The 57671-nt window shown below is 41.0% G+C and carries 47 protein-coding genes and 1 pseudogene (1 of these 48 running past the window's edge); 34 read left to right on the top strand and 14 right to left on the bottom strand.

All coding sequences use genetic code 11. The features are described 5' to 3' along the window. The first annotated feature begins 12 nt into the window (after positions 1-12). From I588_RS19285 to I588_RS19270, 4 genes are read left to right on the top strand one after another with little or no spacing between them, the layout of a single operon-like run. The gene (locus I588_RS19285) at positions 13-963 is read left to right on the top strand and encodes an ABC transporter permease (RefSeq protein WP_010758539.1); all 951 of its coding nucleotides are present in this window, start codon (positions 13-15) and stop codon (positions 961-963) included. Between the two features lie 11 nt (positions 964-974). Next, complete coding sequence (locus I588_RS19280) at positions 975-1871, top strand: ABC transporter permease (RefSeq protein ID WP_010758538.1); 897 nt, start codon at positions 975-977, stop codon at positions 1869-1871. Continuing rightward, positions 1871-2884 carry an ABC transporter ATP-binding protein gene (locus I588_RS19275; protein ID WP_010758537.1) on the top strand — a complete coding sequence of 338 codons (1014 nt, stop codon included), beginning with the start codon at positions 1871-1873 and terminating at the stop codon, positions 2882-2884. Before I588_RS19280 ends, I588_RS19275 begins: the two co-directional genes overlap by 1 nt. A 2-nt stretch (positions 2885-2886) precedes the next feature. Next, positions 2887-3873: an ABC transporter ATP-binding protein gene (locus I588_RS19270; protein WP_010758536.1), complete on the top strand. Its 987-nt coding sequence runs from the start codon at positions 2887-2889 to the stop codon at positions 3871-3873. Positions 3874-3962: 89 nt separating this feature from the next. On the opposite strand, the gene I588_RS27365 is transcribed toward I588_RS19270, so the two are convergent. Then, positions 3963-4112 (bottom strand): hypothetical protein, encoded by a 150-nt coding sequence (locus I588_RS27365; RefSeq protein ID WP_010758535.1) that lies wholly within the window; start codon positions 4110-4112, stop codon positions 3963-3965. Between the two features lie 463 nt (positions 4113-4575). On the opposite strand from I588_RS27365, the gene I588_RS19265 reads away from it, so the two are divergent. Continuing rightward, on the top strand, positions 4576-4881 hold the full coding sequence (locus tag I588_RS19265; RefSeq protein WP_010758534.1) for a hypothetical protein: 306 nt from the start codon (positions 4576-4578) through the stop codon (positions 4879-4881). Positions 4882-5109: 228 nt separating this feature from the next. On the opposite strand, the gene I588_RS19260 is transcribed toward I588_RS19265, so the two are convergent. The 3 genes from I588_RS19260 to I588_RS19250 all read right to left on the bottom strand — a co-directional run bounded on the left by I588_RS19260 (position 5110) and on the right by I588_RS19250 (position 9014). Next, positions 5110-5277 (bottom strand): bacteriocin, encoded by a 168-nt coding sequence (locus tag I588_RS19260; protein ID WP_010758532.1) that lies wholly within the window; start codon positions 5275-5277, stop codon positions 5110-5112. A 471-nt stretch (positions 5278-5748) separates the two neighbouring features. Beyond that, the gene (locus I588_RS19255) at positions 5749-8604 is read right to left on the bottom strand and encodes a DEAD/DEAH box helicase (RefSeq protein ID WP_010758531.1); all 2856 of its coding nucleotides are present in this window, start codon (positions 8602-8604) and stop codon (positions 5749-5751) included. Positions 8605-8615: 11 nt separating this feature from the next. Beyond that, positions 8616-9014, bottom strand: a complete 399-nt coding sequence (locus I588_RS19250) for a (deoxy)nucleoside triphosphate pyrophosphohydrolase (protein WP_010758530.1) — start codon at positions 9012-9014, stop codon at positions 8616-8618. Between the two features lie 539 nt (positions 9015-9553). On the opposite strand from I588_RS19250, the gene I588_RS19245 reads away from it, so the two are divergent. Further along, positions 9554-11374 (top strand): DNA/RNA helicase domain-containing protein, encoded by a 1821-nt coding sequence (locus I588_RS19245; protein ID WP_010758529.1) that lies wholly within the window; start codon positions 9554-9556, stop codon positions 11372-11374. A gap of 324 nt (positions 11375-11698) precedes the next feature. Next, positions 11699-12391: pseudogene (locus tag I588_RS27915) on the top strand (ABC transporter ATP-binding protein); the annotation flags it as partial. Positions 12392-13385: 994 nt separating this feature from the next. On the opposite strand, the gene I588_RS19235 reads toward I588_RS27915, so the two are convergent. From I588_RS19235 to I588_RS19225, 3 genes are read right to left on the bottom strand one after another with little or no spacing between them, the layout of a single operon-like run. Next, the gene (locus I588_RS19235) at positions 13386-14531 is read right to left on the bottom strand and encodes an ArgE/DapE family deacylase (protein WP_010758526.1); all 1146 of its coding nucleotides are present in this window, start codon (positions 14529-14531) and stop codon (positions 13386-13388) included. Beyond that, a complete protein-coding gene (locus I588_RS19230; RefSeq protein WP_010758525.1) occupies positions 14528-15928 on the bottom strand; it encodes an MFS transporter in 1401 nt (466 codons plus the stop codon). Before I588_RS19230 ends, I588_RS19235 begins: the two co-directional genes overlap by 4 nt. Then, complete coding sequence (locus tag I588_RS19225; protein WP_010758524.1) at positions 15925-17127, bottom strand: M20 family metallopeptidase; 1203 nt, start codon at positions 17125-17127, stop codon at positions 15925-15927. The genes I588_RS19230 and I588_RS19225 overlap by 4 nt, the downstream gene beginning before the upstream one ends. Before the next feature lie 175 nt (positions 17128-17302). Between I588_RS19225 and I588_RS19220 the strand changes: the two genes are divergently transcribed. From I588_RS19220 to I588_RS19210, 3 genes are all read left to right on the top strand, one after another. Continuing rightward, on the top strand, positions 17303-19630 hold the full coding sequence (locus I588_RS19220; protein WP_010758523.1) for a helix-turn-helix domain-containing protein: 2328 nt from the start codon (positions 17303-17305) through the stop codon (positions 19628-19630). A 445-nt stretch (positions 19631-20075) separates the two neighbouring features. Next, a complete protein-coding gene (locus I588_RS19215) occupies positions 20076-21395 on the top strand; it encodes a sensor histidine kinase (RefSeq protein ID WP_010758522.1) in 1320 nt (439 codons plus the stop codon). Positions 21396-21689: 294 nt separating this feature from the next. Beyond that, complete coding sequence (locus I588_RS19210; RefSeq protein ID WP_010758521.1) at positions 21690-22397, top strand: LytR/AlgR family response regulator transcription factor; 708 nt, start codon at positions 21690-21692, stop codon at positions 22395-22397. A 9-nt stretch (positions 22398-22406) separates the two neighbouring features. On the opposite strand, the gene I588_RS19205 is transcribed toward I588_RS19210, so the two are convergent. From I588_RS19205 to I588_RS19180, 7 genes are all read right to left on the bottom strand, one after another. Then, positions 22407-22769, bottom strand: coding sequence for a hypothetical protein (locus I588_RS19205; RefSeq protein ID WP_010758520.1), 363 nt, complete (start codon positions 22767-22769; stop codon positions 22407-22409). A gap of 555 nt (positions 22770-23324) precedes the next feature. Continuing rightward, the gene (locus I588_RS27360; RefSeq protein WP_207701418.1) at positions 23325-23417 is read right to left on the bottom strand and encodes a type I toxin-antitoxin system Fst family toxin; all 93 of its coding nucleotides are present in this window, start codon (positions 23415-23417) and stop codon (positions 23325-23327) included. Between the two features lie 76 nt (positions 23418-23493). Then, on the bottom strand, positions 23494-24090 hold the full coding sequence (locus I588_RS26975; protein WP_010758519.1) for a DUF2922 family protein: 597 nt from the start codon (positions 24088-24090) through the stop codon (positions 23494-23496). A 57-nt stretch (positions 24091-24147) separates the two neighbouring features. Further along, the gene (locus I588_RS19195) at positions 24148-24540 is read right to left on the bottom strand and encodes a hypothetical protein (RefSeq protein ID WP_010755456.1); all 393 of its coding nucleotides are present in this window, start codon (positions 24538-24540) and stop codon (positions 24148-24150) included. Between the two features lie 87 nt (positions 24541-24627). Beyond that, positions 24628-24870, bottom strand: coding sequence for a DUF2922 domain-containing protein (locus I588_RS19190; RefSeq protein ID WP_010755457.1), 243 nt, complete (start codon positions 24868-24870; stop codon positions 24628-24630). Between the two features lie 2 nt (positions 24871-24872). Next, positions 24873-25088 (bottom strand): DUF1659 domain-containing protein, encoded by a 216-nt coding sequence (locus I588_RS19185; protein WP_010756368.1) that lies wholly within the window; start codon positions 25086-25088, stop codon positions 24873-24875. A gap of 317 nt (positions 25089-25405) precedes the next feature. Beyond that, positions 25406-26176, bottom strand: coding sequence for a hypothetical protein (locus I588_RS19180; RefSeq protein WP_010758518.1), 771 nt, complete (start codon positions 26174-26176; stop codon positions 25406-25408). A 788-nt stretch (positions 26177-26964) separates the two neighbouring features. On the opposite strand from I588_RS19180, the gene I588_RS19175 reads away from it, so the two are divergent. The 24 genes from I588_RS19175 to I588_RS19060 all read left to right on the top strand — a co-directional run. Further along, positions 26965-28071 carry a tyrosine-type recombinase/integrase gene (locus tag I588_RS19175; RefSeq protein ID WP_034694159.1) on the top strand — a complete coding sequence of 369 codons (1107 nt, stop codon included), beginning with the start codon at positions 26965-26967 and terminating at the stop codon, positions 28069-28071. 370 nt (positions 28072-28441) lie between these two features. After that, positions 28442-29392 carry a coiled-coil domain-containing protein gene (locus I588_RS19170; RefSeq protein WP_010758516.1) on the top strand — a complete coding sequence of 317 codons (951 nt, stop codon included), beginning with the start codon at positions 28442-28444 and terminating at the stop codon, positions 29390-29392. A gap of 15 nt (positions 29393-29407) precedes the next feature. Beyond that, a complete protein-coding gene (locus I588_RS19165) occupies positions 29408-30571 on the top strand; it encodes a hypothetical protein (RefSeq protein WP_010758515.1) in 1164 nt (387 codons plus the stop codon). Between the two features lie 60 nt (positions 30572-30631). Next, a complete protein-coding gene (lepB, locus tag I588_RS19160) occupies positions 30632-31087 on the top strand; it encodes a signal peptidase I (protein WP_034694014.1) in 456 nt (151 codons plus the stop codon). Further along, positions 31084-31398: a hypothetical protein gene (locus I588_RS19155; protein WP_010758513.1), complete on the top strand. Its 315-nt coding sequence runs from the start codon at positions 31084-31086 to the stop codon at positions 31396-31398. The genes lepB (I588_RS19160) and I588_RS19155 overlap by 4 nt, the downstream gene beginning before the upstream one ends. Continuing rightward, on the top strand, positions 31388-32494 hold the full coding sequence (locus I588_RS19150) for a glucosaminidase domain-containing protein (RefSeq protein WP_010758512.1): 1107 nt from the start codon (positions 31388-31390) through the stop codon (positions 32492-32494). The genes I588_RS19155 and I588_RS19150 overlap by 11 nt, the downstream gene beginning before the upstream one ends. A 13-nt stretch (positions 32495-32507) precedes the next feature. Further along, positions 32508-33524: a signal peptidase I gene (locus tag I588_RS19145; protein WP_010758511.1), complete on the top strand. Its 1017-nt coding sequence runs from the start codon at positions 32508-32510 to the stop codon at positions 33522-33524. Between the two features lie 66 nt (positions 33525-33590). Next, the gene (locus I588_RS19140) at positions 33591-34907 is read left to right on the top strand and encodes a hypothetical protein (RefSeq protein ID WP_010758510.1); all 1317 of its coding nucleotides are present in this window, start codon (positions 33591-33593) and stop codon (positions 34905-34907) included. A gap of 31 nt (positions 34908-34938) precedes the next feature. Continuing rightward, complete coding sequence (locus I588_RS19135) at positions 34939-35727, top strand: LPXTG cell wall anchor domain-containing protein (RefSeq protein ID WP_010758509.1); 789 nt, start codon at positions 34939-34941, stop codon at positions 35725-35727. Next, positions 35724-36578: a BsaA family SipW-dependent biofilm matrix protein gene (locus tag I588_RS19130; RefSeq protein WP_010758508.1), complete on the top strand. Its 855-nt coding sequence runs from the start codon at positions 35724-35726 to the stop codon at positions 36576-36578. The genes I588_RS19135 and I588_RS19130 overlap by 4 nt, the downstream gene beginning before the upstream one ends. Before the next feature lie 15 nt (positions 36579-36593). Beyond that, on the top strand, positions 36594-37238 hold the full coding sequence (locus tag I588_RS19125) for a hypothetical protein (RefSeq protein WP_010758507.1): 645 nt from the start codon (positions 36594-36596) through the stop codon (positions 37236-37238). A gap of 117 nt (positions 37239-37355) precedes the next feature. After that, positions 37356-40613, top strand: coding sequence for a hypothetical protein (locus tag I588_RS19120; protein ID WP_010758506.1), 3258 nt, complete (start codon positions 37356-37358; stop codon positions 40611-40613). A gap of 24 nt (positions 40614-40637) precedes the next feature. After that, positions 40638-40817 carry a hypothetical protein gene (locus I588_RS19115; protein ID WP_010758505.1) on the top strand — a complete coding sequence of 60 codons (180 nt, stop codon included), beginning with the start codon at positions 40638-40640 and terminating at the stop codon, positions 40815-40817. Continuing rightward, positions 40814-41557: a recombinase family protein gene (locus I588_RS19110; RefSeq protein WP_010758504.1), complete on the top strand. Its 744-nt coding sequence runs from the start codon at positions 40814-40816 to the stop codon at positions 41555-41557. The genes I588_RS19115 and I588_RS19110 overlap by 4 nt, the downstream gene beginning before the upstream one ends. A 17-nt stretch (positions 41558-41574) precedes the next feature. Beyond that, the gene (locus I588_RS19105; protein WP_010758503.1) at positions 41575-42333 is read left to right on the top strand and encodes a winged helix-turn-helix domain-containing protein; all 759 of its coding nucleotides are present in this window, start codon (positions 41575-41577) and stop codon (positions 42331-42333) included. A gap of 580 nt (positions 42334-42913) precedes the next feature. Continuing rightward, a complete protein-coding gene (locus I588_RS19100) occupies positions 42914-44014 on the top strand; it encodes a tyrosine-type recombinase/integrase (protein WP_010758502.1) in 1101 nt (366 codons plus the stop codon). Positions 44015-44354: 340 nt separating this feature from the next. Continuing rightward, positions 44355-46100 carry a SpaH/EbpB family LPXTG-anchored major pilin gene (locus I588_RS19095; RefSeq protein WP_010758501.1) on the top strand — a complete coding sequence of 582 codons (1746 nt, stop codon included), beginning with the start codon at positions 44355-44357 and terminating at the stop codon, positions 46098-46100. A gap of 28 nt (positions 46101-46128) precedes the next feature. Then, positions 46129-50793, top strand: coding sequence for a SpaA isopeptide-forming pilin-related protein (locus I588_RS19090; RefSeq protein WP_010758500.1), 4665 nt, complete (start codon positions 46129-46131; stop codon positions 50791-50793). Further along, entirely contained in the window at positions 50790-51482 is a 693-nt protein-coding gene (locus I588_RS19085) for a pilin N-terminal domain-containing protein (RefSeq protein WP_010758499.1), read from the top strand. The genes I588_RS19090 and I588_RS19085 overlap by 4 nt, the downstream gene beginning before the upstream one ends. 60 nt (positions 51483-51542) lie before the next feature. Next, positions 51543-53297: a sortase family protein gene (locus tag I588_RS19080; RefSeq protein WP_010758498.1), complete on the top strand. Its 1755-nt coding sequence runs from the start codon at positions 51543-51545 to the stop codon at positions 53295-53297. 10 nt (positions 53298-53307) lie between these two features. Continuing rightward, a complete protein-coding gene (locus tag I588_RS19075) occupies positions 53308-55443 on the top strand; it encodes a glucosaminidase domain-containing protein (protein ID WP_010758497.1) in 2136 nt (711 codons plus the stop codon). Then, the gene (gene lepB / locus I588_RS19070; protein ID WP_010758496.1) at positions 55440-55982 is read left to right on the top strand and encodes a signal peptidase I; all 543 of its coding nucleotides are present in this window, start codon (positions 55440-55442) and stop codon (positions 55980-55982) included. Before I588_RS19075 ends, lepB (I588_RS19070) begins: the two co-directional genes overlap by 4 nt. Before the next feature lie 16 nt (positions 55983-55998). Next, entirely contained in the window at positions 55999-56766 is a 768-nt protein-coding gene (locus I588_RS19065) for a hypothetical protein (protein ID WP_010758495.1), read from the top strand. Position 56767: 1 nt separating this feature from the next. Next, positions 56768-57671 carry the 5' portion of a coiled-coil domain-containing protein gene (locus tag I588_RS19060; protein ID WP_010758494.1) on the top strand. 527 nt of this gene lie beyond the right edge of the window, so 904 of the gene's 1431 nt are visible here — the first part of the coding sequence; its start codon is at positions 56768-56770; the stop codon falls past the right edge of the window.

The raw sequence follows: 57671 nt of genomic DNA, 5'->3' as shown, positions 1-57671 counted from the left end.
TAGGAGTACATTATGTTTTCTTATATAGTAAAACGAATACTGTCATTGATTCCGGTCTTGTTTATCGTATCGATTATCGCCTTTTTGATCGTTTATCTTATACCAGGGGGGCCAGCGACAGCTATTCTAGGGCTGGAGGCGAGTCCTGATCAGATTAGTCAAATGAATGCACAGCTGGGCTTTGATCGGCCATTTCTGGTTCAATACGTGGATTGGTTGAGAGGCATCGTACAAGGGAATTGGGGCGAATCCTTCTTTTTACGGCAATCGGTGCTGTCTGCAATTGGCGAGTATTTTGGACCTACCCTTAGTTTAGCTATTTTTGCTCAAATTTTAGCCGTGATCATTGCCATGCCATTGGGAATATTGGCGGCTTACAAACGGGGAACAGCCATTGATGTGGCATCAGTATCTGTGTCGTTGTTAGGCTCAGCTTTGCCTGGCTTTCTGCTGAGTATGTTTTTAATGCTGGCCTTTAGTGTATACAATCATTGGTTTCCAGTAGCTGGTTATGCGGACCTTTCAGCAGGGATTGGCGAGCACTTGAAGTACTTATTTCTGCCAGCCTTATCACTAGGTATCGTACAAGCAGCTTATCTAACCCGGATGATCAGGTCCTCGCTGTTAGAGATCTTACATAAGAGTTTTATTCAAACTGCTCGTGCAAAGGGTTTAAAAGAAAAACGGGTCATTTTAAGCTATGGCCTGAAGAATGCAGCACCTGTGATATTGACGGCGATCGGCCAATCCTTTGGCAGTCTAATCACCGGAACAATCGTTACAGAAACCCTCTTTAATATTCCAGGATTGGGAATGCTTACGATGTCTGCCATTAATCGCCGGGATGTTTTTGTGATCCAAGGAGTCGTTTTATTTGTGACTTTACTATATGTACTAGTTAATTTGATCGTCGATGTGTTGTACGGCTTTGTTGACCCAAGACTGCAGCCGGGACGTAAGTAGGAGGTGAGCGCATGTTTTTAACAAGAAAAGGGATGTCCGAAGCAGGGATAGCCATCGTTAAGGAACAAAAACAGCTTCGCAAGGAAAAATTACTCACGAATCCAGCTCTCATCATTGGACTGATTGGTTTTGCGGCCATTTTTGCAGCGGCGATGATTATTCCCATTATTAACACCACTGATCCTAATGCCATGGCGGTGACGGAACGCTTCAATGCGCCCAGCGCGGCTCATCGATTTGGCACGGATGAATTTGGCCGAGATATTTTGATTCGCTTAATGTATGGCGCCCGAGTTTCCCTGTGGGTAGGAGGATCGGTAGCAGTATTTTCTTGTGTGATCGGCACGATTATTGGGATATATGCCAGCTATTTCAAGCTGTTGGATCATGTCCTGATGAGAATTTGCGATGCGCTGATTGCGATTCCCGGGATTCTGTTGGCCATTTCTCTGATTACGACTTTCGGCACCTCAAGCTGGAATGTGGTCTGGGCACTGACCATCGTATATACACCAAGTGTCGCTCGTACCGTTCGAGCCAGTGCGCTGGTTATTAAGGAACAGCCGTATATAGAGGCTGCTAAAGTACAAGGATTCAGCAATTTTAAAATTCTATGGAAACTAATTTTACCAGGGGTTATTTCTCCCCTAACGGTTCAAGCCTCCTTCATTTTTGCTCAAGCGATCATTGCCGAAGCCTCTCTGAGCTTCTTGGGGGCAGGAATACCAGCACCGGCAGCCAGCTGGGGCAATATGCTGCAGGACAGCAAGCTAATCTTTTCCAAAGCTCCTTGGACTATGATTGCTCCAGGATTGGCGGTCATCATTTGTGTATTGAGCCTGAACCTTCTAGGCGATGGGATTAGAGATTACCTTGATCCAAGAGTAAAAGGAGGGAACAAAAAATAGTGAATAAGCCAGCTGATAAAGCAACTAAAATACTAGAAATCAAGCAACTTAAAGTAAAGTTCCCGATTCATAAAAAGTGGCTTCCAGCAGTAGATGAAGTGGACTTAACCATTCATGCCGGAGAGATCATTGGGATCGTTGGTGAATCAGGTTCAGGAAAAAGTGTGATGTCCCAATCGATTTTGCGGCTGCGAGATCATGATACAGCGGTAAAATATGAAGGCGAGATTCTCTTCGAAGGCAATGATTTATTGCAGGATTCATTAGCACAGCTTAGAGAGATTCGCGGAAACGACATCTCCATTATTTTTCAAGATCCATTGAACTCATTAAGTCCAGTGCATACGGTGGAAAAGCAATTAAGTGAAGTAATTACACTGCACAAGCAGGTATCCAAAGATGAAGCTAAAAAGCGCAGTATTGAAATGCTGCATTTAACTGGGATTCCTGATCCAGCAGCCTGCCTAAAAAAATATCCCTTTGAGCTGTCCGGCGGCATGCAGCAACGAGTAATGATTGCCATGGCCCTTGCCTGCGAACCAAAACTGTTGATTGCTGACGAACCAACGACCGCCCTGGATGTAACGATCCAAGAACAGATTCTGCGGCTAATCAAAGAGTTGAACGAAACCCTAGGGATGTCGGTACTTTTTATCACTCATGATATGGGGGTTGTTGCTAAACTTTGCCATCGGATTAAAGTCATGTATCTAGGACAGATTGTCGAGAATGCCGCAACAGAAGAATTATTTGCAGAACCCTTGCATCCTTATACAGAGGGCCTCATTTCATGTATCCCTCATCTGGAAACCAAACGTGGAGAACCTCTTCCAACTATACCAGGAACGGTTCCCTCGCTTTCAGAGATACCAAAAGGCTGCCACTTCTGCACCCGCTGCAAATATGCCGATGAACGTTGCTTCCAAGAACAACCGCCGATGATCGAAGCGCGGCCAGATCACTTTGTAAAATGCTGGAAATATGACGAAGCTGCTAATGTAGGGGAGGGATAGTGATGGATAATCATTTAATAGAGATTAACAACCTTCAAAAATCATTTCCTGTGCGCAGACAAAAAGCTGCCTTTTTTGGCCCGAAAGAACAAATGCTGGCAGTGGATAACTTATCCTTCCATATAAAAGAAGGCGAAACCTATGGCCTAGTAGGTGAATCAGGCTGCGGAAAAACAACGACCGGGCGAATGATTGTTGGCCTGGAGAAGCCCAGCAACGGTTCGATTATTTATGAAGGAAAAGACCTAGGCACACTTAATGATAAAGAATTTTTCCCATTGAGAAAAGACTTGCAGATGGTCTTTCAGAACACCCTGTCAGCCTTAAACCCAAGACAAAGAATCGGCAGTATTCTCGAGGATATTTTGAAAGTACACGGCGTATCTGATGCTGCTGAACGACGAGATCAAGTGGTTAAGGTGTTAGAAAAAGTCGGATTATCTGAACATCATTACTTCAGATTCCCTCATGAGCTGTCAGGCGGACAAGTCCAACGATTGGGGATTGCCAGTGCCTTAGTGATTCAGCCGCGGCTGATTATCTGTGACGAACCAGTATCTGCACTGGATGTTTCCATTCAGGCCCAAATCTTAAATACCTTGATGGAATTACAGCAGGATCTAAACTTAAGCTTACTCTTCATTTCTCATGATATCGGAGTGATTCGCTATATCTCCGATCGAATCGGAGTAATGTATCTCGGTACTTTAGTAGAAGAAGCCGATACCGACGAACTCTTTAACAATCCTCTTCATCCTTATACCAAGGGACTCTTTGCCTCTGTGCCAGACCCTTATATTCGAAAAGACGAAGCACCTGATTTTAATGGCGAACAGCCAGTTAGAACAAGTGATTTCAAAGGTTGTGCCTTCTACAACAGATGTCCTTTTGCGATGGAGAAATGTGCTGAAGAGACACCAGAGTTTTTGGAGGTGTCTTCGGGGCATAGGGTTGCTTGTTATTTGTATGAGGGTGAGTTTAATAAATAGTCTAAGCAAGAAGCTTCTCGACGATGAGGAGCTTCTTTTTCATCAAAAAAAGACCGGCAAGCTTTGCCGATCCATTGAATTCTTAACAATTAAAACAGCTCCAAAAGTGCAATGAACCCTGAAAATAGAAGCTTCAAAAATTTATTCTTCACTCGTAATTTCCGATGGTAATGCACCGCAAACGCAAAGAAACCGGCAGCAATGAAGAGAATCGCAAGTATGTTGATCAGTGTATTCATATGATTGGGGCTCCTTTCTATGCTGATCCGATGTTTGTATAAAATTATGCTCTTTTTGATCTATGGAGACTAGTTTTTTTGAAGTAGGGAAATTCTTCTAAGACTAAAAAACACATGGTAAGTAAAACATTCCGGACCAGTACATATGCTTGACCTAATGAAAACCTAAGTCAAGTACTGAGACAACTTCGTATCCACAGCGTCTGTTAATCGCAAATCTATCTCCACAACGTTCTGCTCTTTTCCTTCATGAGTAGGCTTTACCAAGATACTAAAATTCCTAACTTTTATCATTGAGCTTTTCCACAAATGAATCTACTTTGTATCTTCCTTTCAGGAGTGAATCTCCTATGGTTCAGGACTGATTAATCCATTACTTTATTTTTTGAGTTATAGTCAAAAAGTATTTACTAGTATTCCAGTCTTATACATGAATCACTAACTAGTACAAAGGAGCATGATTATGGAAACTATCAAAAAATGGTTAGGAGTACCTTTTGTTTTATCGTTATTCTTATATGTCTTATCGTCTGATCTTAAAGTTTTCCCCAGTGCCTTGCTCAGTATTGCATTTTTTGGATTTTACATAACCAAATGGAAAAACAGCAAAATTCTAAAATTCATTATTGTTATTTTTGTAGTGATAACTTTTGGCCTCGGGATGTATTATAGTGATGGGCTTGTAAGTAAGTTATTTGATTTGATTTGGTGTGCCTTAACGCTGGAGTTGTTCCTAGAATCTAAACAAGAAATTGCCCAAAACAATTAAATTCTTTTGGGCAATTTCTTGTTTTAACGTCTCGGTAATCCTCGACGTCTTGGATGATCAATAAGGTGTTGTGCTCTGTTGATAGCAGAGTTATGAATAGAATTTCCTACCCATTCCCCCACACTGCTTACTATTCCTCCACCAAAAAAAATTTTCAGTTCAGCATCATTTATAGTTCTTACTTTTAGGAGTGGCATACAATCCCTCTTTCTTTTCCCATATTAGTTATTAATGAAATCTCAAATCTTTCGTCGATTTTGCCTTATTCCAACCTTTAACAAATCCTTTGCCGAATTCCCAGACGTTTTTTCCAACAGCAATAGGACTAATACTAAATTGCCCTCCTCCATTTACTTGTTTCATTTCTTGAACCGTTAATATTTTGAATTTTTCCATCCTCTTACCTACTTTCTGGCTAATTCTTAACCATGTTGACTGTATCATCTTGCAACCATAGATAGAAAAAAACTTCCTGAACTATAGAGATTTCTTTCTTGAATGAATCAAATTGACTTGCAAACATTATTCAGGAGTACATAAATAGTCTATAAAAGAGCGTAGACATCAATTCAAGACTAGTTGTATTTGAAAGATATCACTCCTAACAAATTGATCAGTCAACAACTATGCTTTACTGCTTTTTTGATTCAGGATTACTTTAAGATGAGATAAAAGCAAACTTTGCGAAGCAGAACAAATTGTCCAAGAAAAATGTATTGAAACTAAAAAAGTCGTCTAAGGATCGATCAACTGCTATCGACAATCCTTAGACGATTTTTTGTTATAAGGTCAGAATACATAAGATTTGAGAGTATAGTTTTAGCAAGATTATGAGACAGAGTAGAAGCTCGTTTTACTAAATCGGTATCACGTTAAATACTTAAACAGCTTCGTATCCACGGCCTCCGCCAATCGCAAATCCATCTCCACAACGTTCTGCGCTTTACCTTCCTGAGTAGGCTTAGAAAGCTGCTTAATTGTATCCTGGATAGGGGTTGCTTCACCAAGATAATAAAATTCCTTACCTTCATCATCTGACTTCTTCACAAATAGATGGATGGTCCAGCTATCAGCATCTTGCAGGGCTTTTACTTCAGGAGAAGCCAGTGTTCTAGGTGATTTGGTAAACCAGCGCATGATGGTTTCATCGATTAATTCATCCTCATAAGCCATTTGGGCACCTTTGAAATCTTCACCTTTTTGCAGTGTGATGAAGATAATGAATTTCCCATCCTTATAAGTATAGCCACCGATATTTTGAGCCACCATCTGCTCGTGCCAGTTCAACATTCTCAGTACATCACGGCGACGATACTTTGCATAGCGAGTCAGTGCTTGATCGGTTGCGAAATCCTCTGATTTATAGAAACTAGCTGTGAGTAAGTCTTCCAATAATTTTCTAAAGTAGGAATTTTCTAGAGCCTGTTGAAAAGCTGGGGATAACTGAATTAGCTGCGAATTATCCACAAAAATAAGTTCAGCACCACCATAGGCTTTCTTTTGTCCACCTGTGTAAAACTCTAGAGAAAGAGTTCTTAGGACAGATTGGATCGTTTCATCATCATTAGGTAGCTGACTTTTTGCGAATGTGTCTCTAACTTCCTGAAAAGTTAATCCGCGAGTTTCTTTAAGCAGCTTAGACAGTAAAACAATTTCATGCTGACGAATACCCGGTAGAATCTCTCGAGACAGAAACATCAAGAACTTATTTTCTTCCGCTGATAACGTATCTTCATTGTCTTTAAGCTTAGCCAAAAACGTATAGTATGAATCAAATTTATTAGCAATCAACATTGGATCAAGCACCTGCTGCTGCATGAAATCAGTTAAGTAAGGGATTCGATTCAAGCGGTTCTTGAAGGAAGAGTAGATTTGTTTCAGCTCCTTCATTGAATCCAGCGCAGCATCATCAATTGACTTGAAGATTCGTTCCTTCGCCACTTCCTCAAAGTTAATCGTCGAAAGCCCACTGATATAATTCGTATCGAAGGTATCTTTTCGAAGGTTGTCCTTATTCCGGGTAATATCCCCAGAAAGAGCCATCGGAATCATATAGTTATTCTTATAGTTCCCAATAAAATCGATGATCGTCACAAATTCCTTTGACTCATCCTTACGCAAACCACGGCCGAGCTGCTGAACAAAAATAATACTAGATTGAGTATTCCGTAGCATCACAACCTGGTTGATCTTTGGAATATCAATTCCTTCGTTAAAAATATCTACAGTAAAAATATAGTTGAGTTCACCGGATTCCAGTCGTTCAATCTGAGCTTCCCGCTCATCAATCGAGTGTTCACCGGTTAAATAGGTACTAGGAATTCCACGCTGATTGAAGCGCTCGGATAATTCTCGAGCTTCTTCCTTACGACTACAGAACACCAACCCCTTAGGATCATTTCCCGAACAGCCATAGTAATGAATCTTTTCAATCAAAAATTTCACCCGATCATCCATAGTTAAATACTTCAAATCAGTTGTTTCCGAGATAACTACATCTTCTGTCTCAAAGTCAGTGACCCCGAAATAATGGAAAGGGCATAGCAGATCCTCTTCCAAAGCTTCCTGCAGACGAATTTCATAAGCAATATTGTAGTCAAACAACTCGAAAATATTGAAATTATCTGTCCGTTCAGGAGTGGCAGTCATTCCTAATAAGAACTTAGGTGTAAAATAATTCAATGTTTGCAGGTAGGATTGAGCACCAGCCTTGTGGACTTCATCGATCAAAATGTAGTCAAAATAATCCTGCTCAAATAATTCCTGATAAGCTGGTTTAGAAATGGTTTGAATGGTCGCAAACAAATACTTCGCATCCGTATCCTTTTGACTACCAGAGAGAATCCCGAATTGGTCAGATGGTTCTTCCCGTAAAACTTTTTTGAATGATTTTACAGCTTTTTTTAAAATCTGCTCGCGATGGACAATAAAAAGCATCCGCTTAGGCTTTACCTGTAAGACATCAAACGCAGCTAAATAAGTTTTGCCTGTTCCTGTTGCCGAAATAATCAAGCCTTTTTTAGCCCCAGCTTTTCTTAGTTCTTCAAGGTTTTTCAGAGCAACTTTTTGCATTTTGTTAGCTACAATATAATTAGAATCAACCTCAGCTATATCAACAGCATTCGCCAATTTTTGATTGTTCACAACCGGTTTATAATTTTTTCTATACTCAGTTACCCATTCAGGAGTTAGAGCTTCCGCTTGTTCCCACTCAGACACTAAATGATTCTGGATCTGGTGGATCACTTCACCATGCTCGTAGGAAGTCAGGCGAATATTCCACTCATAATTCAACTTTAACGCACTCATGGTCAAATTCGAGCTACCAATAATAAATGAGTGATAATCCTTCTGAGAGAAAAGATATCCCTTGGAGTGGAAGCCAGATTTAGCCGAAATACGAACCTCCAGATTAGGAATAGCTAAAAGGGATTCAAACATATCTGGGTGATTAAATCCCAAATAAGTCGAGGTCAATAAACGACCAGAAATTCCTCGATCCGCCAGGTCAGAAAGATGAGACTTCAAAGCATTTAAGCCATCCTGAGTAATGAAGGCTACTGAAAAGAAAAAATCCTCACAGCTATCAATTTCTTCTTGCAGTACATTCAGTAAAAATTCCTTTTCCTTTGGACGATTAATAATCAGCTTTGGATCATAATGAGAGCCTTCAATCTCTTTGTTCATAAAGGCCTTTTTAAGTGATTGCTCTAGAACATCCATGGGAAACTCCTCTACAATTTACTAGTTTTTAACTTTTCAACCGTTGGAATATCAGCCGGAGCCCATTCCAGTGAATCCAATTCCTCAACAGGTAGCCATTTGATAGCCACATGCTCGGTTAGTTTTGGTTGACCTTGCTGAAGGTGACAGATAAAGGTCGTTAAATGAACGATGCCAAAATCATATTCATACTTCGTCGATTCAAACATTTCATCTTCAACCGTAACAGTGATCAATAATTCTTCCGTTAATTCTCGTTTCAGTGCTTCAATCGGTGCTTCATTTGCTTCAACCTTACCTCCAGGAAACTCCCAAAAATTAGCTAAAGACTTTTCTGGCCCACGTTGGGCACATAATATTTTTCCATTGTCGACGATGATTGCGCCGACTACTTCGATAGTTTTTTTCATAATGAACTTCTTTCTAAAATAGGATATATAGGATCAATTATAGAGGATTTTTGGAGAGATTGCAGCAAGGGGAAGATTATGACGGGAATGTGGACGATTCTGATGATTTATTCAGAGGGATCAATAGAAATAATATAATTGAATAGTGCTTTTACTTTAATTTTTTTGAGCTTATTTTAAACAGAGTGAAATTGTATCTTGGAACTGTTGTCAAACTAATAACTCACTTTAAGAGAATATATTTATTTTCAGAAATAAAGATACAGAAAGGATACTCCACCGAGTAATATAGTATAGTGATGAAAAAATCTCAGAGGATGAACTGGTCCAACTAGTGGTCAGTCGATTCTTTAAAGAAGCAGACATAGAATAAAAATAGGTAACGTTCAGACCATTAAACAGGAAATACCCTATTTGATAGTGTAATGTCTAGCTCTGTGTGCTTAGTAGTAAATGTGTAAGGATATTTTCATTTAGCGAACGTATAAGCATGAGAAAAATAGTATAATCAATAACTAATACAAAGAGGAGAATTTACAATGAAATCTGGAGTAATTAACCTAGAGGCTTATGTTCAATCATTCAGAAATCCAATAGTTTTTGAATCGTACAAAAGAATAAATAAAATTAATGATGTGGGCAAGCGCGAGTGTAGTAGTTTAGAAATTTTTTCAAATGAATTGATTAAAAATTCTAACACAAACAAAGAAAAATTATTTGGTTTTCATTTAGACGTAATAGTTGAAGTTGCGTTTCGTGAACAATTTGATTTATTGCGTTTTTCAGAGAATACAACTCTAAATGTTGAACTAAAAAGTGAAATGACATCTTTAGAGGAGATACATGATCAATTAATCAGACATAATTATTTACTAGGATGTATACCAGGAGACAAGGAAGTTTTACTATATACTTTCGTTAGCTCAGAAAAAAAAGTTTATAAACTTAAAGATGAAAAATTATTAGAATCAACTATAGAGGAACTATCTAATTCTATACCAATTGATTATTCTGAAGAAAATTTCTTATTAGAGTTAAATGCGGATGATTTTATAATCTCTCCGTATACTGATATTGACAGGTTTTTAAATACCCGTTACTTTTTGAATTCTGAGCAAAAAAAAATTGTTGAAAAAGAAACCTCAAACTTATCAAATTATCATGTAATGATAAAGGGGGGAGCTGGAACAGGAAAATCATTAATTCTATTTGACTTAGCTAAAAAGTTAAGTAATAAAGGAAAATCGGTCTTATTGATTTTTTGTTCTGCATTATCAGGTTGGCACGAAATCAACCAAAAAACTAGTTTTGAATTTAGAGATATTTTGAATATTAATTTCGATAACATTGGTTCTCTGGGATATGATTACATTTTATTAGATGAATCACAAAGACTAAGGAAGAATCAATTCTATAAATTGTTTAAAACTACGAGCATTCTTATTTTTGGAGTAGATAAGGCTCAAACTTTAAAGCCAGAAGAATCTATTTTGGATATTGAAGGACAGTTAGATAAGGCATTTAATAATAATAAAAAATATAATTTAAAAGATAGGGTTAGAAGTGATGTGTCATTATCTACTTTCATTCTAAAACTATTCGATAAAAGCAAGGCCGGTTTACAGCCAATAGGATTTCCTAAAGTTAACGCTGTATATTTTGAAAGTCCTGAAGAGGCGAATGTATTTATTAATAGTTTAATTAAGATAGAAGGATATGAATCAATTGAAGTCGCTCAGTATAGGACTAGACAAACAGGAGCTGTAAAAAATAAAAAAATAAATTCATCTTCCCTAGATGGCTTTAAAGTTATAGGGAGAGAATTTGATAATGTGCTAATTCCTATAGATAATAGAGTTAGTTATTCTAATAATAAATTGACTTTTACTCATGGCGAGAACTACTATCCCTATCTATCAATAAATGGTCTTTTTCAAGCAATAACACGTGTGAAGAAAAATTTGCTTTTTGTTATTGTGGGGAACATTGAAATTTATATAGAGATTCAGAAGTTAATCACTTGGAAAAATGATAAGAATTATCTATATGTCGCTCTCAGGTTAAAGCGATTACGTGAAATAACTAATTCTAGTACTTATGAAATTTCTAAAGCTTGTAAATGTTCAGAAGAGACATATGAGAATATTGAAAAAACTGGAGTTTTTCCAAGTAATAAAATACTTCAAAAATTATCGTTGTTTTATAATGTAAATAGTGGTTTTTTAATAGGCGAACCTACGCAATTAAGTTATACAGATTTTGATATTTTGTATCAATTAAAGTCTAAAGGGAAATCTAAAGCTCAAAAAGAGAGCATAGATAAGCAGTTAATTGACTTTTTACAAGATATAGAAATATAGAACAGTAGTTTTTGAGAGCGAGAGTAAAATCATTTTTCTCATGTTTTAAATTTTTTTAAAACCTTAGTAATTTGTAAACAAAGTAGTTAGAGGCAATCAAGTAAGTGACTTCAGTTTTATCCAAGATAATACCTCCTCAAACAACACCAACACCGAAGCTATAGAAGCCACCACCCTAGTCAGTGTGGTCTCTATAGCTTTTTTACCCTCACAATCATCTAAATCAGTAACCTCACTCCCATCCACCAGCAAAAAAAATAAAAATCAAAAAATTTGAAACGTTTTGCAAGCTCCGGAGTCATATAGAAAAAGGAGCTGAACAAAATGGTTAATTCAATTGAGATAATGAACCTGACGCAATATCACGGAAAAAAAGAAGTGTTGTCCGATGTGACATTTACGGCACCGACTGGAAATGTCACTGCATTTTTAGGACCGAATGGTGCTGGAAAAAGCTCTACCTTACAGATTTTGTTAGGACTAGATAAAACAAATAGTGGCTCAGCTGTATTTGACGGGCAAAGATATTCGGAGTTAAAGTATCCACTTCAAACAGTCGGTGCAGTTTTTGATGGGATTGGCGGCAACAAGTCAAGGTCGGTCTATTCTTAGGTCAGAATACAGGCAATCAGTAATGGGATTCCGAAAAGCCGGGTGGTTGAAGTGCTGAAATTAGTCGGCTTATATGACAAACGCAAACAGTCGTTGGGATCACTATCTTTAGGTGAGGGGCAGCGGACTGGCTTAGCGATTGTATTATTGGGTAATCCTCAGTTTACTGTCTTCGATGAGCCAATGAACGGGTTAGATCCGGCTGGAATCAGATTCCTGCGAAGACTAATTCGTCAGCTGGCGGATAAGGGGAAAACGGTGTTGTTTTCGCCCCATGTTCTTTCCGATGTTGAAGAAATTGCTGATGAAGTGGTAATCTTAAAAAATGGTAAAGTTGCAGCTAAGGACCCATTGAATGTAGTGAAGCAAGATCTGGATTCTTTGGAAGAGCTGTTCTTCGAGCTACGGAAAGGGGCCTCAGTCTTGATTAGAAATGTATTAGTTGAAGAGGCAAGGATTCCATCGGTGAAAGCCAGTCGGTTAATGATTGTGGCGATCCTTTTTCTGCAGCCGCTCGCAGGATTGCTGGAGGCAAAATCGATCAAAAGCATTGGATTGGATGCCATGCCGGCTACTTATCCGAGTCTGAATGTAAACCTCATTATTGTGAGTTTCTGTGAACATTGTATAAACATTTTATCAGATCATACAGAAAGGCAGGCAAGCACTATGGGAAACGCTAAAAAGCAGAGGAGCTTTCGGATGTATAAACTAAGAAAACCCGGTAGTAGCGATCCAACTATCCTACCTTCTGATGTAAAGAAACGAACCAGATTTAAAATGGATAACAGAAAATGCAACGTTTCTGACGACAATTATCGCCATCCTGTAAAAAACCTCAAGTCCATTAATCAAAACAACATTGACACTATCGTAGATGCGGCAATAGAACAAAATTTAGAAGCAATAAAGGATCTTGTAGATTTGTAATCTCATAATTCATAACAGAAAAGATATTATAAGATAGGATGACGATAATGCGATAGGAGTAGATGAAGAAAACAATGACCACCAATCAAGCAATACCAATTACTCCCCATCCTCCAATATCCTATCCCAAACCCATTCTTGATTTTTCCAAAAGTATTCTATGGTAAGATAACTATAACCGCAATTATCTTCCAATTCAAAATACTTCTAGGAAGTGATAAAAATGAAAAACAGATCAGATGACCTTATCAGCACTTTTTTCGAAGAGACTGCTCAGCTTTGGGCGTACCTTCTTTTTCTTGTAATGCTGTTCAACTATTTTTTAGAGGCGGTATGCCAATCGTCATAAATAAAAAAGCATTCTATACAACTGGTTTGATAAGCATCACTTCAGCTATATACCTATCAACCCCAAAAAGAAGCAGCAGCAAGCCCTAAGACTTCCTGCTACTTCTTCTTTCAGTTCTACCTATTCCCCCACATACCCCGTCAGCAAATCAACATACAAATCAATAAACTTCAGATATACATCCTTGTTCACATATTCATCCACCTGATGGGCCATCTTGGTTTCGCCAGGGCCAAACATGATGAATGGGAAGTCCGCGGACTTGTCTCTTAAGAAGTTTGAGGCATCGGTTACGCCGGGTGAAGCTGCGGTTTGGATTTCTTGGTTTAAGTGTTCTTGACCTAGTTTGGCTGCGAGTGTTGATAGTTTTGATTCTTTTGCGGCTAGGACGCTAGGCAAGGACATGTAGATGTCCAAGGTTAACTTGGCTCCGTTTTTGTTTTGTTCTGCGACGAGTTTTTCTAGGTCTTTGGCTACTTCGTCGTTATCGAATTCTGGAATGGTGCGGATGTTCATTTCCAGCATGGCTTCTTCGGGAATCGAATTGACTTGATTGCCGCCTTGGAAGATGGTGGTGTTCATGACTAAGTCGCCCAAAATTTGATTGGTTTTATCGGTAGTACGGAAGAAGTTGTTGGCTTCGTGTACGAATTCGATTAATGGATCGATGGCGTTGTAGCCCAGCTGAGGCATTGAGCTGTGGGCAGCTTTGCCTTTTGATTGGATGCGGGCGTCCATGGAGCCTTTATGAGAATAGATAATCGTGTCTTGGGATGGTTCCGCAATTACTAGAGCATCTACGTCTTTCATAAAGCCGTCTTTATAGAAGTGGTAGGCGCCTTGTCCGCCGACTTCTTCACCGGTTGTTGCCATTAGGCGAATGGTGCCTTTTTTCAACAGCTTTTGTTCATGGATTTCGATCATAGCAATGACTAGAGCGGCTAAGCCGGATTTCATGTCAGCTGATCCACGGCCGTAAAGATTGCCGTCTCGTTCGGTTAATTGGAAAGGATCAGAGGTCCAGTTGGATTTGTCGCCGGCTGAGACGACATCCATATGACCGGACACACCAATTACTGGAGCACCTTGGCCGATTTCGGCCACAAGGTTTGCTCGAGTGTCGGTTAATTTAATCATTTTGGCCTCAATTGAATGGGCCTTAAATAGATCGATTAGGTATTCGGCCACAGTTACTTCATGATCGTTCACTGATTGGATTGCTACCAAGTCAGCTAAAATTTTTACTTTTTCTTCATTGTTCATCATTTTGCATCCTCCACCTTTGTTGGGATAATCAATACAACTGAAACAATCGCTAATAGACAAAATAGAATATTAACAAACAAACCGCTGGTTGCGCCAGCAGCGAAGCTTGCGCTTTGGCTAAGGCCGCTGTAAATCGAAGAAGAGATAGCAACGCCGAGTGCACCACCTAGCGAGCTGGCCATTTTGTAAATTCCAGAGGCAACGCCGGCTTTTTCCAACGGCACACTGGAAATGGCGGTGTCAGTAGAAGGGGTTGCGTAGATGCCTAGACCGGTTCCGAAGAAGGAATAGCCGATAAAGACTAATACTAAATAGGTAATACCTTGTATAAAGGTTAGAGACATCAGCAACACACCAAGGCCGGATAATAATGCTCCCCAAATCATTGGTTTTTTGGCACCGATGTTTTGCAGCAGCTTTTCACCGATCCGAATGGTGACTAGGACAGTGACTAGGTAGCCGATGGATAAAAGACCTGTTTTAGCAGCAGTGAGTCCTCGACCTTGTTGAACGTAGGAATTGATAATGATTAAGGTTCCGGCAACTGCGTTCAGTAAGAAGTTGGAGATGGTAGCACCTAAGTATCCTTTATTTTCAAACAAGGAGAAATCAACGAAGCTGTTGTCTCGGCTGCGTTCAATTCGATAAAACAAGAACGTGCCTACCAATACAACGACAATTAATCCAAGCGTAATAGGATTTCCCCAGCCCAATTCAGTTCCTTTTGAAACAACGACATTCAGTGACAGCATTGAGATAACAAACAAAACCAGACCTAAACTGTCAAAGGCTTGTTTCTTGTCATCGGTTGAAACGGATTCTGGTGTTCCCAGCATCAAGATTGCGCTAAGAATCGAGATCACAATCGAGAACACGAAGACATAGCGCCAGCCTAGCGAGCTGTCTACTGCACCGCCGAAAAATGAGCAAAGTCCAGAACCGCCCCAAGAACCGATGGACCAGTAGCTAAGTGCTCGTTGGCGATCCTTTCCATGATAATAAGATTTCACAATAGCCATTGTAGCTGGCATGATGCAGGCAGCAGAGAAGCCTTGCAGGACGCGGCCAATTAAGAACATGGCGGCATTGCCGGTTAGAATGAGAGCTAGAGAGCCTAGAATATTTAATAAAATGCCTAAATAGGTAACCTTCACGCGACCGAATTTGTCAGCGAAACCGCCGGCAACTACGATGAAAATACCAGAGATTAATCCGGTAATCGAAACACCGATGCTTAAGATACCGGAGGAGATGCCCAAATCGGATTGGACATCTGGCGCCATATTCAACAGCGATTGGGCGAACAGCCAGTAGGTTAATACACTGAAAACAATTCCGATTAATAAGCGGTTGTTTCCTCTAAAAGATCCTTCTTGAGTCACACTATCGGTTCTCATTTTGCCACCCCTTCAAACAAATAAGCTAAAACTGCACTAGCCATTGATTTTGCGGCAATTGGCAAACAGTCTTCGTCAATTTGGAATTTTGGATTGTGGTGAGGGTAAATCGGTGTTCCTTTTTCATGAGCACCGACAAAGAAAAAGCAGCTTGGCCGTTCCAGTGCGTAATAAGAGAAATCTTCTGAGGCTGTTTGTGGACCAGAATCTTCTACGCCTTCTACTTCAGGAATCTTCGCTTCAGTGACCGCCTTTTTCACCAATTGAGTCATTTTTGGATCGTTCATGCAGACAGGATAATCGTTTAAGTAATTCAGCTCATAGGTAATATTGAAGGCCTGACAAATACCATCAAGAATTTGCTTAAATTCTTTTTCGATCACCGGACGTAAGCTTTCGTTCATCATACGTACGTCTCCCTGCAATTCGACAGTTTCCTTGATGACGTTCGCCGAGCCTTTACCATCGAAGGAACCAATTGTGACAGTAGCATTATCAAAAGGACTAATCCGCCGACTGACAATTGTTTGAACCGAAGTAACAAATTGAGCAGCAGCTACAATGGCATCGTTGGCATCTTGAGGGGCTGAACCATGTCCGCCTTTGCCGTGCATTTTAATTGAGAAGGTGGCCCGACCGGTGTGAACCGCTCCTTCATGATAAAAGACCTTGCCCACATCCATTGTACTCATAACGTGAATGCCTAAGACATTATCGATACCGTCTAAGCAGCCGCCTTTAATCATGGTTTGTGCGCCGCCTGGTGGGACTTCTTCAGCTGGTTGGTGAAGAATCCGAATGGTGCCAGGTAGTTCATCCTTAAACTCGATTAAGGTATCGGCCAAAATCATCATGTAGGCAGTGTGCCCATCATGCCCGCAAGCATGCATGACGCCGGGAACCTTTGAAGCAAAGGGAAGATTGGTTTCTTCTTGAATAGGTAAAGCATCAAAATCGGCCCGAATGGCTAGATGCTTTCCTGGCTTGCCTCCTGTAATGTCGACCCAGATTCCATTTCCGCCGCCAACCTGTGTATGAACCTCGCAATCCTTGCCTTGATAAAACTCAGCAATGGTCTGTGCTGTTTTTGTTTCGTGGAAAGAGAGCTCTGGGTATTGATGGAAGTGTCGTCGCAGCTGGATCATTTCATCCTTACGTTCATTAATCCGCTGGAAAATTTTTTCTTTTAATTCAGTCATTGTTCTTGCTCCTTTCTCTGATCACTTTGAATTTTAGAAGATATCGTTAGTTTTACAAGGGAGAATTTTTCAACTATTCAAACCTTTCTTTTATTTGTCAATTTAAGAAAGAAAAGGATGGTGAAACGAACAATATTTTCAATAAAATGGTAAACTAGGTGAAAAAGGAGGACTTATGGAGACCAAAACAACTTACGCTATCCGTTATCAGCGACTGGCAGCGGCGGATCATTATTTCGCTGACAGTTTTACGCTGCTCATGCCGCTAAAAGGGGAACTGATTATCGAAGACGATGGACAGCCGGTTCAGCTGCATGCGGGCACCATATATTGTGTTAATTTGCATCATTTGCTTTCGGTTGTGTCTGCGGAGGAAGACAATGTCGTCCTTTTCTTACGGATTGACTCGATTTATTTTGCCTCGCAGTATCCAGCCTTCTTCAACAGCTTGTTTGCCTGCCCCTTTGACTATAATCTGCAAGGGAAGCAACAGGTAGTGGCTGAATTGAAAGCTGCTATGACCGAGCTATGTATCAATGAATTTAATACCCAAGCGGAGCATACCATTTATGGAACCATCAAATTAGAGATGATTTTGCTGCTGCTGGTGCAGCATTTTATGACTAGCAAGCACCAAGGAACCGTTCATTCGGAAAAGCACCAAATAAAAGAAATTATTGAATTTATTGCCGAAAATTGTACCAAAGGAATCACAGTGAAGCAGATTGCCGATCATTTCTTTTTTGCTGAATCGACCTTGTCGAAGCTCTTTAAGGAAGAAACCGGTGAGTATTTGTCTCAATATTTGAAAAAAATCCAGCTGCGCAAGAGCATCGATGACTTGACCCATTCTAAGAAAAGTATTGAGCAGATTGCGCTGGATAACGGGTTTAAAAGTGCGAAGGTCTATCGCGACCAGTTTAAACGGTTGTATACGATGACACCAACTGCCTATCGCAATAAGGACGATCTACAGGAACACCCTGTAAGAACGGCGTTGAAGCCTTCGATGGATTTAACGTCTGGACAGATTATTCAGCTGCTATATAGTGTGCTGCAGGAAAGTCCGCCAGAGCATGCACCCAATCACTTGTTCCGGCAAACAAAAGAGCTGCTGATTCAGGAGGTTTCAGAAATTCGTCCGCGCTCAGCGGCCAAGGTGATGATTCAGATTGGCAATCTAACCGATCTGGCTAAGCAAAATATTCAAGCAGAGCTGTTGGAATTAAAGCAGATTCATGCACTGGACACGATCAGCTGCTTCCATCTTTTTCCTGAGCTGCCGCTGAGCTATACCTTAGCTAAGCAGGCCAAGCTGAATTCTTTTCCTGCCTTTGCTGAGCTGGATCAGGCGATGGAGTTCATTTGTCAAAACAACCTGCAGCTGATGCTTACGCTGTCCAAGGAACGCTATGACAAATACGGTCCATTGATTTACCTGCAGGTTATCCAGCGAATGATTAACAAATTCGGTCAGCAGGTTTGTTCGTTGCTGTCGGTTAATTTCGAGTGGAGTACCAAGTACAGCCAGCAGGAACAGGCTCATTATTTCGCCCTGCGGAAAAAAATCCGAAGCTTCTCAGAGCAGTTTCAAGTAGGCTTTTGCTTTCCTTTACCTGATCCTTACGAGGAAGAGGCTGTCAGGCAAGCGGCTCAAGTTTTTTTAAGCCAGCTGGCAGGTCAAGCTGATTTCGTTACCTTTACGGTGGAGCCGAATGTTGTGCTGCATCAAAAACAGGACTTTTCAGAAGAGACCGCCTTTTACCATCAGTATGTTCAGGCGAAAACTCGTTTTATTTTACAGCTGCTGAAGGAAGCGAAAATGAATGTGCCGCTTTATTTAATGGAATGGAATACGCTGACTGGTACGACGATTAATTTCAATGGGTTGTTCTTCCGAGGGGCAATCATTGTACAGGAATTGCTGCAGCTGGATCAATTAGTCGATGGCTACGGCTTTTGGCTGGATTTCTATGTTCATGAGCAGAACCGCAATTTCGGTTCTACCGACAGCTCGGGACTAGATCTTTTCCATTTTCACGGACATCGCCGCCCCTCCTTTTTCTGCTTGCAGCTGACACGGCGGATGATGGGCATTGTTTTATCCGAAGGGCCAGAGCATCTTCTAACCAAGCAGGGAAGGAAATACCAGCTGCTAGTATGGAATACTAATTATTTTGATCCGCAGCTGTCTTCCGAAGAAGCCTTTCTAGCCAGCCAATCATTGGATCTCAGCGTCAGGCTTCAGCAAGTATTAAACGGCCGCTTTCAAGTAAAACGGCTAGTCCTAGATCGGAATCATGGGGCACTTTTCTATGCCTATTCCAAGTTCCAAGAAGCCAAGGAACTGGACGAGGAAACAGAAGAGTATATCCACAAGGCAAATAAGCCAAGCTTGCGGGTTTTCGACACCAAGATTGACGAGACGTTCTCTTATTCCTTTCACATGGATACAAATGCCGTGGTTCTTTTTGAATTTACCCCGATTGTTTATTTGAACTAGCAAGCTTGATTATGTCTGAGTTAGGCTTGAAGATACGGCAGATCCGATGTTCAATGGTCAACATATTCCCAAAAGGATGGCGGTAATAGTCGCCATCCTAATTTGATCAACTCCCTAATCCTATCAAACGAGCTTCTCTGCATTTCGCCGCAGCGATGGAATAGAACCTGGAAACGGTCTTCCAGTCAGGCACGTCTTTAAAACCGGATTTTGATCTGAGCAATGAATAATTGTAGGTCTCAAAGACTTTTTCTGACAAATAAATAGGATTACATCAATGTTTTTGAATTCTGTGCACCTTTACTGCAAGATGATATAATAATAATGAATTACTCTAAAACAATTCAACAAATTTAAATAAATCCGGATTTATTCAATTATATATCACTATAAGAGCATCTATTTAGCCGAGGTGGTACGAGACTACAAATGGGAGGCGTCAATCATGCCTGAACTTGTCAGCCAAATTATCCATATTTTGATCAATTACGTTCCGGTAACACTGATTATTGCTTATCCATTATGGAACAGAAAAAGTGTAAAAGGATCAACCTTTATTATTTTAATAAGTTCAAATCTGTTGTTAGCTTGCTTAATATATGCGCATCTCTATTCCTTTATCGGTCATGATACAACTCTGTTTAAATTATACTTGGGTCTCATTTCAGTCACACGGTGGATTCTATTTGCAATTATTTTTAAAAAGCATTTATGGAAGCTTCTCTTCTTGATATGCTGTTCCGGTATCTGCGTGATTACGTTCACCGGAATTGGTAACTGGATCGAATCTAGAATTACAGTGTATGGCGACGGTCCTGTTCAGTACTTTTATTCGAATATTGTTTCATTCTTGGTGGCGGCTTTAATAACCATTCCCTCTGCTTACTATTTAAAAAAAATGATTGACCAAGCCTATTCAGATCAATTTAAAATGTGGAGATTGGTGTGGCTCATCCCTTGCTTATTCTTTTTCATTGGCTCAATTTCAGGTAATTTGGAAAATTATAGACATATTTATAGTTTTAGCTTTATAGCCACCAGGATAGTCAGCCTAATTGCTCTAGTGTTGATTCTCTTCTTGCTTTCCAGCCTGCTCAAACAGGCAAGCGAAAATATGATACTAACCGAAAATAAGCACCGTATTGAAATGCAAACGCAGCTGCAAACGGAGCAATATGCGAGAATACTTAACGATATTGAAACAGCGAAGCGGAACAACCATGATCTCAGACATCACTTGCATGTTATAAGCAGGTATCAGCAGGAAAAAGAGTATGAAAAACTGTCGGAATACCTGAACCGCCTAATCGACGTGACAGAGCATGAAGAAAAGACGATTTACTGTAAAAACTATGCAGCATCTGCTCTATTAGGCTATTACGCGCCACGCATCCGGGAGAAAAACATTCACCTGGAGCATGAATTGCACATTCCCAATGACTGTCCAACACTATCAGATATTGAACTCTGTGTAGTGCTTGGTAATTGTCTAGAAAATGCTGTAGAAGCGTGCGAGAGAATGCAAGAAGGAGAACGGTTTATAAGGATTCAGAGCCATATTCAAGGCGGTTTCTTAAAAGTGATAATTTCCAACAGTTTTGATGGGTTGCTTGAAGAACAAAGTGTTCGTATATATTCATCCAAACGTATTGAAAGAGGAGTAGGTCTTGATTCGGTGGAGGCTATAACGCAGAAGCTTAACGGATATATGGCTTGTAGAATCGAAGACCATACTTTCCATACCACAATTTTACTGCAGATATAACGAATTCCCACTCCGAAAGGACAGAGAGTTTGTTATGTTTTTATTGAAAACCACAGCAATAAAATCACCTAGCCTCGGTATTTTACAAGTGATAAGAATAGTTTAGAGGTTGTAGTTGATTCTGGATGTTTTGTCGAATAGGACCACCCCCAAAAGGATTGGCATAAAAAAGAAGACCATTAACCTAATTGTTATGTTCCAAATCCAATAACAAAAAGAAGAGGGTCTTCACCTTATACCGTAAAGTGTTTTTTTAAATTAAGTTATCCTAAGTTTAGTCGAGGTGATAAAGAGATGATAAGAGCTGCCTTTATAGATGACGATGTTAACGATATCAAGAAGCTGCAGAAGCAGATAAAAAAATACGAGAAATTGCATGCTTTGGAAATATCTTTGGATTGCTTTACCTGTGCTGAACACTTCTTATCTATGGTAAAAACGCAGGACTATGATATTCTCTTTTTGGATGTATATTTAGGCGCTTTATCTGGTGTTGAACTAGCTTATACAATTCGGGAAACAAACGCAACAGTCAAGATAGTGTTCCTTACTTCATCGAAAGACCATGCAATAGACAGCTATGAAGTAAGTGCAAGTCATTACATTGTGAAACCGATTGAATATAGCAATGTCTCGAAGGCTTTGTCACGCTGCTTAGAAAAATGGAACGGAAAAAAGATACAGGTACGCGTAGAAAAAGTAGACATCCCAATTACAGTATCACAAATTGATTTTATAGAAGTTTTTGATAAAGTCTGCCACATACATATTGGCAACAATACAATAAAAACTTATACTGCTTTAAAAAAATTGCAACAAGAGATTAACGATCCTGTTTTTCTTCGATGCTCCAGAAGCTATCTTGTGAATATGAACGCCATAGAAAAAGTAGAAAAAGACTGTATTTATATGCGGTCTGGCGATACCATTCAGATATCTAAAAACTACAAAAAGTACATTTATAGAACATTCATGAATTTTCTCTTAGGGAAATCCGACTGATCATTTCGTTCAGTCTTTTTTATTTAAAACTCTGTCTACTTCTGCTGCGTATTCTTTAATGACTGTTTCAATACCTTGATTTCTCCCAACGATATCAGTAATGCCCAGAGTAACTGCGGACGCCAAGAAATCCTTTTTCCCTTTGCCCTTCCGTACATATTCATTTAGTAATATATACTTTTTCCCTGGTGCGATACTGACATCATATTTTCCCACTCCTCGGGCGTAGAGACAACGGTTTAATCCTTTTCCTTGGATATACAGACCTTCAATATTACTCTCTGTACTGAGAATGTCATGTAACTCATCCAGATCGTAAAAACGATCAACCTTTACTTTTTTTACGACTGGTAAAAGCCCTTTTAACGCCATAGGTAACGCCTCCTTTTCTTATTCACTTTTAGTATAATGACCAAAATCAGTAGGAGCAATCAGTATTCACGTCGAAAAAGAGCCTTTCACGAATGATATCCTATCCTCGTACTAAAAGGTCTCCTGAAAAAATTTAAATGCAATGCTTCAGCGGATTAATCCGGTTAGCGAGAAGTAACTGCAACAAAGGATAACTCTACAGGAGTATTTTAGCGACCTTCCACTGACACTTAAAATAGTGGAAGGTAAAGGCGGTCATCCAATTAGAATAGATAGACAAGAAGGATTTTCAAACCAAAAAAGTGGTCGATGGCGAGTGGCTTTTTCGACACCAAGATTGACGAGACGTTTTCTTATTCCTTTCACATGGATACAAATGCCGTGGTACTTTTTGAATTTACCCCGATTGTTTATTTGAACTAGCAAGCTTGATTATGTATGCGTAAAAGGCGCGGTGAAGCCGATATTCAATTGTCAAAGGACGAATTTGCAATAGGTAGTTACAAACAACCTGCGAATGGGCCCGATTCGCAAGTGTCAGTTGTTGCTTCTTCGTCATGGATCATGATCGTCTAGCCAGTGATTAACCACAGCGACAATCACCCCAACAAGGATTGGAGCTAAAATATACTGCACAAGAGGATGCAAGTTCATCACCTCCTTTCAGTGCTTAATCATGATCCAGACAAAATGTATCTACCTACGCTTGGTAAATGATCAAACATCAAGAAGGGGTGTCAGGCGGACCATTCCGTTTCTGACGCTCTTTTTCTTTGGCTTTCCGTCGCTTTCTTCGCCGAATCATTTCTTTCACGGCATCGTAAGGACTTCCGGCAGGAGGATTCAAAGGTGTTTCCTTATCTAAAGTAGTTGTTGTAACTTCAATAGAAGGACAGCTAGTTGCAGCAGCTTCCTTAACTTCTCCATCGTTCTCAACTACAGAACGCAGAGTATCGTGTACCTCACTTCTAATTGGTGGTAAATCTACAGATACTTCTGGAACTTTTGGTGCTTCTTGCCAAGTACAACGAAGCGCTGTTGGTTGTTTTTGCTGTTCAATTTCTTCCGGTTTTTCTTCTGGGACAGGAACACCAAACAATTCATCGCCTTCGAAAATAGGTCGTTCAATCGTTTCTACAAATTTGGCTTTGACCACTTCTTGGAATAAAACCACACCATCTTTTTCAAACAGATGTAAGCTGCTTAACAGCTTCAATGATTCTTTGATCTCTTCCGGACTTTTGGTCGTATCCGGATCTTTAACCGTAAAATTATGTGTTTTTCCTGCACTGTTCAGGAAGGTGGATACTAGTTTGATCATTTACTGGACTCCTTTCATTTTTATTCGCGTAGGTGAGACAGACAATAAATATCATTTTCAGGTGGCTTCAGTGTCAGCTTCTGTATGGAATAATTTGGCAACTTGTGACTTGATCAGAGACTTGGTTTTTTCGATAAAGTTGCGAACAGGATTCAGTTTTAAGTTCAAGATCCGCAACTCGCTGGTTTCAAAATAATCCACGAAATACCAGAAGAATTGCTTCATAGTTTTCGTCGCTTTGGTATTCATAAATAAGTAACGAACTAAGTCTTGCAATACCAGAGCAAACTCCTTCGCACCAAGCTGGTAGCGTACACGTAAAGCTAATAAAAGCTTGATGGTCATGGTGCCGTTTTGCGTTTCCTGATAATATTCCATGAGTCTTTGTTCGATGGTTTCGAGTTTTAAGTTAAACAGTTGCTGGTGCGTGAAGGGTTGCTCTGACATCATAATGGATTCCTCATTTCTCTTAAAATTTATCTTGTTAAGTATAGTAAGAGAAGAGCGGCACGTCTGCCGCAGCTTCTCAATTAATAATTAGCGTGTAACAGGGACTTCTTCAAAGATCGGTGTTTCAATTGTTTCGACATACTTGGCACTCACGACGGTATCAAACAGACGAATGCCATCTTTTTGGAATAGGTTCAGCTTAGTCAAATCTTCCAAAAGAGCTTTGATTTGTGAAGGTGTCTTGGTAGTATCTGGATTATTCAGCGACCAAGTTTGACTTTTTCCTGCACCATTTCTAAACATAGAAACTAATTTCACGACTCGATTCATGCTTATTCAACCTCCTTCGTAATACGTGACTGTACAGTCATAATCACACTATCCAATGAGCTGCCTTGTTGAGATAGATCGGCCATAATTTCGCCTAATTTCACCACATCTTCTTCGGGTGGATTATCAATCACGTTTGAAAAATTCACTTTCTTCTGTTTGTCTTCGCCTTCTTGTTCGATTTGTACTTGTAATTTAGTACCTAGTTTTTGGATCATTTCACGATTCCTCCGTTTTCTGTTTTGAATTTGATTTGGTGTTGCTTATTGTGTTTCCCGGCCGGTGACTAAAAGATAAAGCATTTTTTTGAAAAAGCAAAATTTGCTTCTTTGCAAAAGTACCCGCTACTTTGCAAGCGAGAAAAATAAGAATCCTGGCAAATCAACCTTTCTTAATTTGCTCCTTGCAAAGTGGCGGGGTGAAAAAATATTTTTCCTGATAGGAAGAGAAAAACAAAAAGAAACCCTTGTATTTGGCAGAAATGCCTAGAATACAAGGGTTTTACTAATTTTAGTGAGTTGTACTTTTTATCATTTTATTTTAATAATTTAGAAAAGGCATCGTAGGACAAGACCCCAGAGTGGATGACTTTACTAACGTTCAACACATTTTTCATGAAGCGTTCACTGTCGTAGTTTCGCTCCAAGGCCCCTATTGGAAGAGGAAATTTCTGTAAAAGAGGTTTTTGGCAAATCGAACGCATAAACGGTGTGTTGGGTAGACACAAATAGTCTAAAGGAATTTGTCCTTCCACTTCTTTATACAGGCGATCCTGACGATGAGTTGCTAGAAGAACCAGTGCATTCATGGCATGATTCTCAATGGTTCTTTTGCCAATCCGCGTGCAGTAAGTCATGCCGCCTCTCATCTTAATCTGAGTACCAGAATCAGTAGTCTTAATTTCTTCAATTTCAATCGGGTTAATCCAAGCGGCATGCTGTATAGAACCACCAAATGGAAACAGGCAGGTGGTGGAGCTGACCATTGGAAATAAACGACTGCCAAAACAATTAACGCGTTTGAGAGCTTTGGACAAGCAGTCATAATCTAAGAATTTTTCTTCCTGCACGTGTTTTTTCAAGGTTGATAAGGTTTGCTTGGTGTAATGATAGCCCTGGTCGTAGTAAATCAGGAGCGTTTCATTTCGATCAGGTATAGGTAAAGCCATAGAGAGAGGCGGCTTAGTTTGCGGTAAATACGAAGTGGGTTCCTCCAAGAAGTCTTCCCATTCCTCTGAGAAAATCTCAGCATCCAGCATAATAACGTTTTCAATTAGTTCTTCTACAATTACATTTTCATTTTCCATAAAATAGTCTCCTTTTGTATATCAATACCATACAAGGGAAATGGAAATAGTCGAAAAATGATCCAACAGCAGCCTACTTTTAAGGCCTTGAAAAAGTGGTTGCCCTTCCTTTCCTACAAGCAACATCATTCAGGGGGCCCCTTCAATAATAAAACAATTAAAACTTGTAGGGGAAGTTTACTTAGGTAATCGGTCAATCATTTTGGCGTATTTCTATCCCAGCAGCACTGACGAAATCAGTAAGCCAATCAGATAACAGTTCTGAAGTCAGAATCGTTATCATGGAGGCTCAATTATTATTTTACTATACTCGAAGACGGAATTGTAACGTTTTTTCATTAATAACATGTTAGCTAGGGTAATAGAAATTTATAAAAAAGCTCTTGTATAAAAATAAGAAATGATATTCATGTTTTTTTAAGGTATAATATCCTTCGGCAAGATTAGTTATATCAATAGTTTTGTTTGTGAAAGGTGAAAAGAAGAGGGGTTTATAGCATTATTTATTTTAAAATGTTCTAGAATTGAGTTTCTTAGTCTAACGAAGACTAAGGTTTTTGTTTGGATTGGATCTTTATGTTTAAATTTATCCTATCCGATATTTATTTTCATTATAAGATAAGCAGAATAAATACGCAATATCTTTTAAAAAAATAATCAAAATGATAATTTTTCGATTCCTTCTATATATAGGGCACGGTTTTTATCGAAAATAGGCAAAAAAAGCAGGAAAAAGGATGGTTTCTAGAGACCGTCAAAAATCACGTCGATCAGAGAGGATGAAAGAAATGCGCAGAGGCGAAAATATTTATCGACGCAAGGACAATCGTTGGGAGGGAAGATATTCCAAAGGCAAGCACGCAGATGGTAGAAAAAAATACGGTTCGGTGTACGGGAAATCCCTTCAAGAAGTTCGCGAAAAGCTGTATCCATTGAAGTTGAAATACCAAATTTACCAAGCCATTCATGGTGAATCAGCGATGACATTAAATGAATGGGGGTATCGCTGGTTATATGAAGTACAATCAGGGATCAAGCAGTCTACGTATGCTAACTATGAACATAAATTAGTCCATTACGTCTTATCCGTTATCGGTAATTATGGATTGAATGAATTGGATGAAGAGGTGGGAGAAGAGTTACTGAATTCTTTAATCGATCAAGCATTGAAACCCTCGACAATCCAAGTGATTTTCCGCATCACGAAGCAGTGTATGAAGGAAGCTATCCGCAAAAAACTGATTAAAGAGAACCCTTTTGAAGGGATTCAATTACCTAAAGTAGTAAAAAACAAAAATCAGGCATTGACCAAACAGGAACAAAAACGATTGGAAGCTACGGCTTTAAAGGAAGAAAATGGCAAGGGATTACCAACGTTTATCGCACTTCATGCAGGGTTGCGTATTGGCGAAATTTCAGCTTTGAAGTGGACAGATATCGACTTTGATAATGACATGATCCATGTTCAGTCCACCTATCAACGAATTCTAGGTGTGTACAATGGGAAGAAAACGGAGCTGATTTATTCTAGTTCTAAAACGGCATCTTCCATTCGTTCAATCCCTCTGGGACGGACATTGAAGCGATTATTAGTGCAACAAAAAAAGCAGTCGAAGGGAGAGTTTGTTCTTTGTAGAGGGAATAAGCCATTGGAACCAAGGCTGTTAACCGCTCATTTTCACCGTATTCGTGAAAAAGCAGGCTTAACCCAAACCCACTTCCATCAGCTGCGGCATACATTTGCGACTCGTTGCTTGGAGAGCCAAGGAGATATTGTTAGTGTGAGTGCCTTGATGGGACACAGCTCAACCCAGATGACCTTGGACACCTACGCCAGCGCCTTGGTTGAGCAGAAGATCCAAGTGGTCGCTCAAATGGAAAAAACAATCGCATAAAACGCTTTCAAAAAATGTTTTAGACTTTTTTGGGAGGATTTTTTTTGCTTTTTTTACATTTGAGCAACTATTCATTTGTTAAAAGGTTTCAATCGATATGCGGCAATTTACTCGTCTTTTTTGGTGTTCTGTCCATCGATGTTATTAAATGAAGTTTTTTTCACTGGGCTATTTTTAGCCTTTTTTTTGATTATAGACCGTCGAGTGCCGTCGAAGTAGGGTGCCTTTTTGTTGTTCTGACAGGGTTTATAGGAGCGTTCTTAGTCTTCGTTAGACTAAGAAGAACAAACGGCATATTTGCTTATCAAAAGTATAGAGGAATAAATGACATTTATCAAAGGATATAGGAAGAGACAGAGGGGGAAGCTGCATGTTCGGATTTGGCAAGCAGAAAAAAGAGGCGTATCAGGAAGCTCATCAAGAAGACTACTATTACGATGACTACGATAACGAAGGATATGAGGACGATTATGGGTACGATTCCTACCCAGAGGATGAGTACGAGCGTCCCATGGAAAACTATAGCGACTATGATCGCGGAGAGCGACGTTCCAGGCGGCGACCAGCACCGCCTGCCGACGAACGATACGATGCCAGATACGAAGAAGAGAAAGAAGTTTTCTCAGCGCCAAAAATGGAAGAGGAATCCGGAAGACAACCAGACACTCATCTGCAACAGGAAGTGGAACGGTTGGAAGAAACCGTTGCTCAGTTGAAGCATCAACTGGAAGTGAAACAAACTGAAATGACAGGGATGGCGACTACCCTGACTGAAAAAGATCAAGCTTTGCAGGAGTATCAGACCAAAACAGAGCAACAAATAGAATCCTTGCGAGAAGAAAAGAAACGCGAGCTTCAAGCCCTGCAAACAGAAAATCAACAAAAAATCCAAGCACAGCTGGCAGCAAAGGACCAACAAATCAATGAGTTGAAGGATCGCTTGTCTCAATTGAAGAGTGATCTGCAAAAGGATCAAACTCACCAAAGTGAAGCCTTGGCTCAGGCCCAACGTCAAATTGACACCTTGAGACAAACGCAAAAAGAAAATGAAGACATGAAGGCAGAGTTGGCGACGATTCTGATTGAAACGAAGAAACAGGAGCGAGCAATTTTAGAACGGGCTGAATACGAAGCCAAAGGCATTCGCAGTCAGGCTGAACAAGAAGCCCATCAAGTGATTCATGATGCTTCACTGGAATTACGCGTGATGAAGCAGGAAATCAAAAATTACCGCAAGCGTCTGCGTTCGGTCCAAGAAGAAACCACCCAATTTTTTGTACGTTTGTTAGCGACAAGCGACAACTTGTTGGATGACGAATAGAAGAGGGGATGATTGTTGGTGAAGCAAGCACAGAATCAACTCGCCTTATATCCCACTCCAGCTCCCATTATGCAAGAGGAGTTAATCACACAACCTCTGTTAGAAGAAATTGAACGGGCGTGTGAGTATTTGTATGCACCTCATGGCACTCTGAATGAGGATCAACGGAGAAAGATTTACCAGCACTTTGAGCAATTATTTCGTCTGATGAACAGCAGCTATCATGCAGAGCTGTTATTGCCAACCGGCTATTTTGATTGGTCGAGTTTCTGGCAATCGCTGCATCAATTCTTCCCGCAATTTGCTTGGGTCAAGGCTCAGACGGAAGAACCAAAGTATGGACGTCGTGTCTATCGTTTTGACTTTATTCCGTTGACCTTTCGCGATGCCGGTTTTCCATTTGCAATTCATTTGGAGGACAGCTTGACCCAACAGTTTCCTTTGTCTGCCGAAGAAGCCTTGGAGCGAGCAGAGCAGTTATTGCTCGAATTGGCAGGCCAACATCTGTCAGATGTACCGCCCAAGTCGAAAGACAAACCCGAAAGCGAAACTGTTCCAATCAAGCAGGCAGAAGAGCAAGTCAAGGAAGCGGAAGTATCTGTTAACCGGGTCCAACAGGAAGAAGTCAAACACGAAAGTCAAAGCAAGGCTAGATTACGAGCAGTCAATCAAAAGCTGGAGATGGTGATTGAAAAACTAGAATTATCCATGCTCTACAGCGGTATCCAATACTTTGAGCGGGAAAACAAAGAAGAAAATGATTGGGACAAACGAATCAAGATCAGCTTGCGGGAATATACCTATCTGCTTCAGAAGGCAAGATTTCTGGAACAGATGTGGAACCTGAATGGTGAGCTGGTGAATAAAACTGAAAAAATGACCGTGACTGGCAACAAGCTAGTGTATGAACGGGATCAAGTGAAACAAATTAAAGCCAATCTTTCAGCCAGAGACATTCACTTTGTCTTGTATGAATGCCAGGTAATCGAGTCGCGAGCCAAGGTACATGCCAGACCATGGTTCAGAAAGCCATATGTGAAGCTGATGAAGATGGATTACGACAATTTGTTGAGTAAGGCAGTCTACTTCGATTTACTTCAAGGAGAAAGTGCCTTGCTGGAACGAATGGTTCGAGAACAAAAGGATGCACCGATCAAAGAAGCTCAGGAGGCTGGTTGAGGTAGAGGATTCAAGCTATTTTCTCGCTGGCCGCTTCTAATAAAAGCAAGCGTTGTTTTTATTCTATGTTACTTGATCTTTTTTAGTTCGTTTCGGATGTATCACTGGCTGTATCCCAAGTATTCAGTCAGTGGGGAATCAATGAACCCAACATTTAAGGAGCAGGAGGTGATTCAGATCATTTCACATCGTAAACCAAAACGCTTCGATGTCGTGGTGCTGCATCCGCCAGATAATCCAGAGGGACTTTATTTGAAACGAATTATTGGACTGCCTCATGAACGAATTACTTATCGGAATGGGCAATTGTATGTGAATAAGAAACTAGTTCCAGATGAATTTGCTAAAGACACAGAAGACTTTAACTGGAATGACTTCTCAAGAGACAAGATTCCAGAAGGCTATTACTTTATTTTAGGTGATAACCGTTCTATTTCTGAAGACAGCCGCCATTTCGGCTTGATTACTGAAGAACAAATTTTAGGCGTTGTAAAAGAAGGGGTACAGGTTAAATGAAGACATTGCAGGAAAAAATTGAATGGTACACCTTCTGGTATTGGGTTTATTGGCTCTTTTCTTTGGTCGTGTTACTGGGGGTATTAGTGTTAGGAATCTTTTTCTATTTTACGGATTTCCAAAATGTGGTAACGGTCAGTCAGTTATTTCTGTTGATGCTGCTAATGGTACTTGCACTGTATTTACGAATCACAGCATTACATTATCATAGCGTTCTGATGAAGCTGAAGCAGGCAGCCGCTCGACCAAGAAGGCCAAGAGAACGACCACAGCCACGACCGCAGGAAAGGCGGAAGCAAGATGAAGGGTAAAGTCTTGTTGGTGTGTGTGGTTATGGCTGGAGGATTAGCAGCCGGTTATCAAGCTCAAGTAAAACAAACGGTATCCGCTGAAACGAGAGCGTCGATTTCTTCGCAACAAGAAGCGATACCAAAGATGGAGAGCAGTTCAACCGCGGTTAGCGAAGTAAGCAACGTACCTGAAGAATCAACTGTGGCTAAAGAATCTTCTTCTATAGAAGAAATCAGCGGTAGCGATGTTAACGAGGCTGCTTCCTCAACAATAGCGACAAGTGAAACTGAAAAAACAACGGAAGAATCTACAAAGGAATCTACTGCTTCTGTCTCAAAAATTCCAGAAGAAGTTACGAAGGTTCAAACCACCTTGCCAGCAGCGAAGGTAGAAGAAAATTATCAGTTCTCCGTAGTGAAAAATCAAACGACTGAAGAGTTCATCCAATCGATTGGGAAAGATGCACAGACCATTGCCTGGAATGAAGGACTCTATGCCTCAGTCATGATTGCTCAAGCAATTTTGGAAACAGGATCGGGCAACAGTCAGCTGGCACGACCACCGCATCACAATTTATTTGGAATTAAAGGGAGTTATCAAGGGAAAAACGTGTCATTTAATACGCAAGAAGACAAAGGAAACGGTCAGCTGTACACGATTCAATCGGCTTTTCGACAGTATCCCAGCTACAAAGAATCTTTAGAAGACTATGCAGTGTTACTGAAAAAGGGTATTTCGGGGAATGCAGGCTTTTATCAGGCAACTTGGAAAGAATACGCAGAGAGTTACCAAGTGGCGACGAAAGCACTGACTGGAAAGTACGCGACAGACACTTCTTACGATAAGAAGCTGAATGCGTTAATCGAAACTTATCACTTAACAATGTATGATGCAGAGCCTAATAGGGAAGAAACCATTCCTTCGTCCAAAGACTCAGCAGCTTCCAATGAAAGTGCTGAAGCACCTATAGAGCGGGAAAAAAACGAAAGAACGGAATCAAGCACAGCCGAAAAAGCAAAGATTCTGACAAGTGAGACTAAACAACCAGTGGTAATACTTCCATCGATTACTCAGCGACCGGCAAAAGAGGTGGCAGGCAATCGAATGGCGCAATGAAAGAAGGGGAGATATGTCGAGACAACGAGGCTACCGAGAACGGGATTACGAATATGATGAACCGCCCTATCGTGATGAACGTCCCCCTTCCAATCGACGACCACCAAGAAGGTATGACGAGGAAGAGGATTACCCGGATCATGGCAGGCCTTATCCAAGACGGCCGACAGAACAGGTGTATCGTGAGCCAGCTAGAAAATCGAGTGGTCAGCGAGGAAACCCTAGAAGTAGTGAGTCTAGAAGGAGATATCCAGACAATTATCCGAATGATTATTCAGACGGCTATCAGTCAAACCGTCGGACACACAATTCGCATCCTAGACTGGAAGCAAGCTATGAGACATATGATCGTGAGCGAATGCTTCCACCAAGAGGAGTCAGACCTCAGCGACCAATGCCTCCAACACAGGGGGCACAGCCTTTACAGGAGGCGAAGAAATCCACGAATCGGAAGATATTCTTGTTTATCTACAATTTGTTTTTCTACACGTTGACGATTGGAATTTTACTTAGTTCACTGATGTTTGCTTTTAGCGAGAAATCTGATGCGGCGATCTTTGGCTATCGCTTTTATCAAGTACTAACCAACTCCATGGCTCCGCAACCTGATTCACCTTCACGAGGCTTCTATGCAGGCGACATTGTGCTGGTGAAAATGACGGATGGCAGCCAAGTCAAAGAAGGCGACATTGTTACCTTCCAAGTGGGCGAGGGCGATCGGTATCTAACCCATAGAATGGTGGAGCGCTTAACCGAATTGAACGGCCAAGAGGGGGACTACATTGTTACCAAAGGAGATGCCAACAATAGTAAAGACCCACCGATTTCAGCTGATAAAGTCTACGGAAAAGTCACTTTTATCATTCCCAAAATGGGTAGTGTGTTGAATTTTGTGCAGGAAAATCTGTGGTTATGTATTGTTTGTGTCTTATCAACTTTCGGGTTCTTTCTGGTTCTCAAAGCCTATTTTCTACAGCCGGAACCAGCTAGAAGGCCAAACAAACAAAGAAATTATCCAAGAGGGGTATAACCAGCTGTGTTTGACAGTTGTTTATATAAAAAAACAAAAAAAGGAAAACAATAGGAGGAAAAAGGAATGAAGAAGAATAGTAAGAAGAAAAAGCTGATGGCTGCAGCGGCAGCTTTAGCGTTAATCGCAGCCATCTCCGGGACGTTTGCCTGGATCACTGCACAGGATCAACGGATTAACCGGGCGGAATCTGCAGCAGTTAATGACAACAGTGTAACAGTAAAGGAAACCTGGGAACCAAAACCATTAGTACCAGGAACCGAAGCTACTAAGGAAGTTGCCGTATCTAATACCGGTACAGCGAGTGTATTTGTTCGGGTGTCTTATGAAGAAGTGTTGAAGCACTTAGACAAATTAGGTGCTGAAAAGTACGATCCAAGTTCAGTTACGGGCGCAAAATACACGTATGTAGCAAATGACTCAGGCTTGAACAAGCATATGCCGATTAATTTCAATGGAGATCAAGCCTACAAAGATGGTTTTGTTCAAGTACCGGCCGCTCAAATTACTGGGTTGGCAACGCCAGCTGATGACAACGTGAAATTATTGGTTAAAGGTGGAAAAACCATCGATCCAGTTACTAGCGCGGAGAAAATCAGTTATGAAGCTAAATTAATGCATGAATACTTTACTCATACGGATAACAATGGAAAAAATCCTGGCGATACAGGCTACGATGCAAGCAAAAATAAATACCAATCGATGACTTTCAACATTACAGTTGGCAACGAAAACAGCAGTTTGGATGCCGCTGACTGGAACTTTACTTTGACTGACGTAAAATACGGTTACTACGAAAATGGTTATAAGAATACGACTGTGAACTGGGCAGAATCTTCTCTACCAGATGAAGACGGTGCAGACACAGGGCGTGCATTGCTTGGAACAGACGGTGTTCGTTACAGTGTAGATTATGATTACACATTTGGTGGTTTAGGCTATGCAGCCGCTACAGACCTACCAGCAGTAACACCAGCAACAGTGGCAGATCAAATTCCGACAGGTACAGGCAACAAAGGAGTTCAAGCAGATACAAATGGTTTAGCTAAGAACAATATCCGGATTGGCTATAGTGCTGATGTAACAGATGTAGCTACTTTGGGTAATGACAAATGGGTCTACAACGAAGACGATGGCTGGTTCTACTACACTGTTCCTGTGAAGTCTGGGGAAACAACCAAAAACTTATTGGAAAAATTGGTCTTTGAAAGTGCTATGGGAATTGAATACACGAATGCTTCTTACGACTTAGTTGTGAAAATGGAAGCTGTTCAGGCCACAGAAGAAGCATTAACAGACGATGCTGGTTGGCACTTAGGCGGTGGCTCTGCACCAACAGGTGATACTGCAGCAATCGTGACAAAACTAGTCGCTGGCATTTAATTTGAACAAGAGGTAAGCGAGGAGGGAGTGAATGAACATACGCAGAATAGTCATTGGAATACTCAGTCTCTTTGCTCTGTTCAGCGGTTCTCTAACTGTCGAAGCAGCCAAGACACTTCCTCCTGGCTTGGTGATTGGGGATTCTGAAGGGATGTACGCCACTTCAGAAGGAGAATACTACATCGATTTAGTAGATATTCTCCCTGGAGATGTGTACGAAAAAGAAATTACCATCCGCAGTCTGGATTTGGAAGATCCCTTTTCCTTGGGCATGTTGGCAGAGGAAGTTGACTCCAGCGGGTCAGTAGATTGGAAGAACCACATTACCTTGACCTTGGTCTTAGATGGCAAGGAAATTTACCAAGGACCATTGTTAGGTGATGGAAGTCGGGACTGGACGAAGACACCTTTGGAATTAGGTGTTTGTAAGTATGGAACGGATAAGTTGATGAAGGCCATCTTTACGATTGATTCCGCATTAACCAATGAAGACTTACGCTCACAGAGTACATTGAATTTCACTTGGACCTTTGTGGGAACGAAGGATCAGCCGACGGAACCAACAACTTCGACAGAACCTTCAAGTTCTACTGAACCCTCGATGTCTACCGAGCCGTCGACGAGTTACAGTGGAAAAAGAGACTTGCCAATAACCGATCCAGGCAACGGGAGGTCCGGTGGTTCTTCGGGATCCACGGGCAGCGGTAAACGCTTACCACAAACGGGTGAACAGCTGATGTATCAATTTCTGTCCGGGTTGTTGCTTGTATTAATTGCCTTGTTCTTATGGGAGAAACGACGAGAGGAGGAGCAGGAATGAGTCAGAAAGAAAAACGGCGGCATTTGTTTCAAACATTTGTTAAAAGCAAAGGGCTGTTTGCCTGCTTCTCCCTTGTATTGAGTCTTCTATTAATTATTGGAAGTACCTACGCTTGGATTACCTCGGCGGATGAACGGGTCAATCGAACAGATGCCAATCAGAAAAGAGTTTCGGCGATTGTCGAAGAGGATTTCAGTCAGGTCTACCGTTGGGCACCAGGAACGACGAAAGAAAAGAATGTTCGTGTCCGAAACACGGGTGACATGCCAACGATGGTTCGAATTTCTTTGAAGGAATTCTTGGTAGTTTTCGAGACAGCAGTGAATGACAACCATACTGATCGAGATGGCAATGGCAATCTGAAAGTTTATGGTACTCCAAGCACGACTGCAATCAGTGTACAGGATACTGATACTTGGGTCTCTGGCAACACATACAGTATTAGTGCCAGCAAGTATTACAAGGCAACGAATGACACTTTAAGGAACCAGACGTATCAATATAATGGAGCAAGGACTGCTTCGTTAGTTGGGTTTGAACTGGATTTTGAGACAAATAAAGTCTTTGATTCAGCGAATCCACCAGCAGCAGGTGCAACCGAATACTGGTACTACGAAAATGGGTATTTCTATTATTCCGAAGTGCTGCAACCTAAAGCGGTGACACCTAATTTGTTGGATAGTGTTTCTTTAAACGCTGAATTTGCCAATCAATACAAAGGTGCCTTATACAAGTTAGTACCAGAAATGGATGCTCATGATCTGACCCGAGAGCTGTTTAGCGATTGGTCGATTAGTACAAGCAGTCCAGTTTATGCCATGTATGACCAAAAAATCGATCAACGAAACTAACGAAGGAGGAACGAGATGAACCAACGAAAGAATCCGGTACGTCGGGCTGTTTATGTGGTTGTTGTACTAAGCTTGTTGCTCCTGTTAGTTGGCGGCAGCTATTTTGTCTATGCGGCAATGACAGCGACCGATCGAAAAGAGAATGATTTTCAGGTGGGTCAGGTAGAGACTGAACTAGTGGAGGAAAATTTCACAGCACCTACTGAAATTGAGAAGAATGAGTCTATCAATAAAAAGATATCCATCAAAAACAACGGAACAATCAATCAGTTTATTCGTGTCATGGTCTTGCCCGAGGTAAAAGCAGATGTGGCCGGTGATCCTACCAATAAACAAGTTCTGTCATTAGTTATTGGCACAGATTTGATATTGGAGAATTTGAATACCACAGACTGGCGATACGGTGATGATGGGTATTACTACTATATTAAAGAAGCTGTGAAGCCGAATGATCCTACCACCAGTTTGTTTGAATCGGTGCGATTGTCCAATAGCATCAGCGATCAATACCACAATGCAGATTTTTCGATCTCATTGAAGGTAGAGACAATTAACTGCAACACGACTGCTTACCGACAGGCTTGGTGGCATGGAGAAACACCAACAGACGATCCGTTAGCAAGTATTGATACTGAATTGAGCAGTAAAGTAGATAACTAGAGATGCAGTTCTTCCCCACTGTATCTCTTCAAAATAAAAAAGCAACACTCATGAGATGAGTGTTTTACCGTGTGGAACATTGATTTGATAAGTGTTGAAAAAAAGGAGTCGAGAAGAATGAAAAAAATAACTGAGATTCGTTTTTTATTAGCAAAGAATAAACAAGCAAAAAGAGCAATAGCATTGGTTTGTTTTGTTGTTTTTATGCTGGGTGGAATCTTTGTGACCATGAAGATATTGGATGAGAAGGAGCGAGTATCGGCACATCCGACGAATCCGATTAAGTTGGATGAAGGTGGGACAAGTGAGTTTGAGGTACCGATAGATGCACAAAATTTGATAGAACCTTCGTTGACTAGTCAGGGTTCTCTATATAGTGGGTTTGTCCAAACCAATAGTGACCTACCCACTGTAGTAAAGGGTGCAGTTAATACTTTTTGGAGTGATAGTGTTATCCAAGAAGGAACTTCAAATATTAGAGAAATTATTTGGATCGTTAAGGATATACGCTTAACGGAAGCAGGGAATTATTTCGTCTTATTAAGTGCATCTGGGTATAGTACTGGGGGTATAATTGGGGTTTGTGTTATTAATTCGTCGGGAGAAATTATATATATAAATACACAAGGAGATTTGAGAAACAGCGTAGAGAGAATACAGACAAAATTGTTTGCAGACAATGGAGGAAAAGATTTTTTAATTGGTACACAGGGAAATAAATTTTATAGATATAGTCTTTCCAGTGAAACAACAAGCGCAGTAGTAGTTAATAGAACGATTGTTGATGTAGATCTGACTAATTCTCCAAATGTTGTCTTAGGTGTTGGCTATAACTATATTGTGGATTCAACCTTAAACACTAATGAAAGAACTGCTGTATCTGCGAGTGTTTATTTTGATAAGAGAAATCAGGTTAACGCTAATGCCAGTCTACTTTTTAGAATGCCAATTGCAACTATTTCGATTGATGGCTGGATGAATACTGTATCTCCTAATTTTTCTTTTGATACAAATTATGAATATTCGTTAGAAAGTTTTATACCACCCGATGCTGAGGCTATTAGTGGAAAATTATATGGTGCCATAAATACTGTATCATCAAGAATTACTGATAACCATGTCTATGGTAATTATGATTATAGCTCAGGTACAGCAGGTGGAATTACCATGAAAACTATTCAGGTTTTTGATAAGAATGATACGTTTTATGAAAATGGTAAACCAGTAAAAAGAAGAAAGGTGTTATACGAAAATCACTCATCAAACGCACAAATATATTTATTGGATGAACTATGTACAGATAATGAGATTTATTTTGTTTCAACGGAAGCAACAGAAAGTAAATTGATAAAAATTGAACTGACTGGAGCCAACGCCTATGACATTCAAGAGATAAAGGCCTATCCTAAAGATACGATTTTGAACTTTGTTGAAAATCCGGATGATCCAACACAACTCTTTTACTTTGGTTCGACAAGTTCATTAACTGATGAATTTTATCATCCTGTTCTAACAGAAGCACTTTCTGGAGATGCTTATTATGTTCAAGGAATTACAGATAGAAATTTTGATCGAAAGTCTCTTTATGCAATAGCTATGGATGAATATATCATGCCAGATTTTATGAAGCCAGGGACCGAGAAGGCCTTAATATTTGGACGAACATCATCTGTAAATAGAGCGTTTGTTGATAATCAGCATAAAGTTGGAGAAACAGGAGACATCACCGAAGTTGAAGCTGACACAAATGTAGTCCAAGCATTTATTGGATCGATTAAATCACAATCAGACTTTGCACCCATTATCAAAGCACAAAATAATATAGACATTGATTTATCTCATGAAAAAATAAATAGTACTGAAACGAATTCAAATGGATGGACATTCTTAGACAATTGGTTAATTACGGGAGAAGAAAATGGAACGTTAAGTAGTTCAGACGCAGTCAATGTTTATGATTATATGGATTCACGTGATAGTAACTTTGGACAAACCTGGCTTGATAAGCGGATTAATCGAAATCCCAGAAATCCTACAGCTGTTATTGATTGGTTAAGCCTGGGTTTTGACAAAACAAAGGCTGGCGCTCAACAAGTTACCTATTTTGTAACAGACTCACAAAATCAGACTTCAGTTGCTTCTCGTTGGGTCAACAAAAAAACCAATCAAACCATTGAAGAAGACGATTATTGTTTGGATGCTCAAAACTTCCATATTTCATTGACTAGTTTGGATAGCGACTTCCCAGATGAGGACACTTTTAAAGGACTGGCAAAAACTATGGCTTGGAATAAAACCAGCAGTGATATTGATGAAGATGGAACAGATTCGAATAAGCTATCCAATACAGTCACAATAAATGCAACACAATTAGAGGCATTACGTGATGCAACTGTCGCTAAGCCATATCCAGTGGATGTGACTTATAGACCAACAAGTGGAGTAGAGTTAACCAATCGGGTATGGGTATTCGTAACGACAACCAATACTTTACCAAATAGTGAAACTAGTCCAGCAACTACTCCACAAGATACAAACGGTGTTGTATTCTATGGTGATGATTATACTTTGCCGTATCGTATGAGAAACACGCATACGAATGCTGAAGCAGTGACGAGTGCAAATGTGAAGGTCTACGATTACTTTGATTCCACTCATGAGGAAGACGATGAATTGCCAACTTTAGCTGATGCGACAAAGAATGCCAATAAGTTGGTGGTTGATTTACCTACGATTCAAAACTCTTTGGAACCTGAAACAGTGAGACCTTCTATTAGCTATACTTGGGAAGGAGCAACGGACGCAAACCATACCAAAGATGCAGTGACACTTGGCTATGTGGATGTTGGATTGACTGGGAATGCTTTGTTGCATATCCGGCAGGTCGTTTTGGATAGTTCTGGTGAAATTGTGGTACCAACTGAAGGGTATTTTGAAATTCGGAATTTATTGTTCGACCAAACGAATCCAATGAATCCTCCGGCAGTTGATCCGGATTATCTGGCAACCTTCGTCAGTAAATCAGGTCGATTTGAAGATAATCCTGATTTTACAGAGATTGTTGCCTCAGTCAATCACTTAACGCATATAGCTGACCAGGTTCAGCTTTCGGTAATTGTTCCAGAATTTTACCAGTATTTAGGCTATTTTAGTACGGCAGAACAAACTGATCCTGGCGGAGCACTTCACGAAACGATGGAAAACTATCTTCCGGGAGTTCCAGAACTCTTCAAAGGTGAGATAAATGCTGAAGGAGAGTTTTGGATCACCCTCTATCTGAAGCCGAATGAGGATGCACAAAACAACACCAAGACCCCTCAACCCTACAGTTGGGATTACAAAAAGAATAATTTAGGAAAAATTAAAACCAAATAAATGAAAGAGGCGAGGAGTGATGCAATGGTCTATTTATTGTTGCTAGTGCTAGGCCTGATTGTATTGGTCCAAAGCTATTTATTGTTCTCGCTGATGAAAGGTCAACGAGACTTGCAGAGTAAGGTGGCTCGGCTGCTGCGAAGCAAGCAGCGGCCGGGTCCTAATAAGCGAAAAACTCCAATGGAAAGAGGAAGGACACGATGAATCTTGGCTATGCACGCGGGTATCAGATTACCCAACAATTGGATATGCTGGAGGATTATCCGGTGGACGAACTCTTTTCCGATGGGCATCAGGAAGTCGAAGCACTGAATTCTCCTACCAGTGAATTTCAGGCACTGCTGAATTTTGCCCAGCCGGGGGATCATTTAGTGATTGCTTCTTGGGAGGTCGTTTCACGGGATTATCGGCAGCTGCTGGCTTGTCTCGATCAACTGGAAACCTTAGAAGTGACTCTGGACGTCTTGAATTTGCCTCAATTGAGTATTGAAGAATGGCGGCAGATTTTTCGTTGGTCGCTGCGCAATGACCGTTTGTTGCATCCGGTATTGATGAAAGCCGGTAAAGAACGGGACCGTAGCAAAGGCGCCTACTCCTTGTTTAGCAAAGAACCGGAGGCACGCAAGCTGTATCGGGAAATCATCTGGCTGCTGGTAGAGAAAAACTCCGTGCGTCAGGTGGCCCAACAAAAGCGTGTGCCAATTGAAACAACCTACCGCATCCAGCAGGAGTTAAAACAGATTCAATTAGCAGCGATTCTAGTCGTTTGTTTCCTGTTAGCAATATTCAGTATCAAGCTGGCGGAGTCGTATTTTGATCAATTATGGATACAGGTAGCTATTTGTGTAATTGTGACATTGATTATTTTATGGAATGTGTTGATTGATACTGAAGAAACAGAGACGAAACCACCAAGTAAAGAAAAGAACGCTTCAAAAACCTAAAGAGAAGGGGAATCCCCATGCAACATGTACTTATTTTGACAAAAAATACACTGACTGAAGGATCAATTATCAGTAAATTGCAGCGAATGAATTGTGAGGTTTTGTGTTCCACAGATATGCTTAACCGCCTGCAAAAAGGCTCAGTTAGTCCATTTATATCTTATTTCCAATGGGTCATTTTAAGCGAAAGCTTATGCCATGCAGAAGTAGAGCAGCTGTTGCTTCTATTGAAAAACTATCCACTTAAAGTGTTGCGGATTGTAGAGAATTATCCGAATGAGGAGGAACAAACCTATTGGCAGGAACAAGGAATTGCGGACTGGTTGACGAAAGATACCAGCTACGAAGACCTGCGGGAAAAAGTGAATGATTTGACCCGTCAGCTGGAGCAAGAAACAGCTGTTGGTAATCAGATTCTGTCCTTTCCTCACTCAGCAGAATACCCAGAGCAAACTACTAGGAAGCTTTTGGTAAAAAGTCTTTCTAAAACTGAGAAAAAAGTGTTTGAAAGCCTGATTGAAGCTTATCCAAAGAGTGGCTTATTGTCACGCAAAGAGCTATGTGATCATCTGTGGCGTGAAGGGGATACTCCATCGAATATGAGCCAGCTGTCTTGTCTAATTAATAAACTAAAACGCAAGTTCGAACAGCATGGTTTCACCGGTGAAACCATCATCACCTTATGGGGCAGAGGGTATAAGTTAAGCAGCGAATTCTATGACTATTGGCTGCTGGAATCTCAACAGATGGAAGAGACGTATTATGCGACAAATTAATTATAGGAACGCTTGATCAAATGATGATTGAGCGTTTTTTTTCTGGTTTTGGTTTGAATTTCGGTAGGGATTTTTTTTGGAAGTGGCTTATACTGAAGCGACTCGATTTTTTGTAACCTGTTGTACACTTTCGATCAAAAATGATGAATAATACATAGAATAGAGAAATTATAGACGTTAAGATTAATAAGAAATGACTTTTTCGAGGAAGGGCTAAAGTAGATTTAGAAAAGTAATGCAAAGAACATAAGTTAATAGTAAACTTACATAAGTTGAGCTTATTTTAATTTTATGGGAGGCTGAATTCCAAAATTTAGTTTCTTAGACTAAATAAATCAAAGAAAAAAACGATAAAAAATAAACAATCAATTTCTAATCAAAGTATAGTATATGAACATTATTTCGTCAATATCCTTTAAAAAAATAATTTTTTTGGACAATTCATCATTTTTTATTGTTCTTTGGCTACTAACTTTTGGTTGGAAAAGAAAAAAATCATCTGTTTCAGGGGTTTCTATGGTTTTATTCGCCGTCATATAAGCCGTCAAAATTATCACTATACCAAAGGAGAACATTATCTATGAGTCGTCGTGGAGAAAATATCTATAAACGCAAGGATGGTCGCTGGGAAGGCCGTTATATTAAGGGGCGTAAGGCCAACGGGAAAATTCATTATGGCTATGTCTATCGCCATACTTATAAGGAAACAAAAGAAAAATTGACTGAAATGAAATGGTTGTATAAACAGGTTCAAGTCATTCAAGGTCTGTATTCAGGCAGTGTCAGAGACTGGATGATTTATTGCCTAGACCAACAGAAAAAAACGGTCAAACAATCCACTCTAACGACCTATCAGTATAAAGTGACTAAATACTTACTGCCTTACTTGGGAGAGATGGAATTGCGTGCTGTTACCCAGAAAGATATGCAGGAATGGGTTCAGAAGTTGAGTGATACGACATTATCCAGCACGACCATTCACACGATTTTTCAAACTGTTCAGCGTTATTTTGAACAGGCTGTCAACGAAGCAGTTTTGGAAGCAAATCCTTGCAAAGGGGTCGTTTTGCCTAAGAAAGAAGCCAAGAAAATCCAACCGTTAACCATTCAAGAACAGAAGCAGCTAGAAGAAACGGCGGCCGTTGAAAAAAATGGCAAGCTCGTCTTATTTGCCCTGCAAACCGGCCTGCGTATTGGAGAATTAGCAGGTTTACGTTGGGAAGATATTGACTTTTCCAACAATCTGATCTCGGTTCGCCACACCTATCAACGGGTCTTGTCTGAAGGCCAAGGAACCGAGCTGCAGCTGGGAAGACCGAAAACAAGAGCCTCCGAACGCCTACTGCCTTTGTCTGAAAAAGTGAAGGCCTGGTTGTTATCTTGGAAGCCGGAACAGACGCAGGAATTTGTTTTTCAGGTAGGGGATCGTCCAATGGAACCTCGTTTGATTACCTATCACTTTCAACGGATTTGTGCAAAGGCTGGAGTGAAGGGTTGCCACTTCCACCAATTGCGGCATACCTTTGCGACTCGCCTATTGGAAAATCGCGGTACGATCGCTGGGATTAGTGCTTTATTGGGACATGCCTCTACGCAAATGACTTTAGATATCTATACGGGTTCAGATTTAACCGAGCGGCGAAAAATGGTGGATACTTTATCACTGGAATGGGTGAGCTAGTTTTTTTAGGATACCGATGACTTTATTTTATGGGGGTGTTCGCTGCTTAAATTAGAAAAATTTTAAAAAAGTCCTTTCCAATGGGAAGGACTTTTTGTCTTTTTTATAACAGTTGTCATTTTTTCGTTTGGATGTATTCGCCGTCATTAAGCCGTCAACTATCGGCCTGAGCCCTTGTTGTTCTGCGCTTTTTCCTAGATTTATTTAATCTCAGAAATTGACCAAATGCTTTATCTAGCTATTATAATCGCTTTTTCTGCCTGGGTCTAGTGATATTCAGAGGGAGAAAAGGAGATTTTTTGGCGGATAGGGAGAAAAAAGGGGAAAAGGAGTTTTTATCATGAAGAGAAGTAAGAAAAAATTTGTACAGTTGGCGATGACCGCGGCTTTATTGGCATCTGTGGGAACCGGTCTTGGCAGCCTGGCCTTGGGGAATGGCGCAGTTGTGAATGCTGAGCAGAATATTAAGGCCAACCCGGTAGCGGACGAAACATCTGACCGCTCGATTACCATTTGGAAGTATCAGGTAAAGGATGCTTCAGAGCTAGGTGGACGTGGTGACGGGAAAGAAAACGATACAATTACGAAGGATCCATTGCCAGGTATTAAATTTAAAATTGAGAAAGTGTCACCTGTTGGCAATGCTTCATTAACCAATCCATTGGTTCAAAAGAAAGATACTCACTACACAGTAGATTCAGAAATTGGAACCATCACAACAGGACCAGACGGCAGTGCTAAGCAAGCCCTAGGCAAAGGAACGGCGGCAGACGGTATCTATCTAGTGACTGAACTGCCTGATGATCGTGGCGAATCACCAAAGGTTGCCAAACCAGCAGATCCATTCTTTGTGTATGTGCCACAAACTGATCGAACAGATCTAAGCTCATTGATTTATGATGTGGAAGTTCAGCCAAAGAATATCATGGAATCCTTAATTGATCCACAAAAGACCGTAGAGGAAGGGGCAGGTTATTCCATTAAAGCCGGCCAACCTTTTACTTGGGAAGCAACAGCGAATTTGCCAAGTGGATTACACACAGTTGCTAGTCAAAACATGGTAATCACTCCTGTTTATGACAAGGATGGCAACCAAATTGCAGATATCAATGTTTCACAAGGTGATGAGATTTATGCTGATTACTTCATTATTAACGATACATTAGTCAAAGAGCTACTATTGGACAATGTTAAAACACAAGTGAAGACAGAAACCGGGGCTTGGACTGATCTAATCTTAGGCACTGATTATAAAGTTTTTGTGAATAACACGGAAAAAAATACCGCTCCTATTACAGAAACCGACACGAGTATAGAAAAAGCAGTTCGAGTTGAACTAACGGAAGTTGGTATGAAGAAAGTTGCGTTAAACAAAGATGTTAAAATCCGAGTGCTTTATACGACGCATACAGCAAATGATTATAATGGAACGATTTCCAACCACTTTGATGTTGCCTTCTTGACACCTGGTTTGGAACCAGTTAATCCAGGAAATCCAAAAGATCCAGAATACTACACCGGTGGATTTGATATTGAGAAAACAGCTGAAGACAAAACTGCACCAAACAACAAACTAAAAGATGCCGAATTCCAGATTGCTGAAACAAAAGCCGATGCTGATGCTGGGAAATTCATCGCCACTGACGGAAAATCTTATTTAGAAGCGGATTTACCAGCTGGTGTAACTTTCCTAAAGGCGACATCTAATGAAAACGGCTGGGCAGAATTTAATGGATTGGCTTTGAACTGGTACGAAGATAAAAATGACAATGGTAAGCAGGATATCACCGATGATCCGGACACTAATGAGCCGACGTTTGCCAAAGCAGACATCAAAAAAGATTATTGGGTAGTCGAAACAAAAGCTCCAGCAGGCTACGAATTATTGAAGGAAGCTAAAAAGGTCACTGTAGATTTAAGTACAGAAGACAATGCTGAGGTTGAACTAAATGTCGTAGATAAGCCAAAGACTGACCTTCCATTTACCGGGGGAGAAGGTACTATGTTGTTGGTAGCTATTGCTTTAGGTGCGATCACTATCGGTACAGCGGCTATTGTCATTGATAAGAAACGACGTGCAGCATAACTCACGGAGTAGAAAGGAAAGGTAGAAGATGCACAACCAAAAACGATTCAAAAAACTACTCGCTCTTTGCCTTCCGCTCCTGATTGTCCTGGGGGTGGCGGGTGCCATCTCCAAAGGGCAGTTTTTAAAAGCATCAAATAATGAGTCACAGTTGGTTACTGTTTTTAACGAAGATGAAGAGGTAACTGGAAGTTTTGAAACAGCTAAAGAAGCCGTAGAAATTACTCTTACAGCCAAAGAAGCTGGTATTTATAGTATTCCGTATGACGAAGCGAACTATAGCCTAGATTTTGTCGCTAAAGATGCTAATTTAACTTATTACGAGTTGGCAGAAGAAGAATTTGATATAGATGTAGGGATTTTCCGTCAACCGGCTCCAATGATGGAAAAGTCGGAAACAGCAATTTCAGAAACAGAAGAATCTGAAGGCATAGAAGAAAGTGAACCGATTGAACCGCAAGAAGAAATACAGGAAGCACCTGAAGTAATTTCTCCAGTGATAGAACCTTTGCCAGATTGCGGTGTCTTTAAAGTTAGAAATAGTGAAGAACAGGAAAAAGGAGAGTTCTATTTAAAACTTGAAAAAGGTCAGGCTGTTACTTTGTCCGTTCAAAAAAATGCTCAATCGGACCAGCTAGTGGTACTATCGAACGCGAAAGATACCGAACAGAAGCAAACCTTGATTCAATTCAAGAGCGAAGCAGAAGAGAATGCTCCAGAAAAAGACACAACTGAAATTAAGGATAATGAAAAAGAAACGTCAGAAACAGTAACAAAAACTGAAGATGTTGACGGAATGGAAATGTCAATTGCTCCGTTAGAATTAAGGGAGGGACCAGATGTTGTTCGTCTGAAAGATCCTAAGCTCGTCATTCAAACGGGAGAAAAAAACTTTGACCCAGACGATGCACCTGGGCATGATTCATCTCCAACTAATGATATTGTGCGTACTTGGGATAAAGTTACTTATGCATATTCATTTTCGCTTGAGTCCACCAATCCTTTGAAGGCATACAAAGATATTAAATATCAAATTAATGCGGAATTTAAGGAATCACGGAAAAAAGTAAATGGGCAACTACGAGATTATGCATATTTTCCTGAAGGGATGCAAACAGGAAATAACGGTGCTGAAGCTAGAGATTCATATTACTCAACAAGTGGGACTCTTGCAAGTTCTTCCAGTATAGTCGATTCAGTTATCAACTTACAAGTGTTGGGGGCTACACATAATTATGAACTGTTTCCGACAATAACTATCACAATTTTAGAAGCCACTGATGTTGACACAGGAGAAATAATTCCTATCAATGCAATCTCAGAGAATATGGTGAAAAAAAAGGTAAAGGTTTCAGCTAAGCCTAATGTTAAGGCGACATTAGCAGAAAGTGGATCGGACTATAATTTGATGTCCACATTAACCAATGATAATAGTCTAAATGCAATGGCTAAGACACTTGGAGTGAAGTTTTCGGTAGTTCCGTTAACTGATTCAGGGATTGTTCGTAAAGGAAGTTTGTACGAACAATTACTTGGTGCTACTTATCCTACTGGGAAAATTGATGTAGAAGTTCAAACTAGTGCTCGTTTTCAACCTCATAGTGGCACAGATCACACCATAATTTATGGTACAGATCAAAAGCAACCTCAACTCACCCATTATGGTTTTTTAGCACCTAATTCAGAAAATACAGACCAATTGACCAAAACACCAGAATTTGCTCATTATACTTTTAAAAAAATGTCAATAAATAGTCCATCGTCTATGCCAGGATCGAGAGATATTAGTACTGCAAAGAACACGAAATATCTTGTTTATGATACAAATCAATTATCTGCATCAAACAAGAATGTTAATACTTTTAGCTTCTCTGTTAATAATCCAGCTGCAATTCATAAAGATGGATTAACAAGATACGCATCAACTACAGAGGAAAACGTTGGGCAATCCACGTTTGCTTCAATTGCGGGAGTGGTTTCGATACCATACGACTATTTATTGGACAAGAATGGTTCAATATTCACAGATTTTAAAACAACTACTATTGAATATGAGGGACAAAAAAAATCCAATACATCAAACTATCAATATCAAAGAGGAAATACTCTTCCGGGATCAATCATTTGTTTTAGTCCAGCCAGCGATATTTATGGAAGAAAAATTGGGACAAATCCTTCACAGAATTGGACTCCATCAGGCGATGGCGCGATTTATAAAAATGAAAAATTTACGACCACGGGAATGTATGATGCAGTCTCGCTAGATATGAAATTTTTATCAGGAATCACTGCCTGGAATGCACATAGCTTTGAGTATGATTCAAGTCGCTCAGTTAGATCTTACGCAAGGCCCAGTCAGGGATCAGATGGGAAGATTAATAGTCTTCTTTACGGAATAAAGAAAGATGGGAAATTAACTCCAGATACAACTGTCCGATATTCAACAATGGATTCAAGTTATAACTGGTATGCTACGTATGATGAAGCAAAGGCAAAAGGTACCATTTCTGCCATAAAAACGATAGCTGAAAAAACCGGAGTAGAAGCAGGATTCAAAATTGCAACCGAAATTCCATTAAAGGCTATTGGGCCTGTAAATAATCGAGCGAAAGATCAGTTTGGAAATTCAAACATTGTTGTATCCTCAGCACGATCACTTACTAATTCTAATAAAGAACTGCTGAGTTATCCTCCTAATGGGTCATATAAACCTACTCAGTATGATGAGGAGAATAAAATCCAACCTGGTTCAGAGCATCAGCCTGCCAATCTTTATGGAAATACATTATTGATTGTGCCATTCAGTGCTCGTATAACAAAGTCACCTGTTAGAACTGGTTATAACTCAGATGAGGTAGTTCAGTGGAAATTGACTCCACAAATTGAAGCGAACGAAGACGATGAAATCTCCTTCACAATCAAAGATACTCTGCCGAAAGAGCTAGCTTATATAGCAGGGAGTGCTAAATATGGTTCTCAATTAATTGAACCCTCAATAAAAGAAGAAACAGATGGATCAACCACTTTGACTTGGACAATTCAGTACAATAAAAAGAATATACCGCTTCAAACTCTAGTCTTCGATACAATGGTGCAAGGAAAACATATGCAATATGATGCTACAAATACAAAATCAGTGAAGAATAAGGCAGTGATTTCAGCTGAAAATAAAGATGGGTTAACGGATGAATCGTTAGAAATTTTACGGACAGCTGAGGCAAGTACGACAATTACAAAGGTTTCAACTACAGTCATTGAAAAAAGCACTGTTAATTCTAAAATTGAAGTAGGTACAAAAGATGCAGCATTAGTAGACGGAGAAAAGAATACAACATTAAATTATCGCTTATACAACAAAAATGAATCTAAATATCCGATGAAAGATGCCCGAATTCTAGATGTCTTTCCGTATTTTTCAGATGGACGAGGTACATCCTTTAAGGGCTCTTTTGACTTGCTCTCTGTCAAAGTGACGAGTGTGAATATACCAAAGATTTATTATACGAAGCAATCAATTAATGGCTCGTTAAATCCTAATGACATTGATGTAACTTCTGGTTGGAGTGTTTATACAGGTGGGCGAGTGACCGATGTCAAGGCGATTTACTTAGAATATGATCAACTAAATGTTGGAGAAGATAATACAATTGATATAGCTTTGGTTGCGAAAAACCAAAAAATTAATGATTTGTTTGTAAATAGCGCAAAGCTAGACAATTATAATAATAATCCAGTCCAATCCATTTATGTAAAATCAACCGTCATTGCTCGGTCAATTAAGGGAGTCGCTTGGTACGATGATAACTTGGATGGGAAAAAGAATCCGTCAGAAGCAATTGTTCCGAACATTCCAGTGAAGTTGTATCGTACCAGTAATGAAAACAAAAGTTATAAAGATGAATTAGTCAAAGAAAATTTGACTGGATTCAAATTCATTGATGGTTCTGGAAATTCGACAATTAAAACAAATTCTTCTGGAGAATATGAATTCCCTAATCTTCCAGAAGGGGATTACGTTGCTTACTTTGAAATTAATGGAGAAGTGAACGCTAAGAAGATTAAGGTAACCACGAAGGACAGCGGAACCTCTTCTCAGACTGTAGATACTTCTAAAGTGAATAGCGATACGCTCAAAACAGATAGTTATAGCACACCGACATTAACGGGAGGCAACTTCCCAAATAATGAATGGAAAGTGGAAAATATCAATCTTGGTTTAATTCGACCTGGAACGATCAACCTCTTCAAATATGAAGCCGGTACAGCGATTGATGGAAACAAAGATGGCGAATTAAGTGACCCAGAGAAAGCGACTGGAACGCCATTAAAAGGTGCAGTTTTCGACCTTTACGAAGGACATACAGGCTCTGGAAATAAACTGGGTACGGCCACTACTGATGAAAATGGGAAGCTTCAGTTTAAAGACCTATTCCCTGGCGAATACTCCCTAGTAGAAACCAAAGCCCCATCTGGTTTTGAACTTTTGAAGAAACCACTCAAAGTGACCATCACACAAGGAAACCAAGTCATTCAATTGTACCAAGACAATGATGTCCGAACCGATCTGCCATTTACAGGTGGCGATAATCCAATGATCATGATATTGTTGGCAGCTGCCAGCTTAATGACTGTCGGATTTATCGGCATGATGTTCTATTACCGCCAGCCGAAGCGAAGGAGGCACACGCGATGAAAAAGAGATGGACGATTTACTTGCTGCTTTCTTTGCTGCTGGGTGTGGTTCTTTTGCCGCAAGTGGTTGCGGCAGAAGAGGCGGGCTATAGCATTACGATTCAAAAGTACAAACTGACTGAAGGAGTGACCTTGTCTGAAGATGTTCCCCAGGATGGGACGAAGGCAGAAAAAGTTACCGATGCTGAGGGAAATCAGCTGGATCCTTTATCTGGTATCACTTATGAAATTGTGCGGGTCTCTCCAATGGAAGGGACCAGTGAATTTCGCCCAGTCGAAGGAGTGGATGCTTTTTCAGCCACCCTCACAACGGACGATCAAGGGACAGCTCGCGTAGGGAATCTGGTTGCGGGAACGTATCGCGTCAGTGAAAAAGCCACAGATACATTGCGTCAAGTGATGGAGCCCGTGACTTTTGAGCTGCCATTGCCGCAACGAACGGGTGAAGCCTTATCAGATGTTTATCTGTATCCAAAATCTAGTATTCAGGCCTTGCCTGGGACTTCAGGTACTAAGGAAAAAGATCCTTCCAACCCAACCGCCGCAGAAGCCACCGCTGCCAACAAACGGTTGCCGCAAACAAGCGGTACATTAGGCACCATGCAGCCGCTGTATCTGATACTGGCACTGATTGTAGTGATGGGTGCGATTGGCGGATACTTTATGCGAAGCAAGAAGCATCATTTTTAGAGAAGAGTGACTCATTTGAGTTGCTCTTTCTTTTCAAGTGGAAACGAGAGGAGAAAAGGAATGCCTCAAGCAAAAAAACAAAAGAATAATCATTCCTTTTTGATGATCTTTGCCATTGTGATGATCGTCGTCGGGGTCATTATCCTGTTGTATCCGATTGTTGGCAATTACTTAGCCAATCGGGAGCGCAGCGAGGCTACTGCCAAGTACGACCAAGTCTTAAAACGCATGAGCCAAGAAGAAATTAACCAGCAATGGCAGCTGGCTAAAGAATACAATCGGTACATTTACCAAAAGCAACAGGGAGAGAATCCCGAACCGATGGCCTACAAAAATATCGCTAACGTGGGCGACACCATGGGTACTATTGATATTCCGGCGATTGATATTGAAAAGATGCCGTTCTATCATGGGACCTCCTATCAAACCTTGGATAAAGGGTTAGGGCACATTGAATCTACTTCGATTCCAGTGGGTGGGAAAAACACACGGGCAGTGATTACTGGTCATAGCGGTGTGAAAAATCAGGTGCTTTTTACCGATATTCGCAACTTAACCGAAGGCGATGTCTTCTATATTAATATTCTGGGTAAACGACTGGCCTACGAGATTGATTCCTTTGAGGAAATTCTGCCCAGTGAAGCAGACAAGATTAAGGTTCAACCAGGCAAGGACAAGGTGACTTTGTTGACGTGTACGCCACCAGGAATCAATACCTATCGGTTGTTGGTAACTGGACATCGTATTCCCTACAAACAAGCGGCGAAGAAGAAAGTCAAAAAGCGCAATACTTTCAGTTATCAAAACATGGTGTTAGCCACCTTGGCCTTCAATGTCTTGTTGTTTATTTTGTTAATGGCGATCTATCGGTACCAATTAAAGCGTCTGCGCTCCAAAGAGGTAAACGTCTATGTGAAGGCCGCCAAACGTTTGCGGCAGTTGTTCTGGGTGACGCGTGCTTATTTCTTCCTGTTGTTCTTTGCGATGCTGGCAACGATCGGTTTGGCGATTTATGGCTATACCCAGATGCAGGAGGAAAGCGCAATGGCCGAGGTTCCGATTGGCACTCAGTCCGAGTTGGCTGAGTACAACCTGGATAAAATCAGTCAAGCCAACTATGGCGAAAAACAAATTGCCAGTGTGAACATTGCCGATTATGCCAAGGCGAAAACTAGTTTGCAGGATACTACTAATCAATGGGGGATTGGCAAGCTGGTGATTCCAAAGGTTGATATCAATCTACCTATTTTGGCCGGTTTAGCCAATCAGAATTTATTGACTGGGGCAGCTACCTATCAAGCTGATCAGCAGTTAGGAAAAAGCAACTATGTGCTGCTGTCCCACAATATTTTCGATCAGGATCTGTTGTTACATAGGATTCAAAACTTGAAGGAGAAAGACGCGATCTATGCCACGGACTTCAAAAGCATTTTTCAGTATGAGGTCACGGTAAACAAAGTCATTCAGGATACCGAGGTGTCTTATGTGGAAGAGAGCTCGGTCAATCAAACACCCATAATCACGTTATTGCGGTGTGAAGGCGACATTGGCACCATTTATCGTCGAGTTGTCCAAGGAAAATTAGTTAAACAAGAACCCTTGTCTGAAGCCACTGACCAACAGCTCAAAAAATTAGGGATAAAAAAAGAAGGCCCCATCAAAAATGGCGAGCTGCTGCAGGCGGATCCTGTGCCCAAAGTTACCAAAACCAGCATGAACATTGCGGCTAAGATCATTTCTGATCCGATGCAGACCGTAGTGCCCTTATTTTTATTGATGTTATTACCGATTTTATTTTTCAGCTTGATTCGTTAGGAGGAAATCCATGAAGAAACTCATTTTAGGCAGTGGACTGCTGGTGCTGGTCATCGTTACCGTGTTTAGCATTTCCACCAGTCGCAGCTTGAAGGCCAGCGATGAGCTGACGGAAAGTACCAGTAGTCAAATCAGCAGTGAAACGACGGTTCCTTCCGAGCCGATCACTGACCTGCCGCCAGAGGTTCTACCAGTAGAGCCGGTTCAAGAAGTCGGAGCGTCTGACTTACCTGCAGAAACCGAAACGATTTCTTCTGAAACACAAGTTACGGAGGAAACTTCTGTCTCAGAAGAAACTAGTTCAAGTGAAAGCTCAATGGAAGAAAGTTCGACAGAAACCAGCACGACCACTTCGTCTGAGCCTACAACTGAGACTAGTTCAACCAGCACCACTGAAACCAGTACGTCGCAAAGTAAGACCGAAGAAAGCTCTTCGACTAGCAGTTCTAGTCAAGAATCGATCAGCTCTTCGGAAAGCACAACGGAAGCTTCAACGAAACCACCAGTAGAAGAACCAACGCCTGAGCCAGAACCGACACCGGCTTCACCACCAGCCACCAGTGAATCAGCAATTGCCAGCTTTCCAGCACAACCCTCCGTTGTTGTGCCAGCAGCACCCTTGCCAACGATTGGATCAAGCAATCCGTTAGGCAATCGTGAAGTAGAGCTGGATGAACGTCTGCGCGTGAGTCAAGTTGCTGAGTCAGATTTCAATGGCTACGAATTGCCGCAGCTTTCCTCTTTCAGCGATCCAAAACAGGGCGTTCTGATTTATGAGGGCTTGAAGCAATTGGGAGAAAAGGAAGCGGCGTACACTGTTCAAGAATTTGTCGAAGGACTGTTTGGTCAATTATTCAACGAAAGCTTAGCGGAAGAATCGTTACAAGCAATCGAAGAAAAAGATCTTCAACCAGGCGATATTTTAATGGAAGACACTCGAATCATTGGGTTGTATTTAGGTGAGGATCATTACTTAACTGTTCAGGAAAAAGAAGTAGCGGCTTTAGAAGAGGATGCGGAAGAAACAAAACCAAGCACGGAAGAAATCTCCACAGATGAAAAAGGAACCACCCAAGAAGTGGTGATTGCCCATCTATCTGAACGTGAAGACGAATCACGTTCCGGCAAACGACCAAAGAAGCTAGTTAAAACGGCTTATGCTGAAGAAGTAGAAAAAGACTATCCTGCTTCCTTTGCGATTGAAGCCAATGATCAAACCCAACAGTTTATCGATCAAATTGCAGTGGATGCCCAGAAGCTGGGGCTGAAATACGATGTGTTTGCTTCGGTAATGATTGCCCAAGCCATTTTAGAAAGTGGTTCAGGTACCAGCGGTTTATCGGTCGCCCCCAATTACAATCTGTTTGGGGTGAAGGGCAGCTATGGCGGTCAATCCGTCAGTTTACCCACGCAAGAAGATCGGGGCAATGGGGAACTCTACACGATTTCGGCCGCCTTTCGCCGTTATCCAAGCTATGCAGAATCATTAGGTGATTATGTCTCTCTGATTCGTGAAGGAATTTCTGGTAATGAGGCCTATTATCAAGAGGTTTGGCGTTCAGAGTCCAAGAATTATTTACGAGCAGCCCAAGCATTAACTGGAAAATACGCGACCGATACTTCTTACCATAAGAAAATCAGCTCAATCATTGCGGCGTATCATCTGACAGTCTATGACGAACCATTGCCAGAGAGCGGCAGCACCAGTGCCATCTTGCAAGGCAAAGAATCCATTCCAGCAGAGTACCGGAAAAAGATGAAGCTGCCAGATTACGATGGCAAAAACTATAATCTGTCTGGCTCCTACCCAGTCGGACAATGCACCTGGTATGCCTTTAACCGCGTGACTCAGCTAGGTGGTCGAGTCGATGACTTTATGGGCAACGGCGGGGAATGGGGCACCAAGGGACGAGCGTTAGGTTATGAAGTAACACAAACGCCAAAAGCCGGCTACTTGATTTCCTTCACCCCAGGAACCGCGGGCTCGGATCCGCGCTATGGGCATGTGGCTTTTGTCGAGGCAGTCACAGATGAAGGTATTTTGATTTCGGAAGGAAACGTAGTGGGTGGCACCACTATTTCTTATCGTGTCATTTCTAATGACTTGGCGAAATCCAATCTGGTTTCCTATATCAAGCCGAAATGAGCAATCAGCGAAAGCAGTCGTCTTCCATTCACTGGTTAAAAACAGGAATCAAAGGCGTATTCTTTATCACCGGACTATTGATTCTGTTTAGTTGGGTGCATTACAACTACCTAATCCATCCAGTTGCCGGGACTTCCATGCAGGAATCTCTGCAGGATGGGGATCGGGTACTGCTAAACAAACGCTCGCCGATTGTCCGTTATTCAGTGATTGGTTTTTCTGTCCCTGAAGAAGACGGTATGTTTGTGAAGCGCGTGATCGGTTTGCCGGGAGATTCCGTCTTAGTTCAAGGCAATCGGCTAGTTCTAAGCATTGGAGATGAAGGCTTCACCACTACCTACACGTTTGATCTAGAGCCTAAGGTTGCACGGCAGTTAAAGCAAGACACCACGATTCCACCTCAACATTATTTTGTGATTGGCGATCATACCGCCGTCTCAAAGGACAGCCGTTCCTTTGGCTGGGTGGCGGCCGCAACGATAGAAGGCAAAGTGCAGTATCGGGTCTATCCATTCGCGGAATTTGGCCCGATTAATTAAGGAAAGGAGTCCCAGCATGTTTATATTAAATGCCCTAAGTGTCTTATTCGTGTTGCTTATCTTGGGTCTAAGCGGGTACCGTTTCCTGATTCATTACCGCATTCGACAGGTAGAGCAGTCCGAGCAGCTATCGGAAAACGCCCGGCGAAAGCTGTACCTCATTAAGCAAAAGGAACAAGAAAAGCATGTGCACATTTTACTAATCAATGGTCTGCTTATTGGGCTAACGGTTTTGTGTGTCACCCTTTCGTTGTTTCAAACCGAAGGAAAGGTAGAGACCCTGCGCGCACAAAGTGAGACGCTAAAGGACGAGACCTTCTCCTTGAAGCGGGAACAAAAACAGCTGATTACCAAGATTCCGGTGAAGGAATATCCGGAATCAGGGATCGGTTTAGCAGACTATCAATGGGACCAGCTGTTTAAAGACAATGGCAATGCATCCCTGCAATCGGAGATGGAACAGGGCTTAAGCCAACAGATTGTGCCGTACTTTGGCTTATCTACCCTGGTTCTTTCAATCGATGTCCCAACCAAAACCTTGAGCCTTTCATTAGTAGGGGATGTCAGTACGTCAGCCAGCGAAAAGACGATTCGGCAAAATATGACCGCCTTTGTCAAAGAAGCCGAGGCAGTGACCCAGCTGACCCAAATTCATTTTCAAATCAACGAAACCTCACAGGCAGACAATCCGATGGTCTACAGCTGTACCTATGGCCGCAACGAAGCGGAGGAGGCCTTTGAACTACTAGATGAAGCAGAGAAAAAAGCAAAGGATGACGACTAAGATGGCGACAAAACGCAAAAAGAAAAAGGATGGCTGGTTCTTCACCAAAAGTATTTTGGACGAAATCAATGAACTCTCTGATGAAGTCATTGAAGAACGTGTGGGTCCCATGGCTCAAAAAGAACACCCCGTTGAACCTAAGGACGACAGCGAACAAAAGGTTTATCAACTAAAACCCAAGCAAAACGAACCAGCGACTCGTGCATTGGAAGAAGAAAACCAGCAACTCAAAGAGCAGCAGGCTGTCTTGGAACAGACTAAGCAAGAACTGTTAAACAAACAAAATGAAATCACAACGGTAACGAAGAAACTGATGGCGCAAAAAGAGCAGCTGTTAAAGGAAAGAACCCAGCTCACTGAACGATTAGCCAGCTACGAAAATCAACCCGCAGTTAGCGAAGAACAAACCAAGGAACACCAACGATTAGAAGAAGCTTTGAAGCAAGCCCAAGCGCAGCTTGAAGCACAAAGCCGACAACCACAGGAAGAAGTAGCCCAGCTAACCAAGGAACTGCAGGAACTACGAACGAGATTAGAGCAATTAACGCAAGAACGACAAACGTTGCTCGCTCAGAATAATCAGTTAACCAATCAGCTCAACCAGCAACCACTCACCAGTCAAACTCAAATGACCCAGCAGGAAGAGCAGCAATTAAAAGAAGAAAAAGACGCCTTAAGCGAGGCGTTGTACCGAGCCCATAGCGATATCATTCATTTGCAGGGCCAAGTGGAGGAAGAACAGCAGCTTTCTCAACAAGTCCCACAGCTGAAGCAGGAATTAAAAGACCAGCAGGCTATCTATCAAAGTCTGAAAAAACAATTTACGACAGTTTCTCAAGAAGCAGCTAAACTGCGGGAGGCCGAAGCTTTAAACAACAAGCTGCAGCAGCAAGTGCAAGCGGCTG

It is taken from the genome of Enterococcus pallens ATCC BAA-351 (assembly GCF_000407485.1).
In the GTDB taxonomy this organism is placed as follows: domain Bacteria; phylum Bacillota; class Bacilli; order Lactobacillales; family Enterococcaceae; genus Enterococcus_A; species Enterococcus_A pallens.
The sequence above is the reverse complement of the archived record's forward strand: the minus strand, read 5'-3'. Positions and strand labels throughout refer to the sequence as shown.

What these genes read in the sequence shown, in the direction of transcription:
- I588_RS19285 (WP_010758539.1), top strand. Translation starts at nt 13, where the DNA reads ATGTTTTCTTATATAGTAAAACGAATACTGTCATTGATTCCGGTCTTG.
- I588_RS19280 (WP_010758538.1), top strand. Translation starts at nt 975, where the DNA reads ATGTTTTTAACAAGAAAAGGGATGTCCGAAGCAGGGATAGCCATCGTT.
- I588_RS19270 (WP_010758536.1), top strand. Translation starts at nt 2,887, where the DNA reads ATGGATAATCATTTAATAGAGATTAACAACCTTCAAAAATCATTTCCT.
- I588_RS27365 (WP_010758535.1), bottom strand. Translation starts at nt 4,112, where the DNA reads ATGAATACACTGATCAACATACTTGCGATTCTCTTCATTGCTGCCGGT.
- I588_RS19265 (WP_010758534.1), top strand. Translation starts at nt 4,576, where the DNA reads ATGGAAACTATCAAAAAATGGTTAGGAGTACCTTTTGTTTTATCGTTA.
- I588_RS19260 (WP_010758532.1), bottom strand. Translation starts at nt 5,277, where the DNA reads ATGGAAAAATTCAAAATATTAACGGTTCAAGAAATGAAACAAGTAAAT.
- I588_RS19255 (WP_010758531.1), bottom strand. Translation starts at nt 8,604, where the DNA reads ATGGATGTTCTAGAGCAATCACTTAAAAAGGCCTTTATGAACAAAGAG.
- I588_RS19250 (WP_010758530.1), bottom strand. Translation starts at nt 9,014, where the DNA reads ATGAAAAAAACTATCGAAGTAGTCGGCGCAATCATCGTCGACAATGGA.
- I588_RS19245 (WP_010758529.1), top strand. Translation starts at nt 9,554, where the DNA reads ATGAAATCTGGAGTAATTAACCTAGAGGCTTATGTTCAATCATTCAGA.
- I588_RS19235 (WP_010758526.1), bottom strand. Translation starts at nt 14,531, where the DNA reads ATGATGAACAATGAAGAAAAAGTAAAAATTTTAGCTGACTTGGTAGCA.
- I588_RS19230 (WP_010758525.1), bottom strand. Translation starts at nt 15,928, where the DNA reads ATGAGAACCGATAGTGTGACTCAAGAAGGATCTTTTAGAGGAAACAAC.
- I588_RS19225 (WP_010758524.1), bottom strand. Translation starts at nt 17,127, where the DNA reads ATGACTGAATTAAAAGAAAAAATTTTCCAGCGGATTAATGAACGTAAG.
- I588_RS19220 (WP_010758523.1), top strand. Translation starts at nt 17,303, where the DNA reads ATGGAGACCAAAACAACTTACGCTATCCGTTATCAGCGACTGGCAGCG.
- I588_RS19215 (WP_010758522.1), top strand. Translation starts at nt 20,076, where the DNA reads ATGCCTGAACTTGTCAGCCAAATTATCCATATTTTGATCAATTACGTT.
- I588_RS19210 (WP_010758521.1), top strand. Translation starts at nt 21,690, where the DNA reads ATGATAAGAGCTGCCTTTATAGATGACGATGTTAACGATATCAAGAAG.
- I588_RS19205 (WP_010758520.1), bottom strand. Translation starts at nt 22,769, where the DNA reads ATGGCGTTAAAAGGGCTTTTACCAGTCGTAAAAAAAGTAAAGGTTGAT.
- I588_RS26975 (WP_010758519.1), bottom strand. Translation starts at nt 24,090, where the DNA reads ATGATCAAACTAGTATCCACCTTCCTGAACAGTGCAGGAAAAACACAT.
- I588_RS19195 (WP_010755456.1), bottom strand. Translation starts at nt 24,540, where the DNA reads ATGATGTCAGAGCAACCCTTCACGCACCAGCAACTGTTTAACTTAAAA.
- I588_RS19190 (WP_010755457.1), bottom strand. Translation starts at nt 24,870, where the DNA reads ATGAATCGAGTCGTGAAATTAGTTTCTATGTTTAGAAATGGTGCAGGA.
- I588_RS19185 (WP_010756368.1), bottom strand. Translation starts at nt 25,088, where the DNA reads ATGATCCAAAAACTAGGTACTAAATTACAAGTACAAATCGAACAAGAA.
- I588_RS19180 (WP_010758518.1), bottom strand. Translation starts at nt 26,176, where the DNA reads ATGGAAAATGAAAATGTAATTGTAGAAGAACTAATTGAAAACGTTATT.
- I588_RS19175 (WP_034694159.1), top strand. Translation starts at nt 26,965, where the DNA reads ATGCGCAGAGGCGAAAATATTTATCGACGCAAGGACAATCGTTGGGAG.
- I588_RS19170 (WP_010758516.1), top strand. Translation starts at nt 28,442, where the DNA reads ATGTTCGGATTTGGCAAGCAGAAAAAAGAGGCGTATCAGGAAGCTCAT.
- I588_RS19155 (WP_010758513.1), top strand. Translation starts at nt 31,084, where the DNA reads ATGAAGACATTGCAGGAAAAAATTGAATGGTACACCTTCTGGTATTGG.
- I588_RS19150 (WP_010758512.1), top strand. Translation starts at nt 31,388, where the DNA reads ATGAAGGGTAAAGTCTTGTTGGTGTGTGTGGTTATGGCTGGAGGATTA.
- I588_RS19145 (WP_010758511.1), top strand. Translation starts at nt 32,508, where the DNA reads ATGTCGAGACAACGAGGCTACCGAGAACGGGATTACGAATATGATGAA.
- I588_RS19140 (WP_010758510.1), top strand. Translation starts at nt 33,591, where the DNA reads ATGAAGAAGAATAGTAAGAAGAAAAAGCTGATGGCTGCAGCGGCAGCT.
- I588_RS19135 (WP_010758509.1), top strand. Translation starts at nt 34,939, where the DNA reads ATGAACATACGCAGAATAGTCATTGGAATACTCAGTCTCTTTGCTCTG.
- I588_RS19130 (WP_010758508.1), top strand. Translation starts at nt 35,724, where the DNA reads ATGAGTCAGAAAGAAAAACGGCGGCATTTGTTTCAAACATTTGTTAAA.
- I588_RS19125 (WP_010758507.1), top strand. Translation starts at nt 36,594, where the DNA reads ATGAACCAACGAAAGAATCCGGTACGTCGGGCTGTTTATGTGGTTGTT.
- I588_RS19120 (WP_010758506.1), top strand. Translation starts at nt 37,356, where the DNA reads ATGAAAAAAATAACTGAGATTCGTTTTTTATTAGCAAAGAATAAACAA.
- I588_RS19115 (WP_010758505.1), top strand. Translation starts at nt 40,638, where the DNA reads ATGGTCTATTTATTGTTGCTAGTGCTAGGCCTGATTGTATTGGTCCAA.
- I588_RS19110 (WP_010758504.1), top strand. Translation starts at nt 40,814, where the DNA reads ATGAATCTTGGCTATGCACGCGGGTATCAGATTACCCAACAATTGGAT.
- I588_RS19105 (WP_010758503.1), top strand. Translation starts at nt 41,575, where the DNA reads ATGCAACATGTACTTATTTTGACAAAAAATACACTGACTGAAGGATCA.
- I588_RS19100 (WP_010758502.1), top strand. Translation starts at nt 42,914, where the DNA reads ATGAGTCGTCGTGGAGAAAATATCTATAAACGCAAGGATGGTCGCTGG.
- I588_RS19095 (WP_010758501.1), top strand. Translation starts at nt 44,355, where the DNA reads ATGAAGAGAAGTAAGAAAAAATTTGTACAGTTGGCGATGACCGCGGCT.
- I588_RS19090 (WP_010758500.1), top strand. Translation starts at nt 46,129, where the DNA reads ATGCACAACCAAAAACGATTCAAAAAACTACTCGCTCTTTGCCTTCCG.
- I588_RS19085 (WP_010758499.1), top strand. Translation starts at nt 50,790, where the DNA reads ATGAAAAAGAGATGGACGATTTACTTGCTGCTTTCTTTGCTGCTGGGT.
- I588_RS19080 (WP_010758498.1), top strand. Translation starts at nt 51,543, where the DNA reads ATGCCTCAAGCAAAAAAACAAAAGAATAATCATTCCTTTTTGATGATC.
- I588_RS19075 (WP_010758497.1), top strand. Translation starts at nt 53,308, where the DNA reads ATGAAGAAACTCATTTTAGGCAGTGGACTGCTGGTGCTGGTCATCGTT.
- lepB (WP_010758496.1), top strand. Translation starts at nt 55,440, where the DNA reads ATGAGCAATCAGCGAAAGCAGTCGTCTTCCATTCACTGGTTAAAAACA.
- I588_RS19065 (WP_010758495.1), top strand. Translation starts at nt 55,999, where the DNA reads ATGTTTATATTAAATGCCCTAAGTGTCTTATTCGTGTTGCTTATCTTG.